This is a genomic window from Enterobacter sp. SLBN-59 (assembly GCF_024807915.1).
Lineage (GTDB): Bacteria > Pseudomonadota > Gammaproteobacteria > Enterobacterales > Enterobacteriaceae > Enterobacter > Enterobacter asburiae_B.
This window is the reverse complement of the sequence record NZ_JANUFI010000001.1, coordinates 2,062,432-2,119,563: the sequence shown is the minus strand read 5'-3', so window position 1 is coordinate 2,119,563 and position 57,132 is coordinate 2,062,432. Positions and strand designations below refer to the sequence as shown.

56 protein-coding genes, 1 tRNA gene and 2 pseudogenes (1 of these 59 only partly in view) are annotated in these 57,132 nt (G+C 49.0%); 37 read left to right on the top strand and 22 right to left on the bottom strand.

The window, feature by feature from the left end; all coding sequences use genetic code 11:
* From M2422_RS10200 to cspF, 3 genes are all read right to left on the bottom strand, one after another.
* A protein-coding gene (locus tag M2422_RS10200) for a glycoside hydrolase family 94 protein (protein ID WP_259140553.1) crosses the window boundary here: on the bottom strand, positions 1 to 1,925 show its beginning. Its footprint begins 6,658 nt before the window's first position; the window shows 1,925 of its 8,583 coding nt (coding positions 1-1,925); the start codon lies at positions 1,923 to 1,925; its stop codon lies beyond the left edge, outside the window.
* A 155-nt stretch (positions 1,926 to 2,080) separates the two neighbouring features.
* Entirely contained in the window at positions 2,081 to 2,245 is a 165-nt protein-coding gene (locus M2422_RS10195; protein WP_213076230.1) for a YnfU family zinc-binding protein, read from the bottom strand.
* 81 nt (positions 2,246 to 2,326) lie between these two features.
* Positions 2,327 to 2,539: a cold shock-like protein CspF gene (cspF, locus tag M2422_RS10190; protein ID WP_001446195.1), complete on the bottom strand. Its 213-nt coding sequence runs from the start codon at positions 2,537 to 2,539 to the stop codon at positions 2,327 to 2,329.
* Positions 2,540 to 2,817: 278 nt separating this feature from the next.
* Between cspF and M2422_RS10185 the strand changes: the two genes are divergently transcribed.
* From M2422_RS10185 to M2422_RS10165, 5 genes and pseudogenes are all read left to right on the top strand, one after another.
* Entirely contained in the window at positions 2,818 to 3,036 is a 219-nt protein-coding gene (locus M2422_RS10185; protein ID WP_000203924.1) for a cold shock domain-containing protein, read from the top strand.
* 268 nt (positions 3,037 to 3,304) lie between these two features.
* Positions 3,305 to 3,532: a hypothetical protein gene (locus tag M2422_RS10180; RefSeq protein ID WP_010434226.1), complete on the top strand. Its 228-nt coding sequence runs from the start codon at positions 3,305 to 3,307 to the stop codon at positions 3,530 to 3,532.
* Positions 3,533 to 4,093: 561 nt separating this feature from the next.
* Positions 4,094 to 4,498 carry an H-NS family nucleoid-associated regulatory protein gene (locus tag M2422_RS10175; protein ID WP_223537960.1) on the top strand — a complete coding sequence of 135 codons (405 nt, stop codon included), beginning with the start codon at positions 4,094 to 4,096 and terminating at the stop codon, positions 4,496 to 4,498.
* A gap of 52 nt (positions 4,499 to 4,550) precedes the next feature.
* A pseudogene (locus M2422_RS10170) lies at positions 4,551 to 4,700 on the top strand (arsenical resistance protein ArsH); the annotation flags it as partial.
* A gap of 312 nt (positions 4,701 to 5,012) precedes the next feature.
* Positions 5,013 to 5,231: a hypothetical protein gene (locus tag M2422_RS10165; protein WP_063956689.1), complete on the top strand. Its 219-nt coding sequence runs from the start codon at positions 5,013 to 5,015 to the stop codon at positions 5,229 to 5,231.
* 278 nt (positions 5,232 to 5,509) lie between these two features.
* Here M2422_RS10165 and M2422_RS10160 read toward each other — a convergent pair whose 3' ends face one another.
* Positions 5,510 to 5,692 carry a hypothetical protein gene (locus M2422_RS10160; RefSeq protein ID WP_000878752.1) on the bottom strand — a complete coding sequence of 61 codons (183 nt, stop codon included), beginning with the start codon at positions 5,690 to 5,692 and terminating at the stop codon, positions 5,510 to 5,512.
* Positions 5,693 to 5,910: 218 nt separating this feature from the next.
* Between M2422_RS10160 and M2422_RS10155 the strand changes: the two genes are divergently transcribed.
* Together M2422_RS10155 and M2422_RS10150 are read left to right on the top strand one after the other, a co-directional pair.
* Entirely contained in the window at positions 5,911 to 6,996 is a 1,086-nt protein-coding gene (locus M2422_RS10155) for a DUF4297 domain-containing protein (protein WP_000521770.1), read from the top strand.
* Positions 6,996 to 8,648, top strand: coding sequence for an AAA family ATPase (locus tag M2422_RS10150; RefSeq protein ID WP_232927830.1), 1,653 nt, complete (start codon positions 6,996 to 6,998; stop codon positions 8,646 to 8,648). Before M2422_RS10155 ends, M2422_RS10150 begins: the two co-directional genes overlap by 1 nt.
* A gap of 301 nt (positions 8,649 to 8,949) precedes the next feature.
* On the opposite strand, the gene M2422_RS10145 is transcribed toward M2422_RS10150, so the two are convergent.
* The 3 genes from M2422_RS10145 to M2422_RS10135 all read right to left on the bottom strand — a co-directional run bounded on the left by M2422_RS10145 (position 8,950) and on the right by M2422_RS10135 (position 12,250).
* On the bottom strand, positions 8,950 to 9,807 hold the full coding sequence (locus M2422_RS10145) for an HNH endonuclease signature motif containing protein (RefSeq protein WP_259142540.1): 858 nt from the start codon (positions 9,805 to 9,807) through the stop codon (positions 8,950 to 8,952).
* Positions 9,807 to 11,324: an AAA family ATPase gene (locus tag M2422_RS10140; RefSeq protein WP_000402610.1), complete on the bottom strand. Its 1,518-nt coding sequence runs from the start codon at positions 11,322 to 11,324 to the stop codon at positions 9,807 to 9,809. The genes M2422_RS10145 and M2422_RS10140 overlap by 1 nt, the downstream gene beginning before the upstream one ends.
* Before the next feature lie 668 nt (positions 11,325 to 11,992).
* A complete protein-coding gene (locus M2422_RS10135; RefSeq protein ID WP_259140549.1) occupies positions 11,993 to 12,250 on the bottom strand; it encodes a HigA family addiction module antitoxin in 258 nt (85 codons plus the stop codon).
* Positions 12,251 to 12,978: 728 nt separating this feature from the next.
* Here M2422_RS10135 and M2422_RS10130 point away from each other — a divergent pair.
* The 6 genes from M2422_RS10130 to M2422_RS10105 all read left to right on the top strand — a co-directional run bounded on the left by M2422_RS10130 (position 12,979) and on the right by M2422_RS10105 (position 16,635).
* Positions 12,979 to 13,260 (top strand): hypothetical protein, encoded by a 282-nt coding sequence (locus M2422_RS10130; protein WP_000843928.1) that lies wholly within the window; start codon positions 12,979 to 12,981, stop codon positions 13,258 to 13,260.
* 281 nt (positions 13,261 to 13,541) lie between these two features.
* A complete protein-coding gene (gene traJ, locus M2422_RS10125) occupies positions 13,542 to 13,895 on the top strand; it encodes a conjugal transfer transcriptional regulator TraJ (RefSeq protein WP_000218774.1) in 354 nt (117 codons plus the stop codon).
* A gap of 81 nt (positions 13,896 to 13,976) precedes the next feature.
* Positions 13,977 to 14,771, top strand: coding sequence for a P-type conjugative transfer protein TrbJ (gene trbJ, locus M2422_RS10120; protein WP_001373492.1), 795 nt, complete (start codon positions 13,977 to 13,979; stop codon positions 14,769 to 14,771).
* 11 nt (positions 14,772 to 14,782) lie between these two features.
* Positions 14,783 to 14,956 carry a hypothetical protein gene (locus tag M2422_RS10115; protein WP_167876029.1) on the top strand — a complete coding sequence of 58 codons (174 nt, stop codon included), beginning with the start codon at positions 14,783 to 14,785 and terminating at the stop codon, positions 14,954 to 14,956.
* 2 nt (positions 14,957 to 14,958) lie between these two features.
* Positions 14,959 to 16,353, top strand: a complete 1,395-nt coding sequence (gene trbL, locus M2422_RS10110) for a P-type conjugative transfer protein TrbL (RefSeq protein WP_072065368.1) — start codon at positions 14,959 to 14,961, stop codon at positions 16,351 to 16,353.
* A gap of 69 nt (positions 16,354 to 16,422) precedes the next feature.
* Entirely contained in the window at positions 16,423 to 16,635 is a 213-nt protein-coding gene (locus M2422_RS10105; RefSeq protein ID WP_001460380.1) for a hypothetical protein, read from the top strand.
* A 21-nt stretch (positions 16,636 to 16,656) separates the two neighbouring features.
* Here the strand turns inward: M2422_RS10105 and M2422_RS10100 are convergent, their stop codons facing one another.
* From M2422_RS10100 to M2422_RS10090, 3 genes are all read right to left on the bottom strand, one after another.
* Positions 16,657 to 16,884: an antitoxin VbhA family protein gene (locus M2422_RS10100; RefSeq protein ID WP_259140546.1), complete on the bottom strand. Its 228-nt coding sequence runs from the start codon at positions 16,882 to 16,884 to the stop codon at positions 16,657 to 16,659.
* Between the two features lie 326 nt (positions 16,885 to 17,210).
* Positions 17,211 to 17,762 (bottom strand): hypothetical protein, encoded by a 552-nt coding sequence (locus M2422_RS10095; protein WP_259140545.1) that lies wholly within the window; start codon positions 17,760 to 17,762, stop codon positions 17,211 to 17,213.
* Positions 17,763 to 17,771: 9 nt separating this feature from the next.
* Positions 17,772 to 18,845 carry a site-specific integrase gene (locus tag M2422_RS10090; protein ID WP_232927836.1) on the bottom strand — a complete coding sequence of 358 codons (1,074 nt, stop codon included), beginning with the start codon at positions 18,843 to 18,845 and terminating at the stop codon, positions 17,772 to 17,774.
* Between the two features lie 25 nt (positions 18,846 to 18,870).
* Between M2422_RS10090 and M2422_RS10085 the strand changes: the two genes are divergently transcribed.
* The 5 genes and pseudogenes from M2422_RS10085 to M2422_RS10065 form a co-directional block, all read left to right on the top strand.
* Positions 18,871 to 18,982 (top strand) — tRNA-Ser (locus M2422_RS10085).
* 151 nt (positions 18,983 to 19,133) lie between these two features.
* A complete protein-coding gene (locus tag M2422_RS10080; RefSeq protein ID WP_064673475.1) occupies positions 19,134 to 20,315 on the top strand; it encodes a phage integrase central domain-containing protein in 1,182 nt (393 codons plus the stop codon).
* A complete protein-coding gene (locus M2422_RS10075) occupies positions 20,305 to 21,627 on the top strand; it encodes an ATP-binding protein (RefSeq protein ID WP_081273733.1) in 1,323 nt (440 codons plus the stop codon). The genes M2422_RS10080 and M2422_RS10075 overlap by 11 nt, the downstream gene beginning before the upstream one ends.
* Entirely contained in the window at positions 21,611 to 22,270 is a 660-nt protein-coding gene (locus M2422_RS10070; protein WP_155739954.1) for an HNH endonuclease, read from the top strand. The genes M2422_RS10075 and M2422_RS10070 overlap by 17 nt, the downstream gene beginning before the upstream one ends.
* Positions 22,271 to 22,863: 593 nt before the next feature.
* Positions 22,864 to 23,511 (top strand): annotated as a pseudogene (locus tag M2422_RS10065) (primase-like DNA-binding domain-containing protein); the annotation flags it as partial.
* 354 nt (positions 23,512 to 23,865) lie between these two features.
* Here the strand turns inward: M2422_RS10065 and catA are convergent.
* The 5 genes from catA to M2422_RS10040 form a co-directional block, all read right to left on the bottom strand.
* Positions 23,866 to 24,543, bottom strand: a complete 678-nt coding sequence (gene catA, locus M2422_RS10060; RefSeq protein ID WP_064673472.1) for a type A chloramphenicol O-acetyltransferase — start codon at positions 24,541 to 24,543, stop codon at positions 23,866 to 23,868.
* Between the two features lie 63 nt (positions 24,544 to 24,606).
* Entirely contained in the window at positions 24,607 to 26,538 is a 1,932-nt protein-coding gene (locus M2422_RS10055; protein ID WP_064673471.1) for a bifunctional diguanylate cyclase/phosphodiesterase, read from the bottom strand.
* A 17-nt stretch (positions 26,539 to 26,555) separates the two neighbouring features.
* Entirely contained in the window at positions 26,556 to 27,050 is a 495-nt protein-coding gene (locus M2422_RS10050) for a molybdopterin-dependent oxidoreductase (RefSeq protein ID WP_039263874.1), read from the bottom strand.
* 400 nt (positions 27,051 to 27,450) lie between these two features.
* Positions 27,451 to 28,038: a cytochrome b gene (locus M2422_RS10045; RefSeq protein ID WP_045143162.1), complete on the bottom strand. Its 588-nt coding sequence runs from the start codon at positions 28,036 to 28,038 to the stop codon at positions 27,451 to 27,453.
* A complete protein-coding gene (locus M2422_RS10040; protein ID WP_047061213.1) occupies positions 28,035 to 29,108 on the bottom strand; it encodes a catalase family peroxidase in 1,074 nt (357 codons plus the stop codon). The genes M2422_RS10045 and M2422_RS10040 overlap by 4 nt, the downstream gene beginning before the upstream one ends.
* A gap of 365 nt (positions 29,109 to 29,473) precedes the next feature.
* Between M2422_RS10040 and M2422_RS10035 the strand changes: the two genes are divergently transcribed.
* On the top strand, positions 29,474 to 29,767 hold the full coding sequence (locus tag M2422_RS10035; protein WP_071884809.1) for a hypothetical protein: 294 nt from the start codon (positions 29,474 to 29,476) through the stop codon (positions 29,765 to 29,767).
* On the opposite strand, the gene M2422_RS10030 is transcribed toward M2422_RS10035, so the two are convergent.
* A complete protein-coding gene (locus tag M2422_RS10030) occupies positions 29,764 to 31,548 on the bottom strand; it encodes a diguanylate cyclase (protein ID WP_259140539.1) in 1,785 nt (594 codons plus the stop codon). The two genes, M2422_RS10035 and M2422_RS10030, sit on opposite strands and share 4 nt — an antisense overlap.
* Before the next feature lie 120 nt (positions 31,549 to 31,668).
* The gene (locus M2422_RS10025; RefSeq protein WP_033144729.1) at positions 31,669 to 32,778 is read right to left on the bottom strand and encodes an AI-2E family transporter; all 1,110 of its coding nucleotides are present in this window, start codon (positions 32,776 to 32,778) and stop codon (positions 31,669 to 31,671) included.
* Positions 32,779 to 32,946: 168 nt separating this feature from the next.
* On the opposite strand from M2422_RS10025, the gene M2422_RS10020 reads away from it, so the two are divergent.
* The 7 genes from M2422_RS10020 (at position 32,947) to tauD (ending at position 39,493) form a co-directional block, all read left to right on the top strand.
* Positions 32,947 to 33,330: a GFA family protein gene (locus M2422_RS10020; protein WP_064673469.1), complete on the top strand. Its 384-nt coding sequence runs from the start codon at positions 32,947 to 32,949 to the stop codon at positions 33,328 to 33,330.
* A gap of 253 nt (positions 33,331 to 33,583) precedes the next feature.
* The gene (mmuP, locus tag M2422_RS10015; protein ID WP_032661626.1) at positions 33,584 to 34,984 is read left to right on the top strand and encodes an S-methylmethionine permease; all 1,401 of its coding nucleotides are present in this window, start codon (positions 33,584 to 33,586) and stop codon (positions 34,982 to 34,984) included.
* Positions 34,971 to 35,903 carry a homocysteine S-methyltransferase gene (gene mmuM, locus M2422_RS10010; RefSeq protein ID WP_048975100.1) on the top strand — a complete coding sequence of 311 codons (933 nt, stop codon included), beginning with the start codon at positions 34,971 to 34,973 and terminating at the stop codon, positions 35,901 to 35,903. Before mmuP ends, mmuM begins: the two co-directional genes overlap by 14 nt.
* Positions 35,904 to 36,080: 177 nt before the next feature.
* The gene (gene tauA, locus M2422_RS10005) at positions 36,081 to 37,043 is read left to right on the top strand and encodes a taurine ABC transporter substrate-binding protein (protein WP_023293188.1); all 963 of its coding nucleotides are present in this window, start codon (positions 36,081 to 36,083) and stop codon (positions 37,041 to 37,043) included.
* A gap of 10 nt (positions 37,044 to 37,053) precedes the next feature.
* A complete protein-coding gene (gene tauB, locus M2422_RS10000; RefSeq protein WP_259140536.1) occupies positions 37,054 to 37,821 on the top strand; it encodes a taurine ABC transporter ATP-binding subunit in 768 nt (255 codons plus the stop codon).
* Positions 37,818 to 38,645, top strand: a complete 828-nt coding sequence (tauC, locus tag M2422_RS09995; RefSeq protein WP_010427972.1) for a taurine ABC transporter permease TauC — start codon at positions 37,818 to 37,820, stop codon at positions 38,643 to 38,645. Before tauB ends, tauC begins: the two co-directional genes overlap by 4 nt.
* Complete coding sequence (tauD, locus tag M2422_RS09990) at positions 38,642 to 39,493, top strand: taurine dioxygenase (protein WP_033144732.1); 852 nt, start codon at positions 38,642 to 38,644, stop codon at positions 39,491 to 39,493. Before tauC ends, tauD begins: the two co-directional genes overlap by 4 nt.
* Positions 39,494 to 39,562: 69 nt before the next feature.
* On the opposite strand, the gene M2422_RS09985 is transcribed toward tauD, so the two are convergent.
* Positions 39,563 to 41,287 carry a lysophospholipid acyltransferase family protein gene (locus M2422_RS09985; protein ID WP_048978958.1) on the bottom strand — a complete coding sequence of 575 codons (1,725 nt, stop codon included), beginning with the start codon at positions 41,285 to 41,287 and terminating at the stop codon, positions 39,563 to 39,565.
* A 120-nt stretch (positions 41,288 to 41,407) separates the two neighbouring features.
* On the bottom strand, positions 41,408 to 42,382 hold the full coding sequence (gene hemB, locus M2422_RS09980) for a porphobilinogen synthase (protein ID WP_028017695.1): 975 nt from the start codon (positions 42,380 to 42,382) through the stop codon (positions 41,408 to 41,410).
* A gap of 451 nt (positions 42,383 to 42,833) precedes the next feature.
* Here hemB and M2422_RS09975 point away from each other — a divergent pair, with 451 nt between their 5' ends.
* A complete protein-coding gene (locus tag M2422_RS09975) occupies positions 42,834 to 45,608 on the top strand; it encodes an autotransporter outer membrane beta-barrel domain-containing protein (RefSeq protein ID WP_064673468.1) in 2,775 nt (924 codons plus the stop codon).
* A gap of 94 nt (positions 45,609 to 45,702) precedes the next feature.
* Positions 45,703 to 46,326 (top strand): helix-turn-helix domain-containing protein, encoded by a 624-nt coding sequence (locus M2422_RS09970; RefSeq protein ID WP_033144736.1) that lies wholly within the window; start codon positions 45,703 to 45,705, stop codon positions 46,324 to 46,326.
* Between the two features lie 2 nt (positions 46,327 to 46,328).
* Here the strand turns inward: M2422_RS09970 and ampH are convergent, their stop codons facing one another.
* On the bottom strand, positions 46,329 to 47,489 hold the full coding sequence (gene ampH / locus M2422_RS09965) for a D-alanyl-D-alanine-carboxypeptidase/endopeptidase AmpH (protein ID WP_039263885.1): 1,161 nt from the start codon (positions 47,487 to 47,489) through the stop codon (positions 46,329 to 46,331).
* 204 nt (positions 47,490 to 47,693) lie between these two features.
* Here ampH and M2422_RS09960 point away from each other — a divergent pair, with 204 nt between their 5' ends.
* The 3 genes from M2422_RS09960 (at position 47,694) to M2422_RS09950 (ending at position 50,675) form a co-directional block, all read left to right on the top strand.
* On the top strand, positions 47,694 to 48,227 hold the full coding sequence (locus M2422_RS09960; protein ID WP_033144738.1) for an isochorismatase family protein: 534 nt from the start codon (positions 47,694 to 47,696) through the stop codon (positions 48,225 to 48,227).
* A 115-nt stretch (positions 48,228 to 48,342) separates the two neighbouring features.
* Positions 48,343 to 49,563, top strand: coding sequence for a peptide antibiotic transporter SbmA (sbmA, locus tag M2422_RS09955; RefSeq protein WP_033144739.1), 1,221 nt, complete (start codon positions 48,343 to 48,345; stop codon positions 49,561 to 49,563).
* Between the two features lie 14 nt (positions 49,564 to 49,577).
* Positions 49,578 to 50,675 (top strand): DUF1615 domain-containing protein, encoded by a 1,098-nt coding sequence (locus tag M2422_RS09950; RefSeq protein ID WP_045400611.1) that lies wholly within the window; start codon positions 49,578 to 49,580, stop codon positions 50,673 to 50,675.
* Here M2422_RS09950 and M2422_RS09945 read toward each other — a convergent pair.
* Positions 50,672 to 50,971 (bottom strand): DUF2755 family protein, encoded by a 300-nt coding sequence (locus M2422_RS09945; protein ID WP_008503287.1) that lies wholly within the window; start codon positions 50,969 to 50,971, stop codon positions 50,672 to 50,674. The two genes, M2422_RS09950 and M2422_RS09945, sit on opposite strands and share 4 nt — an antisense overlap.
* 249 nt (positions 50,972 to 51,220) lie before the next feature.
* Here M2422_RS09945 and M2422_RS09940 point away from each other — a divergent pair, with 249 nt between their 5' ends.
* Entirely contained in the window at positions 51,221 to 51,448 is a 228-nt protein-coding gene (locus M2422_RS09940) for a DUF2754 domain-containing protein (protein WP_033144741.1), read from the top strand.
* Here M2422_RS09940 and ddlA read toward each other — a convergent pair.
* Positions 51,445 to 52,545: a D-alanine--D-alanine ligase gene (gene ddlA, locus M2422_RS09935; protein WP_064673467.1), complete on the bottom strand. Its 1,101-nt coding sequence runs from the start codon at positions 52,543 to 52,545 to the stop codon at positions 51,445 to 51,447. The two genes, M2422_RS09940 and ddlA, sit on opposite strands and share 4 nt — an antisense overlap.
* A gap of 103 nt (positions 52,546 to 52,648) precedes the next feature.
* Here ddlA and M2422_RS09930 point away from each other — a divergent pair, with 103 nt between their 5' ends.
* The 5 genes from M2422_RS09930 (at position 52,649) to psiF (ending at position 57,111) form a co-directional block, all read left to right on the top strand.
* A complete protein-coding gene (locus tag M2422_RS09930) occupies positions 52,649 to 53,332 on the top strand; it encodes an extensin family protein (protein WP_064673466.1) in 684 nt (227 codons plus the stop codon).
* A 168-nt stretch (positions 53,333 to 53,500) separates the two neighbouring features.
* A complete protein-coding gene (locus M2422_RS09925; protein WP_039263891.1) occupies positions 53,501 to 54,715 on the top strand; it encodes a multidrug efflux MFS transporter in 1,215 nt (404 codons plus the stop codon).
* 210 nt (positions 54,716 to 54,925) lie between these two features.
* Entirely contained in the window at positions 54,926 to 55,186 is a 261-nt protein-coding gene (gene iraP / locus M2422_RS09920) for an anti-adapter protein IraP (protein ID WP_024906786.1), read from the top strand.
* Between the two features lie 99 nt (positions 55,187 to 55,285).
* Entirely contained in the window at positions 55,286 to 56,701 is a 1,416-nt protein-coding gene (phoA, locus tag M2422_RS09915; RefSeq protein WP_064673465.1) for an alkaline phosphatase, read from the top strand.
* A gap of 89 nt (positions 56,702 to 56,790) precedes the next feature.
* Entirely contained in the window at positions 56,791 to 57,111 is a 321-nt protein-coding gene (psiF, locus tag M2422_RS09910; protein WP_023334671.1) for a phosphate starvation-inducible protein PsiF, read from the top strand.
* The last annotated feature ends 21 nt before the right edge of the window (positions 57,112 to 57,132 follow it).

Genomic DNA, 57,132 nt, shown 5'->3' with positions numbered 1-57,132 from the left:
GTATCGCGCGGGAGCACCGTATCGCTGTCCAGGGTAATGACGTATTTTATGTGACCCGGTAAAAGGTGGGCAGGCATCTCTGCAACGCTGACGAATTGCGTTCCGGGATGGCGCAACCAGCTGTTCAGTAACGCCAGTTTTCCCCGCTTGCGTTCATAGCCCATCCACGCTCCTTCCGAGGGGTTCCATTCAGGCTGGCGATGTAACAGATAAAAACGTGGTCGGCCGGAGGGGTAGCGGCGATTAAGCGCCTGCGTATCGGCGATAGCCTGTCTGAGCAGCGCGTGACTTTCCGGCGAGGGTTCATTTTCAGAATCAGCAAAATCAGTGAGCAGCGCGAACCTGAGATTTTCGTTTTCATTCCCCAACCAGCAGACTTCAAGACTGGTGAGGAGCTGGCTGAAACTTTCGTGGCTGGTCAACATGCAGGGAATGACTAACATGGTGGCACTTTCAGCGGGAATACCGGCTGAAAAATCCATCCCCGGCAAGGGTCGAGGAACGCGAAAACGGGTGGTTGCATCACTGAGCAAATCGCTCATTAACTGAGTTAATGCGATAATCAGAGGTAATATCACCGCGATCAATAGCCAGTCTGCGCCCTGCATGGCGGTTTCGTGCAATATTGCTGCGGTCGCTGCGGTTGTCAGCAACGCCAGGCTTCCAAGCCATGACAGCAGGGTTATTCTGTTGAAACTGTGCCGCAAGCGTATGAGCCTTGAGGCGTCTGCCAGGAGATGAATATCCAGCGCCTGTCGACCTTCGCCCGCAAGATAATAACCAACATGATGTTCCGGTGTATCGGGCGCTTTTTCCTCTGAAAGCGCCAGCACCTTCTCAGCAACCTCAGGCTCGCTGAGACCGCTGTCCCTGGCCAGAACCTCAACTACGTGCCGGTAATGATCCCGGGTATTGAAGTGCATCCGGGGATAGATGCCGGCAGGATCATTGCGTAATGCCTGTTCGACAACGCTTATCGTTTCGGCGAAATCAGCCCAGTCCGTTTCACTCAATAAACGCAGGCCCGCGATGCTGTTACTGACGGACAGCTGGCTGGCGGCAAGCTGCTGATTGAAACTATGTATGAGAACGTCAGTGGTGATCCCCTGTTCCCGAAGGCACTGATCAACCCAGGTCAGAGGTAACGACAGCGCGTTGCCATGCCCCTGCAGGCGCCGCACCAGCTCTGCGACAAACGCACTGGTTAACGGAGGTCGGGAGCGCGCCATATCGGCAACCACCATGATTAAATCACCAGGCGCACTCTCTGCGCATTCGACAATCCTTGTTATCCACGTATCAGCAAGGTTTCTGTCCTGCTGCGCTTTTATCACTTCCATACTGATACGACGAAGATTTTCAATCAGCGCAAGGCGCAGCATTCCCGGTAACGCCCAGACTTCACCCAGCGTCAGCGGCGTCACCTGTTGATAGGCAGTGAGATAGCTGGTCAGGCTGGCGGCATCCCAGCGGCCATCGCCGTGAGCAATGGCCTCTGATGCAATATGATAAATTCGTGGGCAATTCAACGGCGATACAAGCGACGGAAGACCTTTGCCAAAGCTTTTCGGCAGATGCTGGCGGACAGTGCGGATTTGTTCCTCAATCAGATAATAATTGTCCAGCAGCCATTCACCGGCGGGCATGATACTGGTCTTTTTACCCGCGTTAAGCTCATAGCAGTTTTGGGTAATGACGGCCTCATTGTCGCCAAGCCGTTTCAGAAGATAATAAGGATGCCTATCCGGTGATACTTTATGAGTCCGCGCCAGCTTCTGGCCGTAGCGTTCCATCTGGACGGTCGAAAAGAGTTCTGACCGCGGCGAGCTTTCACCGGCAGGATCGTTCGCCGAAAACGTTATGTTTTCGGCAGCATTCATCAGAATACGGGAGCGGTTAAACCACGCTCTGGGGATCATTTTCATAGCATTGCTCTGATGCGACGTTAGCGCGCAGGAGCAGTTGAGAAATCAGTTCAGAAACGTTCTCTCAGGATGGGCGTCAGGCATCAGGGATTTAACAGCTGCCGGAATCTAACATAAGTATAGGACATGAGCTCTGTTCTGCGGTTTTGGTCGAGCTAGCGTCGGGAGATAAACAGAGCCTTACATCCGGGGCAAAGCATGGTCTGGTTGAGCCGGATTTTTGACAACGGTTGTACTGATTTTAAGCCACAAACAGGACAGGCAGCAGTGGCAGTAGACGCACTGCTGAAGAATTTCATTGCGTAATTGATAACAGACATAACCATTAACCTTTCAATGAATGAGCTTCACCGTACCACATGTGGTTAAGTTTTAATCTATCTATTTTGACACACTGAAAATCAGGAAAGATAAATGTTCGCAGCCACAGGCCCCCTGAGACCGTTTATCCGGCAAAACTCTATGCGGCTTCCAGGGATGAGTAATTCTGATTCGCGAGAGTTAACGGCTGAAATGTGAAGCAGAACGTCTTTTCGTCCATCAGATGGGATGATGAGGCCTTTACCACTAAGAATATCAAAGCTTTTGACAATTCCTGTCATTTTATGGGACAAGTCAATTCCTTATTGAAAACACGTAAAGACTATACATTGAAAATGGCATTCAGCCACTTTTATTTTCCCTACAGGACCTCTGGACGGCTAAAAGATAATTTGCTTATATCGATTCCCTGTGCCTTAATGAATCCCATCAGTTCGATGTACTAATGAAAGTTAGAAATTTTCCGGGCAGTTCTCATTACCAGGCGCTATCGTTGATATCCCCTCTTTTGAGTCCATATGTTTAATCTTATACGTTTACTATCAATACAATCATGTATAACGGAGTCAGTATGACCTCTAGAATTATGGGCCTGGTTAAATGGTTTAACGAAGACAAAGGTTTTGGCTTCATCTCTCCTCTTGATGGCAGCAAAGATATCTTTGTCCATTTATCTGCACTTGATGGCGACAACTTTAAAACCTTATTTGAAGGTCAGAAAGTTGAATTCGCCATTCACCGCGGAGACAAGGGTCCTGCTGCTGCAAACGTAACACTTTGCGATAAATAAATCATTGTGGGTCTGCGATAACGATGAAGGATTATTCCTGAGTAGACAGATCCATAACTTAAATCAGATGAAAGTCGTTTATTCATAATATCTGATCAGCATATTTTTCAAAATTATGAGTATGCTAACCGATGTGATGAAGTGCAGTACTACTGCATAAAAAGTCTAAAAGCACAAACTAACCACATGTTAAATAAGAAGTGCGTAATGGCTTTGACCTTAATGGCATCTGCCAGTTAATATCCACGAGAGAACATGGTAATAGAATATGATTAAAGTCCTTGTTTTCTTTAATGCTGAATCCTGTAAAGTCATGACCGTTCTGGAAGGTATATCCTCTATCAGGCAGGAATATCCAAACGGTGAAGAAACACATCTTCGGATTATGTCTGCAGGTTTTCCTTCCTTAACTGGCGATCATGGTATTGTTTACGTGGCTACTGACAGGGAGTTAACGTCACAGGAGATACTTGATGCGGCCAGGAAATATTTATAGCATTTTTGTCATGCTCTCTGCTCCACGTTTAATTGCATGCTTACCCTATTTATCAGAATCGAACAAAAAATGAGTTGAAAACATTTATGGCCTGCTAACAGCAGGCTTTTTTTTACATTACACTTTTTAGAAACACCTCTATAAAGAGAGAGTAATTCGCTACCTTCTGACAAAATGCAGGTGTCTCTCCCCTGCGTGCCATCTTGCCATTTGTGAAAAACCTTGCTAAGCGGCGGCGCTGTCTCTCCTCATTTTAAATCTCATCAGGTGTGACTGAAGCAATAAGTTATGAGGATATAAAAAGGCTCTCCGGATGACTCCTGGCATCATAGTTTTAAGTACCTTCAAAAATGCATGGACATTTCGTATGAGTTGTAATTTAGTTCTTGCACATTCTTCTTAATTTTTCTTGCGATAAGAGATTTATATAAGTAGTCTAAACCTCGTTAATAACAATATGTCCCAATCGCATTAAAATGCTCAGTAAGAAAAATCGTGTTGATGAGCAACCGTCGACATTGGTATTTGCTGAACAACGAAAAAACTTTAAAAGGTCTCTTTATGTCAGATGCTCTAACACAGTTAAACAATATCCGTACCTTACGTTCTCAGACTCGTGAAATGTCATTAGATGTACTGGAAGATGTTCTGGAAAAGTTTAAAATTATTCTTATAGAACGACGAGAAGAAGAGACATTACGTCTTGCAAATGAAAGTCAGCGCCGCGATAAACTGGAAACACTTCGTCAGATGATGCTTGATGAGGGTATCGACCCCTCCGAACTTTTAGCTGCTATTGGCTCTTCGGGTAAGGCTAAAAGGACGCGCTCCCCCCGCCCCGCGAAGTATCGATATACTGACGAAACTGGAGAGTCAAAAACATGGTCAGGTCAGGGGCGAATGCCGAAGCGGATCTCAAATCTGATTGCTGAAGGTGGGGAATTAAAAGATTTTGAAATCAGCTAAAAAGAGCCGGGTATAACCCGGCTCTTTTTTGTATAGGCCGCAAGTTGCCTTAGAGAATAGTCGAGAAACATTTAGTTCCGTTGATGTAACCGAGAAGCTGTTTAAAATCACAGTGCTGCTTAAGGGACAAACCGGTTATCTTGCAGATCGTTACAGCGAGCAAAAAGAGAGCCATCAGGAGCTTTCATCCCGAGTTAATTAGGACAATATATAATGTATGTTCTTCGTGAATCCATACTGCATGAGCTTAACAACGTCCGTTATTGGCACAAAACTGACATCCCAACCTGTATCAGATCATTAAAATTGCCATAAGTTAAGCCAGTAACTCTCTGGTATGACGTAGCGCTTGCGCATCAGGCAGGACAGCCAAATTTGATGTTCGCTGAAAGCTGATTGCTCCCTGGCGCAATGCCTATTGTTAGCTTGCAGGTGAAATAATAACAGAAGGCCTATCCAAAGCGTGTTATAAGCGAGTATGAAAACCTCCACACGGGTGGTTGAGAGGCATGGCATGAAATTACGAATCACAAGAGCAATCGGCCTCAGCAGGTTCTCGCCACGTTGGGTTAAGGTTATCTGTTTACAGTTAACAAAAAATGATATTGAGCGCTCCCTCAATGCTCTACTGGCCAACATTGATGAATCTGAGCTTTCTCCGGAGCAAGTCAAAGCGTTTAGGGAATGCGTTGACAGGATTAACCTGGCACGGGGTAAGGGGATGCAGGCGTGAGCACTTTTAATTAAGCATTTTTCGATGTTGCTTTGTCAATGATGGCTTTTATCCAAAAAATTCGGCAGGTGAAAAGTAGTCTAACCGTTTGATAAAAGGTAAGCCCAAACCGTATATGCGCGGCGTGTTTGCTGCGCAAGTATCGCTGACAGGCCGACAGCAGCGGAGCTCTCGAAAGCCACATATGAGCCAATGAAGACTGATGGGAGCGCGTAGGGATGAAACTGTCCGCTATGAGCGATCTGCTGACATTACCAGCATAGTGGCGTATTAATCATCTAGGAGCAGGTCACAATCTCAGCCATCAAGCTCTGGACTAACCCAACTGCGAAACGCTGCAGACTAACAAGACCATCTTCGTCGTCCTCGCCGTAGAAACGTGTGAAGGCAACCGATCGCACCTTCTCATAGTCTTCACCATGTTCATCGCCTCCAAAACGCTTGGCGAGCGCCGCCAGCACGTACTTCAAAGACTCTTGGTCCTCCTCTGAACGAATAGAGCTATGACTTCGCTAGAGACAAAGTCGCTTACTTAGCTTCCCTGTTTCGATGTTGCAACTCACATATTTTTAACTTTCAGAATGTGTTACCCAATAGTTCGTGCTAATGCTACTATTTGTATTCAATCGGATTAATGATGTTGTTACGCGAGTCCATTGAACTAAACATAAGGGAGTATATGGGGTTAGCTGAAACATTAGTTAGTATTCCGCAGTCTGAAAGAGGCGGTGAGATTGCTCAACGTGGGTTTGACTATCAAACTTGCTGGGCTTTATCTCAAATGCTGGAATATGAACTAGATGAAAAGAACTATGTGTTTATCTTCGAATATCATGATGATGTTCTTATTCTTGATGACGAAGTTTCTCCAACACAACTCACATTTGCTCAAGTAAAAACAAGAGAGAAACACTGGACTGCATCCACTCTTAGTAATAGCACCAAGAAGAACCCAATATCTATCATCGGTAAGTTATTTATTCATCAAAAGAATTTCGCCGAATATTCACCCAAGCTCCTTTTTGTTACTAATGCTTCTTTCAATCTATGTGAGGAAAACGGTGGTAAGTCTTGTTTTGGTGCAAATGAAGTCAAAGTGGAGTATCAGACGAGCTTTAAGAAAGCAATCAAAGATCAAGTAAAGCTTGATGACTCCAGTATCGATCTTTCTGTTATGCGTTTCGTTCAATCCTCATTAAGCCTAGATGACCACATTACACATCTAAAAGGTAAACTATGCGATTTCCTTAGCAAGAAGTTTGGCGATAGCATTAGCCTGAGTGTTAATGCATTAGCTTCTTTGCTTGAACAGGCGTGTCGAGAAAAATCCAAGGTAAAATCCGCAGATATTATTAATTTTCCTGAACTTATCTCACGAAAGGGTTTCTCATCAGAAGCATTGAATGGTGTGCTTGATTCCTTGAATGCAAGTAATAGTTTAAAGCCTGATTGGGACAAAGCTAGTCCCCTATTCAATGATCTTGGCAAAACATCGCTTCAGCTCATTATCCTGCAAGCCATGTTCTCACAAGTTTGCATCGACCTTAACCAAAACAAAAAAAATCCTTCGACTGTATATCTAGAATATGCAATTAGCCTTTACGATGAGGCGAGTGCTCACTCGGATTTGAAATTATATCTAACTGAAACCATGTACAAAATTGATGCACTTTGTCCAGATTATGCATTGACTTTAAAGTCAGGGAAGAAAGAATGCATAGTTATTTACTCAATAATCCAGAAGCTCTTAGAGGGAGGTGAATAATGAAAAGCATATACTTTAAAAGTGCTCATATATTATCCCTTCGCGATAAGAAAGGATTCTCCTTCAAGTTCTCACCTGATATTAATATCATTACAGGTGAGAACGACACAGGTAAGTCTAGCTTTATTAAGAGCTTATATCATACATTAGGTGCTGATGTTCGACTGGATAAAAAGTGGAAAGAAGATAACTTTGTTTCAAAAGTTGTTATTTGTGTTAATAATCGTGACTATGCGTTTCTTCGCCACGAAAAACGTATTTCCATTTTCGATATAACAGCAGGACAAGAGCATCACTTAGTGACCTCTAGCTCTCGTGCAGAGATTGCATTAGCTGTGCGTGATGTCTTTGATTTCAATTTGGAGCTTGTGACTAAAACTAATTTGGTTCAGGGACAAGCACAACCAGCAAGTCTTTATCTCCCTTACTATATTGATCAAGATAACGGTTGGGGGAAAGTTTTAGATTCATTTAGCAGTTTGGCTATGTATGAGGACTGGCAAAAAAATATCTTGAATTTTCATACTGGTGTAAAACCAAAGGAGTACTATACTTTACAAGGAAAGATTAATTTAATTGATATCGATCTTGTTGAAATCCGAACGACGTTAAAAGCTCTAAAGAGAGCTAAAAAGCGATTCGAAGAGTCATTTGGAAGAGTACTTTTCGATGTGGATGTAAAATATTATGAAGAGCTGCTGGAACGTTTCCTTCGTAAGTGCCAAGACTTACATCAAGAAGAAACAGAATACAGAATTAAGCTCATAAAAATATTATCTCTACGAGATGAATTAGTAACAGAAATAGAGGAATCAAAAAGACAGCTCGATGAAAATGATATAGATTCTTTGCTACCATCGGCAGGCTTAGAAGCAAGATATGTAGTACTTGAGAATAAAGAAAAGCTATTGCAAATCATACCAAAGTTGTATGAGGAAAAATCTGTATATGATGATCAACTCTCTAAAATTAAAGAAGATTTGAAACAGGCTATAAGCTTAAGCTCAGAACTCAAAAACATGCTTCTGGAAGTCAAAGAGCAACTGACTCTTCAAGACGTTATTAAGTCTCAAGCAAGTAAGCAGGTTGAGGTAACTTTCGATGAGCAAATTAACGAATTACTGCTAAAAATAGGCGAATTGGATGTTGCTAGAACTCAGTTTTCAAAAGAAATAGCAAAGTTCGAAGATAAAAAGCGAGCAAAAGAAATCAATGATAAGTTTAAAGAGTCACTGAAGTTTGCGCAAACTGAGTTAGGTATCAAAGATCCTAAAGTTGGAACTATTCTTCAATATGGTCCGATTTCTAAGAGCGAAACAGGCAGCCGTGCTCCAAGATCAATATTGGCTTATCACTATGCTCTTCTAAAAACAATAGAAGATAAATCGACAAGTCCTATGCTTCCAGTAGTAATTGACTCGCCTAAACAACAAGATCCAGATCCGCGTACAACAAAAAAGTTATTCGATTTATGTATTAATGGTTTATCAACTAATAGCCAGCTAATTATCGGCTCAGTTTCATTTGAAAGAGAAACGAATCAGTTTAAAACACTTATTATGACTGAAAAATACAGTCTGCTAAAATCAGAGCTTTACAATCAGGTTTATCAAGAGATTATGCCTCTTTATGAACGAGCTGCGTTATCATAATCTGATCATTTATATGGGAACACGCTCATCACTATGAGTGTGTCTCCTCATAGTTACGCTAGCTATCAATTAAATTAGCCTATTCAATTGACCAGCTCTTCATTGATCAACAATAAGTGCTATTAGCTACTTCAGCTTTCGGCACAGAGCGGACGAGATGGCTGGTTTGAAGGTCCGCTGTGAGCGAAGAGCGGAACTTCGCGATTAATCTCGCAGTCAAATAGTTGCATTACTCACATTACGGCGTATTAATCAATGGAGAGCAGATCAATAAGAACAGAAATAAACATTCCAAGCATTACTACAAGTCTGACATTAGAGCCAAACACATAATCCGTTCCCAGTGATTCACAAAAGGCGAATTATTGATTATTGTTTGAAATATAAGGTCTTTAGCAGCATTTTTATCTACGGAGATTGGTAGTACTGAGTTATATAGAGCTAAAAGCACAACTAACCTCGCACCAGCTTCTTTAGAGTATCTTAAAGATAAATCAAAATCGTTAAAATGTTTTTCCACTCTTTGTTTATGTGCATTATCCCAATCAGCAGGTGGCGAAACAAAATACTCAATAACTCCAGGCTCATCATTTTTGCCAACCAAGTATCTAGCCGATATCCACTGTTCATCATAATAACGGCTATCGTCTAAATAGGGATGTATTATCTGTTTTGCTTCATTTCTTGCAAAAGCTTCCCCTTTTCCATCCATATTACAATCTCGACAAGCTGGCACAAGATTAACAGGCAATATAGAAAACTGAGGATAGTGAGCTTTAGGCAAATAATGATCTAAATTTCGAGGTCGCCCAATCCCACCACAAAATGGGCATTTTTCATTAGCAGCAGTCATCAGGGCATCATAAATAGTTCGAGCAGGCTTTTTCTTCCCAACAACATAATTTCCATAAAGCTTAACAAAGTCAGATTTCTTTAACCGACCTACAACAATAGGGTCTTCCTCATTTTTTATTTGCAGTGGTTGTATTGTATAAAGTTCACCAGTTAATGCCGATGCATTGTATGAAGCTGCCAATGTTTGCAAATCAGTTATTGCTTCATTCACTTTCAGCAACAAGCCCGGATTACCAGTTATGCCTTCGCGGCAGCTAGTCAGCATATCGGCATATGTATAAGCAGGTTGTTTAAGTTTTAACATCACTTAACACTCCGATCTCTGTGTGTGACAAGCGCTTTTAATAGAGCTCGGGCTTCAACACCAAGCTGGTTACGATACTCATCGACTATATCCTCATATGTTCCACCTGACTTAACAGATTGGACTAATAAATCGTGAAAACCGGATTTAACTACTTCAAGACCAAATACCTCTCTTGTTAAGATTCCTACATTCTCACCAAATGTTTCAATGTCTGGCCTGCGAGATTCGGTAGACAATCTTGAACGATTGATTTTCCAAACACATCGTTTAGGGACCTCTTGAAGTACCACAGGTGAGTGAGTTGCAATAATAGAAACACCATTTCTATCAAGTAGCAAATCAGACAGTGCACGAATAAAAGCAGACAGCAACGGTGGATGAAGATGGCTCTCTGGTTCATCAATTAGCACTAACGTTTTTTCTTCCACCGTTGCAACTAAACGTGTAAGTGTTAATAACACTACCGCATGACCGGAGCTCATTCTTTTTATACGTTTCCGTGCATTACTAACGAGCATCTCACCATTATATCCTGCTAGATTTTTCAGCTCCATGCTTGCAAAATTTTCATCAGACTCCAAAGTATCAATAGCCTGCAGCCATCTTTCACGCTTAGGAATCTGGCTAAAGCATAGCGTCAAAGCTTGTAGAAAGTCTTCATGAATATCATTTAGTCCTTTCAGCGACTCTCCTTTTTTTTTCAAACCTATATAGAAGTAGCAAGTTCCCTTTGATGGATCAGGCTGTTCACTTGGTGGCTCGAATGGATCGAATGCGCTAAATGACACAGAGACTAAACTACTAAAGTAATCATTATCAATCGGATCATCACTCCACCCCTCCAGATCATAAAATTTTGCATTCGACGTACCTTTACTGGTAACAGCTTCAATCATTCCGTTTAGAATTGTCGTTTTCCCCACACCATTACGACCTATGATCGCGTGAATATTGGTGCTTGGTTTTTCTCCTACTTTCACCTTAAATGATAATTCGATATCGGAAATCTTGTCTTGTGCAGGGCGAATGAACTTGAACTCAAAATTAGTCAGTGGATTCTTTCCCTCAAGTACTCGCGCAAACTGCCCTTTAATAACAGACAAACTAACATACCGAAGCAAAGACGTTTTAAAGACCTCCTCATCCTTAACAAGATCTATAAGTTCTGGCGCATAAGCAATATCTTTGAGCGCCTCAAGTAATGAAACTTTGACGGATTCTGGTAAATTCGAAATTTTCTGATAATAGTCGACATCCTGACCAACGGAAAAATATCCTTCTGGGAGAATTCTAAACCTGCTTCCTAACGTGGAGTAAGTTGATTTTTCAGTAGTTTGTCCTTGAAAGCCAATCTTGACATTCCCAATATCATGCCGTTCACCTTTCTGATCAAACAGATACATGTAAAACATTGTAATGAATGAAAAGTCATTCCAACGATCCACATGCAGGTAAGCCGTACTAATACCTGCGGCAGGAATACGTTGCTCTCGGGGTACAATAATGATTTCCATATAATTTCCGAAAACCTTTTTTTGTTTAGATTCACCTAATTATATCAAAAACAACAACAGATGTGTAAATATCTTCTGCGAGAAATTTAAATATAAAAGAAAACTCAAAAATTGTTTTTGCGGTTACGCTACTAATTAAAAGAAGTATCTTCAGGAGTTCTAATTATTAGTTGAAATAATTTACATATGAGCCGCAGTTGGACTTTTGACATAATAAGATTCTAGCAAAGGCAGGTTCTGGCCAAAAGCAGTCTTTCGGGTTTAAGACCTACAGCCTGACACTTCCGAATCTAAGTGGTCGAATTTTATTAGTGATGGTGGAGTAATCTGCAAATGGGTAGTCAAGTCAAATGGAACTATGTATCCATTAGTATTTGCGGCTAAATAGATGTAAGATATTAACGTCTAATGTAGGAATGTTCCATTCAGGCCAGAGCGTCAAACAAAGCCCGAACTTACCAGTCGGGCTTCTTTATGTCGGTTTTCAGTGTCGCCTGTACCACGGCTAAAATGATTTGTCCGGTCAGGACTGTGTCCCATCATCCAGGGTCAAATTTCTCAATCCTCAGTCCTCCTGGTGTTATCATGTTTTAATGAGTCACTAGTAATACATGAGTATTATTCAAAGCATATTATGTATTAGGACTAAGCAATCTAATTGAATACCATTACTTTTTTTTATTAAACCATGCCTCATGTAGCTCTTGCAGTTTCACCCAAAAATATGCATCTGTATTGAAAATTATCGCGAGTTGAAAAGCTTCCTCAAGAGTTATATTTCGCTCATTTTGTATTATTTCCAAAATTTTTTCATATGATGTATCCATCAGTTCAGCAAGTCTTGCGGGAGGCATATCCAATGGTTTCAAGAATTCTTCGTATAAAATCTCTCCGACAGTTGAAGGTGCAGCATTTATCGTCCTCATCCCCCCTCCTTTTTTTTAAACGTCATCGGATTCATTATAGTAATTTGTTTAGTTAAACAAATCATAGAGTAAGGTTGGTTTAAGTGTTTTTCTTACTCAAATTCGATATATCCGCTGTCAGGAATGAATCATTTGCAAACAGTAGTTCTTATAAAGGTTAGCTAACCAAATTTATAAGTCATCTACAACCCTCTATTATTTACATTTTGTTTCATTTTATTTATTGCTATTTAGTTTAGCTAAACAATCTATTTCATCATGTATAATCTGTGTATTTACCCACAGATTCTGTTGATAATATTGTGCATAACTTGTTTGTTAATTTTTTATTATATGACACTTGAGGGGCTGCTTTATGACATATGAGGGGCGATTTCATGACACTTGAGGGGCTACTTTATGACATATGAGGGGCGCATGTGGATATTTTTCCCCTTAATAATCATTGTTTTAATTGAGTTTTGCACACCCCTCTAACCAGATCTTTAACCTTATATATAACCAAAAAGATTAAAGGAATTATTAAAACCTTAGTGTGATTCAGAAATTGGTCAATAAAACCAATTTCATATGAAGTTAGAACCCGATGAATAAAAACCCTGTTGACATTATTCTTTTTGGCAGTAAGTTTTAATTATTCTCAATTCATAACGTTGGTTAGCAAACTTTAGCGCCTAAAATTTTAGCCGCTAAAATCCTCAAATTTCTACTGAGAGATGGGTTCTTCGATGAAATCAGTTATGCCAGAACTTATAACCGTTGAAGAGTTGGCTTTTGCATTAAAGAAAACTGTAAAAAGTATCCGCAGTGATGCAACGCGAAATCCAAAATGTCTTCCACCAAGATGCCGTCTTCCCGGTAATAAACGTCTTCTCTGGCGTAGAGAGGATGTTAAGGACTGGATAGATAAATCTGTTGAGTCAAAGACAGAAAATGACGATATAGCGAAAGAGATAAATAGGTTTCAAAGGAAACGTGGCAGGCCGCTAAAACCCAAGCCGCGAGAATAAAAATATTCCTTGGGGTATTCAGATAAGTTTCCTTTCAATAAACACATATGCTGCACACTTTTACACGACTAATACTGCACAAATGCTTTACGAAAACACACTGAGTACACAGGAATACACAATACGTACACAGATGCACAACGGCAAATGTAGGGCAGGACATGTAAAGTAGGCCCACCGTAAACGGTGCTTCTACTTTACCTTCCCTTATTCGCAGCTGAGCTGCTCAACGGAGTCCTGCTCTGCGAGGCTGATCGGCTACCGCCTGTATGGAGAATGATATGACCGTTTCTCAGACTAGAAAAAATAGTACACCAATTAAAGTTTATTGTTTGCCAGATGAAAAAGCGCAAATCCAGGAAAATGCAGAAGCATCTGGCTTAAGTGTAGCGAGTTTCATTCGTAAAGTAGCAATGGGTTATCAGGTTGAGTCTATGGTAGATATTGAACAGGTTGTAGAGCTTAGCCGAGTAAATGCTGATCTTGGTCGACTTGGTGGGTTACTTAAACTGTGGTTAGCTAACGATCCACGCACAGTTGATTTTTCACCCTCATTGATAAAAACGTTGCTTGCTAAAATAGAATCAACCAGACAAGAACTAAGAAATATTATGGATAGAATCTTGGATAAATAAATTTATGGTTTCCTAACTATCTGTATTTGTTAAAAGTACGAGTTTTCAATATTAATAATCAGTTAAATTTGAGGTGGGCAAATGAAGTTAATGCTCCGAGTATTTTCATCACTGAGAGGGATTTTAGCAGCTAAAAAATCATTAGCAGCTTCCTTCCTGGCGTCCATCATGGCATTACCGGCGACAGCCGGTATCCCTGTAATCGATGGTACTAATGTGGTGCAGACCACAATTAGCGCAGTCAACAACGTTCAGGCTGTGGCAAAACAGATCCAGCAGTACCAGACGCAGCTGCAGCAGTATGAAAACATGCTCAAAAATACAGTCGCACCTGCAGCCTATATCTGGGATCAGGCCAATTCGACCATCAACAAATTGTTGCAGGCGCAGGACACTCTTAATTACTACAAAAACCAGGCCGGGAGTCTTGATTCATATCTGAAACGTTATCAGGACGTGAATTACTACCGCTCATCACCGTGCTTTAACAGTAATGTTGAATGTACTGCGGATGAAATTAGCGCACTGCGCAAAGCTGAACAGAACAGCTCTGAGGCACGTAAAAAGGCCAATGACGCTGTATTTAAGGCTCTTGACGAACAGCAGGAAACACTGCAAAGCGATGCTGACAACCTTGCAGATTTGCAAACGCAGGCAACCGGCGCACAAGGGCAAATGGAAGCTATTCAGGCCGCTAACCAGCTTGCCAGTGCTCAAACGAACCAGTTGCTGCAAATCCGCTCGCTTCTGGTAGCTCAGCAAAACGCTGCAGCAACACTGGCACAGGCTGAGGCTGATAAAGAAGCCCAACAAATAGTCGCTGATGAAAAAGCGTTAGCTGGCGAGAACACACCAAGCCCGAAGCGAATTTGGTGAGGGAGAGCTGAATGAAAGATAAACTTTTGGTCATTTTTATTCTAATAATTTCATTAATTCTATGCTCTTGCGATAAAAAAGATGAAGATTGTTTATCGACGCCAGAAAATAAATTGAACGAACATAACTACGATAAATGTGCCCTGCGTAGCAATAACAATCCTAGCCCTAAGCGAGAATGGTAATTATGAGAATAGTAAGCAAGCTCACTTTTTTAGGAATGGTTTTTTTGTTTTCTGTAAATGCTTATGCTGGTCAATTAGATAGTAGCGGATTACTTGATACGTTATTAGATAAGTTTCAGCAAGTAGCCAGCACATGGTCATTAGTAATTGGTGATTATGCAAATTGGCTCTTCTGGGGGCTGGTATTAATAAGTATGGTTTGGACATTTGGTATGTTGGCGATGCAAGGGGAAGGTTTAATCAGTGCACTTGCAGAAATAGTTCGTTTTTTTGCCGTGATTGGTTTTTTTTATTATCTTTTAATCAACGGCCCAGCCATATCACAATCTATAATTAACTCAATGAGACAACTTGCAGCAAATGCTTTAGGAACAAGTACTGGTATTTCACCCTCCAGCATAGTGGATATGGCTTTTGTGATATTAACAAAGGTCAGTTCAGCAGCATCAATTTGGTCTCCAATGATTTCGACCATTATGATAACCGTCGCGATAATAGTATTAGTAGTAATGGCGCTTATCGCGATAAATATGCTAATAATGTTAGTTTCTGCATGGGTGTTGTGTTATGCAGGAGTTATTTTACTTGGGTTTGGTGGCTCGAAATGGACTTCTGATATAGCAATAAATTACTTACGCACAGTATTATCGATTGGTATTCAGTTATTTACGATGACATTAATCATTGGGATTGGGCAATCATTTATAGATCAGTATTTTTCTATTATTAAAAATGATATTCCTGATCTTAATAGTCTTATTGTTTTACTTCTGGCGTCAATTATTCTTTTAGTATTGACGAATAAATTACCGTTGTTGTTATCAGGCGTTGTTGGAGGAGCGTCCTTACAAGGGATCGGTGGTTTTGGAGCAGGTATGATTACTGGCGCTGCTGCTACTGCAATCAGTGGCGCTGGGGCAATGGCAATGAGTGCTACAGCTCAAGTCAGTGGTGGTGCTTCCGCTCTAAAAGCAGCATTTGAATCTGCACAAGCGGCGATGGCCGAAGAATCTGGTTCTGGCGATAAAGGTGGTTCAGGTGGAGGATTTGGCGGAGGGGAAGATACCGGTTCCGTAGATACTTCTGGAGGACAACCATCAGGCGGTTCCGGTGGTTCTTCTGCAGGGAGTAATACAGGTAGCGTCAGCGGAGGAAGCCAGGGGTTTGCTTCATCATTCTCACGAGCTGGCCGCATGGCTTCTCACATGGCGAGCGGGCTGTCTAACGGAGCTTCGGAGTATCAGATGATGAAGGGAAGTACTAATTCTATCCGAAGACAACAGACCGTTGGTGGGGAAATAGCGAATCAAATACGTAAACACACAGCCGATCGTCAGACTAACCACGAACAGGATGAGTTTGAGGGTGATAGTTTAACTGGCAGTAAAAAATCTTGATTTAGGCGCGTCAGTTAGCGCGGTAACGTTAACTGACGCTTCCACTAAACACCTGTAAGGAGGTGGATAATGGCTGATTATAATAGCTTTGTTTTGGAAGGAATAAAAATTATTTTTGCCGATAACAACAAGGAGTTTATTAAAGAGATTTGTGAACCATTGATAAATATTCTTTGCATCGAAGAGTATTATTCTGCTACCGGAATTTATAATTATGATGATGCTGATGTGCAAACTGAGTTGCTTAAAAATGCATTAAGGGACTATAAAATAGCTCACTAGTGAGAAGAGGCTAACTAAATGTTAGCCTTTTTTATTTTGATTTTTAGATTGTTCAATGTGATAATTTAATACTTCTCTCTTTGCCTCTTCATAGGTTAGCTCTCCATTGATCACCTTATTTTTTATTTCATTAAAAAATGAGGAGCCTTTAGGATCTTTACTTGATAAAAAAAGACTGGCTTCAGCCCTCCGAAAAGCTTCTTTCCTTGCTTCTATAGAAAATAAATTTGCAGGGTTATTTTTGTTCATAGGTTGAAGTGCCCTTATTATTTATATTCGAGATGTTTTTATCTACAAGAGTTAGTCTTAACTCCGAGAATTTATTTCCTGATATTCTATAACACTGATTTTCATTTTTTTCAATATAAAGCGATTTGCTTTCTGAGCTATCACATGTCGTAGATGTTCTTGCATCAAGAAAAATAAACTTTTCTTGAAATCTTTCAATATACTTCATTGCTGTCATGCTAATAATAAAAAGAGCAACAGACACAGCAAAAAGGGATAAGCCTGATACTAAACGATTAAAATTAAATTTCCTTTTAATAACTAACAAACTGGCTAGATTGACCATGTTATAGGGGACCATAATTATGAGTCCTATTAATAATATTTTTTTCAGGAAGATTGTTCATTTGCATATGATGTTGAGCCAAGTTTCCAATATATACTGATATCATAGAGGATATTACTATTTTTGCTGGGGATACATCTCGCAAAAATATGTATATATAGACTGTAATTGCACAAATCATTGCTCCTATTGGAAATGAGAGCATGAAAGCATAAGCTAATGTCGAGTAATTAAGATTTTCTGGGACTATACCATAAGCTATGTCAAGCTTAAACTTTGCGATCCATAAGCATACGGAATATGTAAAGCCAGTTACGCCCCATTTAACTACTGCATTATTAAATACTTTATTTAATAAATCACGATATCCTATGTATACACTGGTTAATAAAGCTATGGATGATAGGAAAATTGGAGCGGCAACGTATATATTTTCTAGCCATAATGGGTTTTCTACAATCAAGTATCCAAAAGGTATTAAGTATATTATAGCCAATAGTTGAGGGTTGTTTAATTTTGGTGATGCATCAACTAACTTATTTTTATAATCCATACAACGTCCTTATTTCAACTTTAACGCCAAATCTTCAGCTTTTGGATGATAATACCGCATTAGCATTCTTGGATCTTTATGTCCTGTAATTTTGGTTAGTTCATGCATAGGGAAAATTTCAGCAAGTCGAGAAGTTGCTTCATGTCGAAGGTCATGAAATCTTAAATCTTTAAGGAAAGATTCCTCACATAATGAGTTTGTTTTCTCGTATCGTTCTCTGGCTCGTTTTACAGCTCGGTCAAAAGCTCGGGTAATCGCGTCTGCACGCATATCAAAAACCTTATCAGCAGCTGGCTTAGAATGTTCCTTGAGACTGGACAGTATCGTAATGGCTTTCGTTGATAAAGGGACATCGCGGGCATTACCATTCTTAGTATCCGGCAGATGTGCAACTCGCCGATCAAGATCGATAAAGCGCCATCGAAGCTCTGCGATTTCGCTACGGCGCATGGCTGTCTCTAACGCCAGAAGAATGATTGCTGGCAATACTAATGAATGTGTTGCGGCGATGATATGTTCGATCTCGTTGGCTATTTCCTTTCCTGACGTAACACCGGTTTTCTCAGAAACTACAGGCAGTGCTTCCAGGCGTCTGGTCCTGGAGTTCTTGGGTTGGGGTTTGCGAATGGCCTCTACGGGGTTCAGCAGGCTCTCCATGCCCCATTCTTTCCGCGAAACATTGAATACATGAGAAAGTAAGGCCAAACGCCTTAAAACGGTTGCAGGAGCATAGATTTTCAACCATTCATCTCTCAGCTTGGCGACATCGGCACTCCTGATGCTAGCCATATAGTTTTTCGCCAGCTGAGTGCCTTTTAGTATCCGCACCAATGATCGGTCTTGCACTGCCCCTTTTTTGTCGGGAACAATCTCTTTTTCATATCGCGTTAGGGCTTCATGCAATGTCGTAGATTCCGCTTCGCTGCGGCTAAGCCAAACTCCTCTCGCCATTTCTGACTCGATCATTTTGGCCCAAGCTTCTGCTTCTACTTTGGTGTTAAAGGTTTTGGTTTGAGAGGGAAAACCACGTTTACGGATTTGAGCTTCCCATTGGTAGTTACCACGTTTGCGTATAGTCGCCATTTCTGTCTGATTCCTAACGAACTGTGGCAATATTGTGGCAAAAAATCCATTTAAATTCGATAGGTATTGATTTTACAAGATCAATTTACGCATTCGTAATGCGAAGGTCGTAGGTTCGACTCCTATTATCGGCACCATCTCAACTTCCTCAAACGTCCGTATCCACCCTTAACTTCCTTGTTTTATAAGGATTTTACTGATTTTAAGTCCATCGTTGTCCGTAACCATCCAGTAGAATCCGATACAGAATGTGTATATGTTCCTGTTCGGTATTGGATTCCTAAACACTTGCCTTTAAACGATATGCAGATTCGCCGCGCTAAGCCTGAAGATAAACCCTATACGCTTGGGGATGGGCAAGACTTGTCATTGCTTATAGAACCTAATGGAAGCAAGAGCTGGCGGTTTCGTTATCGCTATGCCGGTAAACCCAAAATGATCTCGCTTGGTGTTTACCCAACGATCACCCTTGCCGATGCTCGTTCCCGTCGCGATGAAGCTCGAAAACTTGTGGCAGAAGGAAAGAACCCTAGTGAGGTTCGAAAAGATCAAAAGCTAGCTCTGCAAACAGATTCAGAGAACTCCTTCGAAAAGATAGCCAGAGAGTGGCATCAGCTTAAATCTGCTAAATGGTCAGTGGGATATGCATCAGACATCATGGAAGCGTTTAAGAACGACATATTCCCTTATGTCGGAACAAGGCCAGTGGGAGAGATTAAACCGCTAGAGCTGCTGAACGTGCTGCGTAAAATTGAGAAACGTGGTGCGTTGGAGAAAATACGCAAAGTGCGGCAGCGTTGCTCCGAAGTGTTTCGCTACTCAATTGCAACGGGTAGGGCGGAGTACAATCCTGCGGCTGATCTCTCCAGCGCTCTCGAAGTACACCAATCCAATCATTTCCCATTCCTAAAAGCTGATGAGATACCTGATTTTCTGCGCGCCTTAGAGGGTTACTCCGGGAGTAAGCTTGTCCAGATTGCAACGAAATTACTGATGATTACGGGCGTGAGAACCATCGAATTACGCGCGGCATTATGGCAAGAATTTGATCTGGATAACGCTATTTGGGAAATTCCTGCTGAAAGGATGAAAATGCGTAGGCCACATCTTGTGCCATTATCGACTCAAGCGTTAAATTTACTCCATGAACTCAAAGTCATGACAGGGAATTATCGTTATGTTTTTCCAGGGCGGAATGATCCGAACAAACCTATGAGTGAAGCGAGCATAAATCAGGTTATCAAGCGAATAGGTTATGCGGGACGGTTAACTGGTCATGGATTTAGACATACACTATCAACAATATTACATGAACATGATTTTGAAAGTGCGTGGATTGAAATGCAACTAGCTCACATTGATAAAAATTGTATTCGAGGAACATATAATCATGCAAACTATATTGACAATCGTAGAGGCATGATGCAATTTTACAGTAATTTAATTATTGGAGATAATAATGATTGGTAATTTTTATTCTGATTCTTTAGGTAAAGAGTTCCAGTTTTTAATTGGCAATGAAAAAGATAATAACAACGCGTTTACTATTATTGTCGGTAAGAATGGCGTAGGGAAATCTCGGTTATTAAATGATGTTATTAATGCTCATTTAAGTAACAAAAAAGAAAGTTTAAAATCAACATTCCCAACAAAAATAATTGCCGTATCTACGAGTGTTTTTGACCGTTTTCCGTTAGTTAATAGGCCTCGCACATCAACTTCTATTTCGAACCATTTTTATGTTTACAATGGTGTAAGGAGTCAATTTGGTAGCGGTGTGATGAAACTTATAAATAGTGTCGGGGGAGCATTAGTAAACAATTTTCTAAATAGTATCGAAGTTGACAGACAAAACACTGCACAAATATTTAGTTTTTTAGATTTCAAAGATGAATTTAGTCTGGCATTCCGAATACATCATTATCGAATTAAGAGCTTAATGGAACAGTTAAATAAAACAAATGATGATGTTATTAGGCTTGGTGGCATAGTAGAACTGATTTGGTCAAGGAAAGAGGCGGAGGAAATACTCGTTTTCCTGGAGGAAATATCTAATTACTTTTCATTTTCTGATGTCTTAGAAAAGACAAGCGATATTAGATTGATGTTAGACTTTGATAACTCTAAGAAAAAATGCAGTTTTAAAGGAATTGAAGTTGAAGATGTTATCCTAACTAAACTACTTAAACTTGTTAATCTAAATATTATATCAATTTTTGATGTGAATATCTTAAAGAAAAAAATAGGTAGCGTTTCATTGAAACGAGCGAGCTCAGGAGAGCAATGCATGTTCTCTACATTGTTTTCAATTGCAGGAAGTATTAAGGATGGTGCCTTAGTTGTCATTGATGAACCAGAAATAAGTCTTCATCCAGAATGGCAAGAGAAATATATTGAAATTTTATCTGAGGTGTTTTCTCATTATCAAGGCTGTCATTTTATAATAGCTTCACATTCACCTCAGATTATTGCGCGCTTAAAATCTAAAAACAGTTATGTACTATCTCTGCATCTTAATAAACTATTTAGTGCAGAACAGTTTGTGAAGAAATCTTCAGATTTTTTGCTCGCTGAGATTTTTGATAGCCCGGGGTATAAAAATGAGTATATCACTCGAATTGCTTTAAACGTATTTGCAAAAGTGAAATCAAAAAAAATATTTGATCATGAAGATGTTATTGCTATTAATAAACTTAAAGAATTTAAAAAATTTTTAGAGAACGAAGATCCGGTATATGAGTTGATAGCCTCATTGGAGGAAATGTATGACTTCTATGCCTGATATTACTGTGCCATATGAATTCTCAAAGGATGAGTTGGCTTTAATAAGTGAATTAAAGAATCGGCCAGATTTTGATCATGATATTTGGTCTAGCGATGAGCTTTTAAATCTGCGTAAAAACATCAGGAAATATTATCGTGAAGTACAAAAAGGGAAATGTGCTTTCTGTAAAGCCCCTCTTTCGTTGCAATCAGCTAGAAATTGTGACATAGAACATTTAATACATAAATCTGGAAATGTAAATTTCATGTTCGAACCGAAGAATTTATGCGTTCTTTGCGCTGATTGCAATGAGATAAAAAGGGCTCAGGAAATTATAGGTGAAATACCGAAGGTAGTTAAAGGGAAAACTGTAAAATACCCGGGAGTGTCTGAAAGATTTTTAATCTATCATCCTCATTATGACACATGGGATAGGCACATCAAGAAATTTAATAAGATATATGTAGATCGCACTAAAAAAGGCAGTTATACAATTCATATATGTAAGTTAAATAGATTTTTTCATGAGTTTGATATTGATGAGGTATATGTAAACGAGGCAGATCTTACGGAGCTCATGAGTAAATATTTGAATGAAAATGATGCGCTGAAAAAAAACATTACTCTTAATAATATCCGAAGCTTGCTAAATAACTTTTAACCTATCCCTATCAATAAAAGTAAATTATTGATAGGGCATTTTGGCATTTCATTTAAATTATTTTATGGCTATATCTATTTCTTAAAAAACACTCATTTCTACTTAACTTACAGGATACATCTCAAATGTATTTGTTTGAGTCTTTTTACGCGTAACATACTCCCCGTCATACCGACCCGCTTCATATCGTGGTTATGGGGAGGTACATAAACGGCCCAACACCACTACATGAGCGAATATGTCAGATAAACTCTTGGCCTGGGTGGAAGAGTACTGCTTTAGGAGTAACGCCATAGACACCTAAAATGAATGATTTCCGGCACACTGGACCGCCTTTTGCTTCCCCTTAAGTCTGGTCATCTCAGAAGCCCCCAACGCCCGCGAACACCCCACTCCTATCCACCTGCCCCCGGGAAACGCACGCAGCGCAGCGACGCGCTCAGACCGTGAAATTAAATATCATTAAATAAATATGTTACCGCTGGCGCGCAGTGCTTTCCCCGCCTAGCCTGCCCGCTTAAGGGGACGCTTTTAATGCAGGTGCATGACTGGCCTCATAGCGCGGCAGTGCTGGCGCTGGCGGGGGATTCAGTGTCGGTACCGGCGGCGATGCCGTATCCGTCGACCCGAAATATCTCGATGCGTATTCCACCCATATTCCGGCGGTGATACTGGCCGTGAACAATAGCCCGATGCGTTTTACCGACCGCAGCGGTAGAGTCTCCCGTCGGCGGGTGATTATCCATTTCCCGGAACAAATCGCCCCGGAGGAGCGCGACCCGCAACTGAAAGACAAAATTGCACGCGAGCTGGCCGTCATCGTGCGTCAGCTTATGCAGAAATTCAGCGAACCGATGACGGCGCGCACGTTGCTGCAGTCACAGCAGAACTCCGACGAGGCACTCAGCATCAAACGTGATTCAGACCCGACATTCGATTTTTGTGGCTACCTTGAAGCGCTGCCCGAGCCTGACGGTATGTATATGGAGAATGCGAACATCATTCCGAAACAGCCGCGCCTGTATCTCTATCACGCCTATCTGGTCTATATGGAGGCGCACGGCTACAAGAATACGCTCAGCCTCACCATGTTCGGCAAAGGGCTGTCGGCCATGCTGAAGGAATACGGGCTGAATTACGGCAAGCGGCGAACGAATCAGGGGATGCAGACCAATCTCGCCCTCCGGGACGAAAGCAACGCTGACTGGCTGCCCCGGTGTGACGAAACCCCAGCGATATAACCTACCCGGACCGGCATCAGCCGGTCTTTTTTTACCTGTAATTCCGGAAAGTGAACAGTAAAGTGTTCACTGTTCACGAACTATTCACTCTCTATCTTTCTGAAATAAATAGAAAATAATTCCGAGTGAACAGTGTGAACAGTTTTCCGTAAAAAAAGTTATTTCCGTTGTTTTTGCTTGTGCGAAAAATGAACGCTACCGCCAATGTGTATAGTGATGTGTATAGTTTTATTCTTCTATATTAAATTTTCTTTTAAAATCAGTATTATGAGTCTGTTTGTTGGTTCCTATTATCGCACCATCTTTCAAAGTAGCCTTTCGAGTATCAAATAAACAACATTTGTCCCTTGCGCGTCAGAAACTATTTTCCTCTGACAGCCCCGACAAACCATCACACATCTCCTGCAACTCATTAAACATCCTTGCCACATGGAAACCATCGCACACCGAGTGATGTACCTGTACCGCCATAGGCAACAACACTTTCCCATCCTGCTCGTAGTATTTTCCAAACGTGAACATAGGGGAAAAGAAGTTCTTCATGTGCGCAATGTTCATCGTAAAGTTCGTAAACGTTACCCAGGGAATAGACGATACGAAAAAGACATTTTCCCGGGACTCTTCCTTCGGCCAGTAAGAAAGGTTATTGCCATAGCGGGCAACGTCTTCCGCATACGTATTCTGGAAGTGCTGAATATTGCCGTCGAAGTGGCTCCACAATGATGAAAAGGTCTCTGTTTCAGGGTGGAAAATGGTATAGCTGGGATGAATTTCATTCCATATGACAAGCTCATTATCCTTCATGGCCATACGGAATTCCGGATGCCGGTTCATGATTTTAGAGAGGAGGAAAATAATCGTCGGGTAAAACTTCCAGCCGACCTCTTTGATATGTTTTCGCAGCGCGGTGATGTCGATCAGAACCGTTTGGTTAATGGTACACTCAGCAAATGACTGGAATACTTCAAAATGCTCCTTCCTGGCCCAGCGAGATAAATCAACAGGTGTATAGGCCGGGGCTGTTTTTTTCATTGTTTAACCTTTGATTATCAATCGACTAAAGGGTTTTAGGCCAGAAAAAGCCGCGCAACCATTTCAACCGTATCTAATCTTCCTGTCAATCTCAGCCTGTGGTTTTCCGAACAGGTATCCCTGGACGAGATCGCAGCCAAGCGCCTGAAGACGTTCAAGCTGCGCTTCGGTTTCAACACCTTCTGCAATGACCCTCATATTGAGGCTCTTCGCCATGCCGGTTATCAATTTAACGATATTAAGGGCATCATCCTGCGTGGATATCGGGTTCACGAAGGATTTATCGATTTTAATTTTATCAAAATTCAGTTCACTCAGACGTGAGAGCGACGAATAACCCGTTCCGAAATCATCGATTGAAATTCTTACACCCAGCGTTCTCAGCTTTTTGAGAATAGTGAGCGGCGTGTTGCTGTCGCTGAAGAGCGATGACTCCGTAACTTCTAATTCAAGACGGTTTGCCGGAAGTCCTGTCTCCTTCAGGATGGACTGTACCATCGCCGTAAAGGATTTCGTGCCCAGCTGAACGGGTGAGACGTTCACAGAGATCCTTGCCGGAACCGCCCAGGAAACCGCTTCCCGGCAGGCAAGCTCCAGCACGGTTTTGCCGATCTGGTTGATCATCCCCGTTTTTTCAGCGACGGAAATAAAGTAATCGGGTGACAGGATCCCCTTCACCGGGTGTATCCAGCGAATAAGCGCTTCATAGCCGTAAATTTCATTGCTGAATGAATCGACAATAGGCTGGTAATAAACAACGAATTCATGGTTATCGATCGCCAGTGCCATATCATGTTCAAGGGTTCTGCTTTCCTGCAACTTTTGCAGCATCCACTGACGGAAAACTTTTATCTGCTGTGAACCCTCTTTTTTGGCTTCGTAGAGCGCCAGATCGGCAAATTTATAAAGGTAGTCAGAGCGCCGTTCATTATCAGATAAAACGATACCCACACAGGTGGCGATTTTTATCAGCTGGTTATTAATCGTATAGGGCTGGCTGATATGTTCGCTGATTTCTTTGGCACGCGAAACGGCGGCTGCTTCAGTGAGTCCACTGGAAAGCAGGGCAAACTCGTCTCCGCCCAAACGGTAAAAGGTATCAGTGGCGCTGCTCATTGAGGTGAGGCGTCTGGATACCTGATTCAACAGCAAATCTCCGGCATCATGGCCATAGGTATCGTTGACCTCTTTGAAGCGGTCTAAATCAAATAACATCACCGTGACGGGGATGTGGTTTTTATCTGCCTGAAGATTAATTTTGTTGAGATCGTCCCAGAAGAAAAGGCGGTTTTTCATGCCGGTGAGGGAGTCATGATAAACATCATATTCCAGCTTCGAGTTCTGAATTTGCAGCGTTTCTTTTGATATCTGAAGCTCGTCAGCAAGGCTTTTAACCTGCATGTGCGCTTTGAGAATGTTTTTATTCTGGTAGATCATTAAGAAACCCAGAATAAAGCTTAATATCACCAGTAATAATGAAAGTACCGAATAAATATAATACAGGATTTGTATTTTATGGTTGGATTCATTAACCGTGTTAATATCTTTCGTCAATGCCGTTGCAGAAAGCTGGCTCAGCGGCGCATCAAGGTCATGCATATTTGTCAGGTATGCCTGTAGTTCTGGGTGGCTCATTTTTTCAAGATGGCTATCCAGATAGGCCAGTATTTTCTCTAAGCGCAAAGCGAGCTCCTGATGCGCTTTATCACTGTCAATATAGCGACCTAAATCACCCCCTTTCATTAAATCGCTCTGGCTGAGCATAATTTCAAGACGCATGCGGACCTGGTCTATCGTAACGTCATCGGTATCGGTTGCGTATAGACCAAGCCATGATTCAAAACGGTAATACTCTGATACCAGTTGTGCCACGGACCAGGACTCAGTGTATTGAGTCAGTTTTTGCAATTCCTGCTGGCGATCGTAAACAAGGAATGCAATATATCCTGTCGTGATAAAAAGAGAAAAAATGATACCAACCAGTATCCTGTTCATTATGTTCTCCTGAACGACTACTCAATCTTCATTTTGCTAACCTGCCATGCTGATCGTGAGTAATAAATCTGATTATTCAACTCAGGAAGACTGTCATAGGGGTATACAATGAACGATGGGCCTTTATCGCGGATGCGCATATATTCGCCATTGACCTTTAAGGCAAGTATGGCGTTGTATTTTTTAAAGTCACTGAGAGGGATCACGGTAGAGTAATCATTGAGCGCAATAACATTAACGTTAGTTCCCTTCGCACCCACATACTCCATGAGTTTGTTCATTGGAACACCCTCAAACTTCGTACGACCATTATACCAGGGAGATGTCGTCTCGAAACTCACTACTCCGAGTTTTTCAAGGCTGGCGAGATCAAACACTGCTTTTCCATTTTCATTGGTATTTTCTATATTACCGTAAATCGTTAAAATGGGTTTACCAACTGGTTTTGGCAGGTCGCCAGCCCAGGTTACACTTTGTACGAGACAGCATAACAGCAGTAGGGTTAATCGCATTTTGACCTCCACCTTTTGAACATAAGTATAAGAATTATAATTTAGATATCACACGAGTTTATATATTTTGTTGAGGAGTAAGGGGTTTTATCGTTTTTGTTGATATAAACCCATTTTAATCAATAGGTTAGGTGTTGCGGGTGACAGGGTGTTTGATACTAGAGCGACGCTTAACTTTTTGATAAAAGCTAAAATTGCGGGCATAAATGCTCTTCTGTTTAAAAAATAATCGCTTTAATTGATAGATATTAACTTCCGCGACAATTTTAGGATGTCCTTGGCTTTTTGGGGCGCGAATCTGGAGACTAAATACGCACCCCGGTTGTGTCCGTTGTTTCAGGATGACGACGATAAGCGAGAACACGACCATTCTGATGGTGCGTGTCCCATATCGCTTGCCTTACTTCATGTCATCCTGGATGGCTGACGCCGACTTCCCCCCTTTCGCCATGCTGGAAAACACTGCGTCCCGGTAGATCCACGCATGAACGAGTGCGGCAGAGATATGGACCAGCACCACAGCAAAAAGCAACTTTGCCAGAAGGCTATGGGCGTCGTGACACCAGGCATACAGTGCTGGACTGTTCGGGGCAATCGCCGGCAGGTTGACGCCACTAAACATCACAATCGGCAGCCCGGCTGCCGACAGTTGCGCCCAGCCCAGCAGCGGCATTGCCAGCATTAACCCATACAGCATCCAGTGTGATGCCTTTGCTGCAAGCACCTGCCAGACGGGCAAATCAGCAGGAAGTGGGGGCGTCCGGCTAAGGAGCCGGTTGACCAGACGCACCAGTGCCAGCAGTAAAATGGCGACACCCAGCGGCCGGTGCAGGTCGATTAACCAAATCCGGTGATGTAACGACGTCATCATTGCGGCACCGATGAAAAGCATGGCCAGGATCATCACCGCCATCAGCCAATGCAGGCTTCGCGCCAGGATATTGAAATGCTGCGGCGCGTGCTCTCGCATATCTTTATTCGAGCTCATTTTACCTCCTGCTTTTGCACAGCTTCGGTGGCCTTGCCGTAGCCGATTTCCCGCTCACGGCGACTGAAAGAGTGGGAATAGGCAGCGGAACGGGCGTTTAAGATGGGATCATCAGACACTGCAACGCCTGCAGGAACAATCGAAGGGTCAAAGTTAACGTCGCGGCACGCGCCCTCGGATTGTGCTTCGACACGCGTCACTTCCAGCGTGCCGGCAACCATCTGTTTGCGATCGTCCGGCCATGGCTGGGAAGGGTCATCCACCGGATCGCCCCGCTGTGCGAGCTGCAAAACGTAATCCCAATAGAGTGGCTTCTGCGCCAGGCGCTGACGCAGGTTTTCGAACAGGAAGTTGTCATCGGCTTTCTGTCGTTGTTCATCGCTCATAGAAAGGAAAGGCTCGTGCGGACGCATCATCCAGCGAACGGCCTGGCGATCTCCCTGCGAGTTCACAAGATAAAAGGCGTTAATGCTGTAAAACGTCGCGCCCGCGAAGCTGCCGGGCGCGGGTTTTTGTGCCGCCCATTTAAGGTATTTCTCCGCCTCCGGGTACGCTTTCAAAAAGTCTGCGAGACGCTGTGGATCCGGTTTGCCAGTGGCTGCATCGACAGCCGTGGCTTTTCGCAAGGCCAGAAAACCTTCCGGACTGTGCGTGGCGAAGAAAGGCTCGTTGTTCATCGCCATTCGCCATTGCTGCTTGTCATCTGTCTTCAGCAGCAGCGCCATGCTCAGGGTTTTGGTCGTACTATCCGGGGCATGGGGATCGCCAGTACCAATAGAGAATCGGCCCACCACGGGCACTTCCTGCTGTGAGAAGAGGCGGGAGGTTGAAAGAGAATTTGCCGAGCCGTTTGGCGTAAAGGTGCCAGCAAAGCAGATGCCTTTTCCATGCGCGCGGCGAAAACCCGGCGGGAAGGGTTTCGGTGTTTCACCCACCAGTGCCTGGCTGACCGTGCGTGAACCAAGCCAGCCCGCCGTCCATGCAAAAGCAAATGCCAACGTACCGGCGACAACGGCGATCGATGCCAGCGCGCCCCAGGTTTTTTTGGATCTCAAATCCAGTTTCGACATAGACGTTTTTCCATAACAAAATATCTTCACATGTCATGCACAACGTATTGCGCGTGACATGTGTTAATACAGTGGCGAATATGGTTTGAGTATAAAAATTAAGGGGCGTAAAGAAAGAATATCACGAAAAGTTTAAACCTTTTCGCCGTCACAAAGGAGGGCTACTTATCACAACGGTAATTGTGGCAGGACAGGTTCTTACTGAGAAATAGTGACGAAATATGTAATTTAAAGTTTTCTATTTCTCAAGCGAGAACGTGTAAGGTTTGTTGTTCCTGACGAATTAGATTCATTGATGTAAATCAGATTATCTCTTTCATTCGCCGCTTATCGTGTGCACACCCTTCCTTAAAACGAATCAAAAAATGAAAAAAAGACCATTCTTGATGGTGCTTTGCGCTGTGTGCTGCTTTTTTGTTGCGGACATCGCTATGGCAAAAAACAGTTCAGTTTCCAGTGAACAGGTTAAAGAGAACGTTATTGCAGAGTCGATCGCATCTTATCCCGGAGTATGCGCCTGTCCTTTTAACCGGGCCAGAAACGGAAGCGCCTGCGGCAGACGCAGCGCATGGAGTAAAGCGGGAGGCTATGCTCCCATTTGTTATAAAAATGAAGTTACGGATGAGATGGTAAAGCAGTGGCGTGAAAATAATAGCTAACCCGCCTCCAGCATCCCAAAGCTCACAATCCGCGCGCGGCCCAGCTCTTTCGCCCGGTACAAGGCCACATCCGCGGCGCGCAGCAGGTTGTCAGTCTGGGCATGTTGCGGGTAGCTGGCAATGCCAATCGACACATCCACCGGCCCAATCTCGGTCAGCCCGTAGCGAAGCGACAGCTCATGCACGCTATTGTAAATCTTCTGCGCGCAGGCGTGCGCCTCTGGTTCATCGGCACCGGGAAGCAGGACCAGAAACTCCTCGCCCCCGTAGCGGAATGCGAGTCCGTTGTCATGGGCGGCACGCTGGACAATTGACGCCACGCTTTTAATCACCTGATCGCCCGCTTCATGGCCGAAGCGGTCATTGATGCTCTTGAAGTGATCGATGTCGATCATCATGCAGCTTAACGGCTCGCCGGTGCGCATCGCCTGTGCCGTTTGGGTTTGCAGCGTATCTTCCAGATGATGACGATTACGCAGGCCGGTGAGCGGGTCGAACAAGGCTTTTTCCAGCAGCGCGTCGCGCAGACGCTTGTTGGCCAGCGCCAGCCCGAGCGCTTCGGCCATCAGTTCCAGATAGGCGCGGGATGGGGCGTTGTCCGCCGTAATATTCTGGAATGAGAGCAGGCCAATGGCCTCGCCCTGGGCGATAAGCGGCACGCACAGCGAGCTTTCAGCTTGCGATGCCGGAAGATGGTAGCAGGCGATATCCGGCTCACCGTTTACCGGCGGGTGGCTCTGCCCGCGGCGCACGGCCCAGCACTCGTCAGGGTGGAAGCTCGTCTCTTCCCCAACCGGTGAAAGCCAGTGTGCGACGCAGCGCATCTGCCATGGCTCCCGGTCAAGGACGTAAAGTCGCCCCGCGATCCCCGGCGCGATATTAGGCGCAAACAGCTCCGCCACGTTAATCACATCGTTAAAGTTCTCACACCCCTGCAGCCGCTGGGTCATGCGGGCCAGCAGCTCGCGGATGGCCCAGTCGGCATCGCGCTCTTTTTCCAGACGCTGTCGCGCCAGGCCGTTTTCGCGGAAGATGCGGATGGCCTGAGCCATGTCGCCAATCTCATCAATCTGGTTGAAATTGGGCGTTTCAACCGCGTAATCCTGGGATGCCAGGCGGTGCACCACGTCGCTCAGGCGCACCACGGGACGCAGCACGCGGCGCTTTAATATAAAGCCGAGAACAAACAAGAACAGCAGGGCGGTCAGGCCGACCATCAGCTCAGAGGCCGTACGCAGCGCTTTCGATTTTTTTGTCGCGTCCTGAACGGAGGCGATGACGCGTTTGTCGAGTATCTGGCGGAAGTGATCGAGCTGGCTCTGCGCGCGCTCCAGCTCCTGCTCATAGGGCGCACCGTAGAGTAGCGCAACGGCCTGCGCGTCTTCTCCTCGCTCAAGGCTGGAAAGGGCGGTTTGCTGTTCGTCCTGCAGCTCATCGACGATCTTTATTCCTTCATGCAGCAGGGCCAGTTCTTCATCCGATGCGCCGTTATCCTGCAACTTTTCCAGCCGAAGCTCGATGCTCTTCAGGCTGTTTTCCGCCTGGTCATATTCCTTGAGAACCTGAGGATCTTTTTTAATGACGTACAGCCGTGCTAAATCAGACTGGGCCCAGATATCGGTTTCGATATCTTCCGTTAGCTGATCAAATTTCTGCCGTTGTTCAACGGCCTGACGCTCGAGGGTATCAGCACTGGACGCCATCAGCATGATGATGCCGGAGGCGATGGTCAGGCAGACCGTGGCACCGTAGGCCCAGTTTGTTATCGTTGCGATTCGCACCTGATGATCCTTTTACGACATGAGTAGGATGGCGTTCTTTCAAATTATAGAAAACGTTTGATTTAAGGCGAAAAAAAAGGCGGCACAGCGCCGCCTGGTGTGGTCTATATCGTCACATCCTCACAATTCTGGAGGATTTTTTCCTTCTTCGATGAAGTCGGGGTCCAGTTCTTCGGCGTTACCTTCGTGATCGCGCCCTGAGAAGAGGTTCCAGCAGGCGATAAACAGCGCGGCAATGAGCGGCCCAATCACAAAGCCGTTAATGCCGTACAGCTCCATGCCGCCGAGGGTGGAGATCAGAATCAGGTAGTCCGGCATTTTGGTGTCTTTCCCGACCAGCAGCGGGCGCAGGATATTGTCCACCAGCCCGACGATAATCACGAAGAAGCCGACAATAAACAGCCCTTGCCAAAGCTGATGGGTGGCGAACAGGAAGATGGCTGCGGGAACCCAGACAATCGCCGAGCCGATGGCGGGCACCAGCGAGAGGAAGGCCATCAGCGCGCCCCAGAGCACGCTGCCGTCAATACCGGCAATAGCAAACGCAATCCCGCCGAGGATGCCCTGAACCACCGCCACCGCCGCCGTTCCTTTTACCGTGGCACGCGACACGCCGACGAATTTGGCGAACAGGTGCTGTTTCGCGAAATCAGACAGCGGCAGGGAGTCAAGGATTTGGCGCACCAGATACGGGCCGTCTTTCAGCAGGAAGAACAGCAGATAAAGCATGATGCCGAAGCTAATCGCAAAGCCAAACGTGCCCTTGCCAATCAGAAACGCGCTGCCGGCGAGATATTGCCCGCCCTGCAGGGCGACGTCAGAGAGTTTTTTCTGGATCTGCGCCGCGTTGGTCAGGTTGTGATCCGCCAGGAAGCCGCTGGCCCAGTCAGGCAGATGGTTGAAGATGCTCGCCACCACTTCCGGAAACTGGGTGTTGTTCTCCTGAAGCTTCGTGTAAACCACGTTCAGCTCAATGGCGAGCGAGGAGAGGATAACCATCAACGGAATAAAAACGATCAGGCAGATAATGCCAATGGTCAACAGCGAGGCGAGCCCGTTGCGATCCCCCAGCGCGGCGCGCAGCCTGTTTTTTACCGGATTGAAGATGACGGTCAGAATGGCGGCCCACAGTATCGCGGAGAAGTAGGGCGACAGTATGTCGAAGAAGGCCCAGGTGACGAGGGCGAGAATAAAAATGAAGAAACCTTTGGTCAGTCCATTAAAGCGCATAGTGATTCCTGGTAACGAATAAGCAGAGTCGACTATAGAACTGATTTGAGGATTTACCAATAATTCTGCCGCTGGCGTGCCGGACGATGGCTTCGCGCCTGACCCGGCATACAGACCTCAATAATGTGTTATGTTTTGATGAGATTTTAAACAGCTCAGGACGACAGCATGGAAAAGGTCTTTTCAGGTGGGTGCTTATGCGGCGCGGTTCGCTTTACCGCTGCGAATGGGGGCAATGTGCACACCTGCTCGTGCGATATCTGTCAGAAACACACCGGCGCACAAACCGTCGTATGGATTGAGTTTCCGGCGGAAAACGTGCAGTGGATCGGTCCGGGCGGACGTCCGGCGACATGGCGATCGTCGTACTACTCCAGCCGGGCGTTTTGCCCCACCTGCGGCAGTTCAATTGGCGCGATTGATGATTCACCCACCGTTGCCTTATTTACTGGCGTGTTTGACGATCCGGACCAGCCGGAGTTTGCCCCGGAAAATCACTCCTTCGACGACATGATGCCTGCCTGGTGGCGACATACCATGAGGGAAGCGTAAAAGTATGATCCGAGGGTTCATCGTTACCACTTTCGACTGACCGAAGATCGCCGCTTCCCGCACCATGCTGTAAGTATCTGCTTGCGGAGGTGCTTATGGCCTGGCGTCCGATTCTCTATGTGATCCTCACGACCCACCCCAGACTCAGCGCGAGGCGTGCCCGTTTGCGTCTGGTCATCTAGCTTTTTATTAACAATCGCGGTATAACACACCTTCTTTGGATGTTTAGATGTCCATACGTATAGAAGGTAATATGCAAACACAACAAGAAAATGGGCAGCTTAAGCGCACCATGAAAACACGCCACCTGATTATGCTCTCGCTGGGTGGCGTGATTGGGACAGGGTTATTCTTCAATACCGGATACATCATTTCCACGACCGGGGCGGCGGGCACGCTGCTGGCGTACCTGATAGGCGCGCTGGTAGTCTGGCTGGTGATGCAGTGTCTGGGCGAGCTTTCCGTGGCGATGCCGGAAACCGGCGCGTTCCACGTCTATGCCGCCCGCTACCTTGGCCCGGCGACGGGCTATACCGTGGCGTGGCTCTACTGGCTCACCTGGACGGTGGCGCTTGGATCGAGCTTCACCGCCGCGGGATTCTGTATGCAGTACTGGTTCCCGCAGGTGCCCGTCTGGGCCTGGTGCGTGGTCTTCTGCGCGGTGATTTTTGGCCTGAACGTCATCTCGACGCGCTTCTTTGCTGAAGGCGAATTCTGGTTCTCCCTGGTCAAAGTCATCACCATCATCGCCTTTATTATCCTTGGCGGGGCGGCGGTCTTTGGCTTTATCCCGATGCAGGACGGTTCACCCGCGCCGGGGTTAAGCAACATCACCGCCGAAGGCTGGTTCCCGCACGGCGGCCTGCCGATCCTGATGACCATGGTGGCGGTGAACTTTGCCTTCTCCGGTACCGAGCTTATCGGCATCGCGGCGGGGGAAACGGAAAATCCGCACAAGGTGATTCCGGTTGCTATCCGCACCACCATTGCGCGCCTCATTATCTTCTTTATCGGTACCGTGTTTGTGCTGGCGGCGCTGATCCCGATGCAGCAGGCGGGCGTGGAAAAGAGCCCGTTCGTGCTGGTGTTTGAAAAGGTCGGTATTCCTTACGCGGCAGACATCGTTAACTTCGTGATCCTGACGGCGATCCTCTCGGCGGCGAACTCGGGACTGTACGCTTCCGGGCGCATGCTGTGGTCGCTCTCGAACGAGAAAACGCTGCCGCGCTGCTTTGCCCGCGTGAACAAAAACGGCGTGCCGCTGACGGCGCTCTCGGTTTCTATGCTCGGCGGCGTGCTGGCGCTGTTCTCCAGCGTAGTGGCCCCGGACACGGTGTTTGTCGCGCTCTCCGCGATTTCTGGCTTTGCGGTGGTGGCGGTGTGGATCAGCATCTGCGCGTCGCACTTCGTTTTCCGTCGCCGTCATCTGCAGTCCGGGCAGCCGCTCTCTGCGCTGCAGTACCGCGCGCCGTGGTATCCGCTGGTGCCGGTGCTCGGTTTTATCCTCTGCGTGGTGGCCTGTGTCGGCCTGTGGTTTGACCCGAGCCAGCGCATTGCCCTTTATTGCGGGCTTCCGTTTGTCGCCCTGTGTTATGGTGCGTACTACCTGACCCGAAATATGACATCGCAGGAGCCTGAACATGTCGCAGAATAACCCGCTTACCGCCATCCTTGAAAAACAGCCGTTTGTGGTGCTGGATGGCGCGATGGCGACGGAGCTGGAAGCGCGCGGCTGTAACCTGGCAGACAGCCTCTGGTCAGCCAAAGTGCTGGTGGAAAACCCGGAACTCATTCGCGAAGTGCATCTCGATTACTACCGCGCGGGCGCGCAGGTGGCGATCACCGCCAGCTATCAGGCCACGCCTGCGGGCTTTGCGGCGCGCGGTCTGGACGAGGCGCAGTCCCGCGCGCTGATCGGTAAAAGCGTGGAGCTGGCGCGTAAGGCGCGCGAAGCGTATCTGGCTGAAAACCCGCATGCGGGCACGCTGCTGGTGGCGGGCTCCGTGGGGCCGTACGGCGCGTATCTGGCGGATGGCTCAGAGTATCGCGGCGACTACGTGCGCAGCATCGAGGAGTTTACTGCCTTCCACCGCCCGCGCGTGGAAGCGCTGCTGGATGCGGGCGCTGACCTGTTGGCCTGCGAAACGCTGCCTTCGTTTGTGGAGATCAAGGCGCTGGCGGCGCTTCTGGCCGGGTACCCCCGCGCCCGGGTGTGGTTCTCGTTCACCTTACGCGACAGCGAACACCTGAGCGACGGCACGCCGCTGCGCGAGGTGGTCAGCGCGCTGGCAAACTCTCCGCAGATTGTCGCGCTGGGCATTAACTGCATCGCCCTGGAAAACACTACGGCGGCGCTGAGGCATCTGCAAAGCCTGACGTCGCTGCCGCTGGTGGTCTATCCGAACTCGGGCGAGCATTATGACGCGGTAACCAAAACCTGGCACCACCACGGCGAAGCGTGCGAGACGCTGGTAGGGTATCTGCCGCAGTGGCTGGAAGCCGGCGCGAAGCTGATTGGCGGATGCTGTCGCACCACGCCGAAAGACATTGCTGAGCTGAACGCGCAGCGCTGATACCCTCACCCTGACCCTCTCCCACGGGGAGAGGGAAAAAAACAACCGCACAAAACCAACTATCCTTTCCCGCTTTTTATCTAAAAACGAATCGTTATGAGCGATTCATTTTTATTCCTTTATCAAAATTCCCGCGCCGGAAATACTGCCCTCATAACAACAAGGGGAGCAGACATTATGGCAATTTCATCGCGAATCACACTTCTCGGCGCACTGGCGCTGTGGGCATTTCAGGCGCAGGCGGTGGACGTCACCGTCGCGTATCAAACTTCTGCGGAACCGGCGAAAGTCGCGCAGGCGGACAACACCTTTGCCAAAGAGAGCGGCGCGAAAGTCGACTGGCGCAAGTTCGACAGCGGGGCGTCCGTCGTGCGTGCGTTAGCCTCCGGCGACGTGCAGATCGGCAATATCGGCTCCAGCCCGCTGGCGGTTGCGGCCAGCCAGCAGGTGCCGATCGAGGTTTTCCTGCTCGCCTCGCAGCTCGGTAACTCTGAAGCGCTGGTGGTGAAGAAAAACATCACCAAACCGGAAGATCTGATCGGCAAACGCATCGCCGTGCCGTTTATCTCCACCACCCACTACAGCCTGCTGGCGGCGCTCAAACACTGGGGCATCAAGCCGGGTCAGGTACAAATCATCAACCTGCAGCCGCCGGCGATTATCGCCGCCTGGCAGCGCGGGGATATTGACGGGGCTTACGTCTGGGCTCCGGCAGTGAACGAACTGGAAAAAGACGGCACCGTGCTGACCGACTCTGAAAAAGTGGGCCAGTGGGGCGCGCCAACCCTCGACGTGTGGGTCGTGCGCAAAGACTTTGCCGAGAAACATCCTGAGGTGGTGAAAGCCTTCGCCAAAAGCGCGATTGACGCCCAGCAGCCGTATATCAGCAACCCGGATGAATGGCTGAAGCAGCCCGCCAACCTGGAAAAACTCTCCCGCCTGAGCGGCGTGCCGGAAGCGGACGTGCCGGGGCTGGTGAAAGGCAATACCTATCTGACGCCCGCGCAGCAGGTGCAGCAGCTGACCGGGCCGGTGAACAAAGCGATTGTGGATACCGCCACCTTCCTGAAAGAGCAGGGCAAAGTGCCTGCGGTAGCGGCGGATTACAGCCAGTACGTGACCGATCGTTTTGTGAAATAAGGAGTCCGCCATGCTGAATATTACGAACCTGTACGCCGATTACGGTGGTAAGCCCGCGCTGGAGGATATCAACCTGACGCTGGACAGCGGTGAGCTGCTGGTGGTGCTGGGCCCGTCCGGGTGCGGAAAAACCACGCTGCTGAATCTGATCGCCGGGTTTGTCCCTTATCAGCATGGCACTATTCAACTGGAAGGCAAAAAGGTGGAAGGCCCGGGCGCCGAGCGCGGCGTGGTCTTCCAGAACGAAGGGGTGCTTCCCTGGCGCAACGTGCAGGAAAACGTGGCGTTTGGGCTACAGCTTGCGGGCATCAACCGCGAACAGCGGCTGGAAACGGCGCGGGCGATGCTGAAAAAAGTGGGGCTGGAAGGGGCGGAAAAACGCTTTATCTGGCAGCTTTCCGGCGGCCAGCGTCAGCGCGTCGGTATTGCCCGCGCGCTGGCCGCGAATCCGCAGCTGTTGCTGCTGGACGAGCCGTTCGGGGCGCTGGATGCCTTCACCCGCGAGCAGATGCAAACCCTGCTGCTGCGCCTGTGGCACGAGACGGGCAAGCAGGTGCTGTTGATTACCCACGATATCGAAGAGGCGGTGTTTATGGCGACGGAGCTGGTGCTGCTCTCGCCGGGGCCGGGCCGCGTGCTGGAGCGCTTGCCGCTGGATTTCGCCCGCCGCTACGTCGCGGGAGAGCCCGTGCGCAGCATCAAATCCGATCCGCTGTTTATCGAACAGCGTGAATACGTTTTAAGCCGCGTGTTTGAACAACGGGAGGCTTTCTCATGAGCATCGTCTTCAGTGAAAAAACGCGCCGCACGCGTCTGGCGCTGCGCTGGCCTTTCTCGCGCCAAATCACGCTGAGCGTCGGTACGCTGCTGGTGCTTCTGGCGGTGTGGTGGGCGGTTGCTGCCCAGCAGTGGGTCAGCCCGCTGTTTCTTCCGCCGCCGGGCCAGGTGCTGGCCAAACTCATTACCATCGCCGGGCCGCAGGGCTTTATGGATGCCACGCTCTGGCAGCATCTTGGAGCCAGTCTGGCGCGTATTCTGGTGGCGCTTCTGGCAGCGGTAATTATCGGGATACCGGTCGGGATCGCGATGGGCTTAAGCCCGACGGTGCGCGGCATTCTCGATCCGCTGATTGAGCTTTACCGTCCGGTGCCGCCGCTGGCCTATCTGCCGCTGATGGTGATCTGGTTCGGCATCGGTGAAACGTCAAAAATCCTGCTGATTTATCTGGCCATTTTCGCCCCGGTTGCCATGTCGGCGCTGGCTGGCGTGAAGAGCGCCCAGCAGGTGCGGATCCGCGCGGCGCAGTCGCTGGGGGCCAGCCGCACGCAGGTGCTGCTGTTCGTGATTTTACCGGGCGCGCTGCCGGAGATTTTAACCGGGCTGCGCATCGGCCTTGGCGTGGGCTGGTCCACGCTGGTGGCGGCAGAGCTGATTGCGGCCACGCGCGGCCTTGGCTTTATGGTGCAGTCGGCGGGAGAGTTCCTGGCGACTGACGTGGTGCTGGCAGGGATCGCGGTGATTGCCGCGATCGCCTTTGGATTAGAACTGGGGCTGCGCGCGTTACAGCGTCGCCTTACGCCCTGGCATGGAGAAATACAATGAGTGAACGTCTGACCATTACCCCGCTGGGGCCGTACATTGGCGCGCAGGTGTCGGGCCTGGATGTGACCCGTCCGCTGAGCGATAACCAGTTCGAGCAGCTGTACCACGCGGTGCTGCGTCATCAGGTTGTTTTCCTGCGCGAACAGGCGATCACCCCGCAGCAGCAGCGCGCGCTGGCCCTGCGCTTTGGCGATCTGCATATCCACCCTGTCTATCCGCATGCGGAGGGGGTGGAGGAGATTATCGTTCTGGACACCCACAACGATAACCCGCCGGACAACGACAACTGGCATACCGACGTGACCTTTATCGAGACGCCGCCCGCCGGGGCCATTCTGGCGGCGAAGCTGCTGCCGGAAACCGGGGGTGATACGCTGTGGACCAGCGGGATTGCGGCGTACGAGGCGCTCTCCGCGCCGTTCCGGACGCTGCTGAGCGGGCTGCGGGCGGAGCACGACTTCAAAAAATCGTTCCAGGAGTACAAGTACCGTAAAACGGAAGAGGAGCATCAGCGCTGGCAGGAGGCGGTTGCGAAACATCCTCCATTGCTGCACCCGGTCGTGCGGACCCATCCGGTCACCGGCAAGCAGGCGCTGTTCGTGAACGAAGGGTTCACGACGCGCATTGTGGATGTGACGGAGAAAGAGAGCGAGGCGCTGTTAAGCTTCCTCTTCGCGCATATCACCAGGCCCGAGTTTCAGGTGCGCTGGCGCTGGCAGGAGAATGACCTGGCGATCTGGGATAACCGCGTGACGCAGCACTACGCCAATGCGGACTATCTTCCGCAGCGCCGGATTATGCAGCGGGCGACGATCCTGGGGGATAAGCCGTTTTACCGTGCGCCATGATCCCCTCACCCTAACCCTCTCCCCAAAGGGGCGAGGGGACTGCCCGGTGCGGTTTTCACCCTCTCCCTGTTAGGGAGAGGGCTGGGGTGAGGGTATTAAATGCGCCTCTATATACCGCTGATACCGGTTCGCCTTCAGGTAACACAAATCCACCAGCACCAGTCCGTCGACGCAGTCGTTAAACGCCGGGTCGCTGCCAAAATCAATAAACTGCACGCCGCCGGGTTCACACAGCTCGGAATACTGCTTGTAGAGCGGCGGAATGCCGCAGCCCAGATTACCGAGCAGGGATTTCAGTTTTGTCAGGTCGTCCACGTAATCCATGCCGCCAAACTGCGCGAGCACGTCCGGCAGCGATGCGGGATACGGCTGACGTGACGCGGCGAGCGGATGCGTTGCCGGGAACCACAGGCGATAAAAGGCCACCAGCAGATCCCGCGCGGCAGGCGGTAAGCCGCCGGAAATGGAGACCGGGCCAAACAGGTAGCGGTAGTTCGGATAACGCGCCAGGTAGGCCCCAATGCCGGACCATAAATAGTCCAGGCCACGGCGTCCCCAGTAGCGCGGCTGAATAAAGCTGCGCCCCAGCTCAATACCGTGCTCCAGCACGTCCTGCATTTTGTCGTCGTAGTGGAACAGGCTATAGCTGTACAACCCTTCCAGACCGCGACGTTCAACCTGTCTGGCGGTCGGCATAAAGCGATACGCGCCGACGATCTCCAGATCCTCATCATCCCACAGGATCAGGTGCAGATAATCATCATCGTAGCAGTCGGTGTCACGGCGTTTGCCGCTCCCTTCCTCGACCGCGCGAAAGGCAATCTCTCGCAGGCGGCCCAGCTCGCGCAGCAGCGGGGCGTCTTCCTGACCGTTGCGCTGCCAAAGATAGATGGTTTTACCGTCGCTGGTATTGCCCAGACATTCGGCCTGCGCCAGCGCGCGTTTCAGGGTGGCCCGGTCTTCCGGACGGGCAATGGCGCACTGGGTTTTAAAGACGCCAGGCAATCCCTTGCCAAGACGCATCACGTGCTGACGGCACTGTTCGGCCATCTCACGCGACGAAAGGGTGGCGCTGTGCCAGTGATGCCAGGCAATCTGCTGGCCGATTTTAATCGGCAGCTGGCTATGGCGGCGGCGGAACATCTGCTGCATCAGCAGCAGCATCGACAGCGTCGGGGAGACCAGCGTGCTGGCATAGAAGAGCAGGCTGTTATGCGCCTGAATATGCACCGGCAGCAGCGGGGCGCGCAGCTTGCTGGCGAGTTTGATAAAGCCAGAGTGCCATTTTTTATCGCGAATGCCCTTGCGCGTGGGGCGGGAAACTTCTCCGGCCGGGAAGAAGATCAGCACGCCTGCGTTTTGCAGATGCTGTTCCATCTGCACCAGCGACGATTTCGCCGTCCTGCCGCCCATATTGTCCACCGGAATAAACAGCGAGCTGAGGGGCTCAAGGTGGGTCAGCATCCGGTTGGTCACGACTTTAACGTCGCGTCGCACGCGGGAGACGGCGTACATCAGCGCCAGGCCGTCCAGCGTACCCGTCGGGTGGTTGGCAATAATGACCAGCGGGCCATGTTCGGGGATTTGTTCAAGATCGCGGGCGGAAACGGTGCAGAGAATATCAAGGTGTTCCAGAACTTGCTCCACCATATCCAGTCCTTTCAGGTGGCGGTGTGCTGCGGCAAATTGCTGAAACTCGTCTTCGTAAAACAGTCTTTTTAACAGACTTTTTTGCCAGGGTGCAGGCCTCGCCTGAGGCCAAAGATCGTCGAGAACGCTATCGAGGCTAAACATGGTTACTCCTCCTGCCGTCTTGCGAAGACAGTAGAAGGCGCAGATGTCGGTTGTATTGCAGTTTGGTGAAGATTAGAGCAGGCCGGGTAAGGTGAAGCCGCTACCCGGCGCTAGAGCGGATTAACGCAGGATTTTCTTCTCGGCCAGATCCAGCGCGAAGTAGCTGAAGATCAGATCCGCGCCTGCGCGTTTGATGGCGCCGAGGCTTTCGAGGACCACTTTCTCTTCGTCAATCGCACCGGCCAGCGCGGCGAATTTGATCATCGCGTACTCGCCGCTGACCTGGTAAGCGCCCAATGGCAGCTCGGTGCGCTCGCGGATGTCGCGCAGGATATCGAGATACGCGCCCGCTGGTTTCACCATCAGGCAGTCTGCGCCCTGGGCTTCATCGAGCAGGGATTCGCGAATCGCTTCCCGACGGTTCAGCGGGTTCATCTGATAGGTTTTACGATCGCCCTTCAGCGCCGTACCGGCCGCTTCGCGGAACGGGCCGTAGAAGGAGGAGGCAAATTTGGTGGAGTAAGACATGATGGCGGTGTCGGTAAAGCCCGCCGCGTCCAGCGCCTGACGGATCGCCTGAACCTGTCCGTCCATTGCGGCAGAGGGCGCGATGAAGTCCGCACCCGCAGCGGCAGCCACGACCGCCTGTTTGCCGAGGTTCAGCAGGGTGGCATCGTTATCGACACCGTGATCGCACAGCACGCCGCAGTGGCCGTGAGAGGTATATTCGCAGAAGCAGGTGTCTGACATTACCACCATTTCCGGCACGGTCTCTTTGCAGATGCGCGACATGCGGGCAACGAGGCCATCTTCTTTCCACGCGTCGCTGCCGGTGGCATCGGTATGGTGAGAGATGCCGAAGGTCATCACCGAGCGGATCCCCGCGTTGGCGATGCGTTCAATCTCACGCGCCAGATATTTCTCCGGAATGCGCATTACGCCCGGCATGGCTTCGATGGCTTTGTAGTCATCGATCTCTTCTTCGACAAAAATCGGCAACACCAGATCGTTTAAGGTCAGGGTTGTCTCTTCAAACATAGCGCGCAGTGCAGGTGACTTGCGCAGGCGGCGGGGACGTGCAATTAAATCGGTCATGGTATGCCTGATGTTTGTGGAACAAAGAAGGCTAGTGTACCTCAAAGTGAAGACAGGTGTTTTGGTAAAAATGGGCATTTTATTTTTGTAAAATGTGATGGGTCTGACTTTCTGGCATCAATATATAATGCAGGGCAGTATAACGCCGAAATGGAGATGAGTTATTCATATTGTTTTTATATTAAATAGAAAACATCATTGAAAATGATTCATTATATATTTTTATATGTTTCTTATTGTTGTGTCTGTATTTTAATGCTTTGTTTTTATAATATTTATCTGTAGTGACAGATGCTTTCTCGGTTTTGATGTGTTATTAGTCTGGATACGGACTTAATGGAAACATTCATTGAACCTTTTCGAAATGAAAATGCATAATTCCCTCCGCAATTAAACATTGCAAAATCATTGATGGACAAACTTGCTTACGTCCCTGAGGAGGGATGACCCAATGCAAACATGGAAAAAGAAACTCGTTGTATCTCAACTTGCATTAGCCTGCACCCTGGCTATCGCTTCTCAGGCCAATGCGAAGGATATTTCCGGTACGACATATAATACATTCGGATACGATAATACCGCTTCCACTCCCTGGTATTATGGCTATGCCGACTGGGATTACTCAGACGCGACCCACGACGGCGATATTTATCCGGTGATTAATAAAAGCACCGTGAATGGTGTTATTTCAACATATTATCTGGATGATGGCATCAATGGGCGGGCGAATGCGTTAAGCATTTCCAACAGCACCATTAATGGCATGATTACCTCTAAGTGTATGACCTCCTCGTGTGCTGAAGGCCTGGATACCGATGGCACCAACCATTCTCAATACGATCGTTTTAGCCTGACCGTAGATAATTCCACCATTAACGATACCTATGAGCATTATGCGTATGACGTCGTGAATGGGGAAAATACGGAAAGACACTATCTGGACACGTATAATCTGGGTAATGCGATTACCCTGGATGTAGAGTCCGATATTGTTATCCAGAATAATTCCCACATTGCCGGTATTACCCTGACGCAGGGTTATCAGGAGTCGGATAACACTCCTTACGACGGTGTTGAAGGCGTAGCCAACAGCAGCAACGTATTTACCGACACGCTGGTGGTGAAAGACTCCGTTCTGACCTCAGGCGCGTACAGCGATCTGGGAACCAGCGGGTTCTACGGTCAAACCGCGAAACCGAGCGACTACGGTGAAACGAATGCCACGGCAGCGGATGATGCGGCGCTGATCGTTGCCGCTAGCGCGTCTGATAACGCGATGCAGACCACTGCCACGTTCGATCATTCCACCGTTACTGGCGATATTCTGTTCTCCAGCACCTTCGACAACAACTTCTATCCGAACGGCGATCCGGCAACGGATACGACTGCAGACGGTGTCTATAACCCAACCACCAACGGCTGGGATGGCACCGATAAGCTGGATGTCACCCTGACCAACGGCAGCAAATGGGTCGGTGCAGCACAGTCCAGCGTCGAGGCTATCGGCCCAGCGCAGATGTATGGCCTGGGCTACAGTAACGTAGACTGGAGTAGCTTATCCCCTAACAGCATTTGGCCGGATTCCATTTATGACAGCAACGGACACGTTGCGGGTGAAGCTGTGTATCAGAGCGGGCTGTTTAACATCGCGCTGGATAACGGCTCTGAGTGGGATACCCGCAAGCTTTCAAACATCGACACGCTGACGGTAAACAACCAGTCTCAGGTTAACGTTGAAGACTCTGATCTGCTGGCGGACTCCATCACCCTGACCAATGCTTCATCAATGAATATTGGAGACAGCGGTGCTGTGGCGACCGACCATCTGTATCTGGACAGCTATAGCCGTGCGGCACTGACGGAAGAAACGTCCCAACTGTATGCCAACACCATCACCGTGGATAACGGTGCTGAGCTGGCGCTGGGGCTGGGTCAGGTTGATACGCATAATATGGAACTGACCGATGGCGGGGTGCTGAACGTTGCCAGTCGTGATTACGTCCTGAACAGCGATCTGAACAACGCACGCTATATCACTAACGATAAGTACAATGCCGATTACGACTATGGCGTTGTGGCGATTAACTCAGATGGCCATCTGTCAGTGAACGGTGATGTTGCAGGTAACTACCAGGTGCGCATCGACGATGCGACCGGTGCCGGTTCCGTTGCCGATTACAAAAACAAAGAGATTATTCGCGTCTATGACAATAACGCGGATACCACAGCCAGCTTTACTGCCGCAAACAAAGCCGATTTAGGTGCTTACACCTATCAGGCGCAGCAGCAGGGTGACGCCGTTGTCCTTCAGCAGAAAGAGCTGACTGACTCTGCCAACATGGCGCTGAGCATCCCATCTGCCAATACCAATATCTGGAATCTGCAGCAGGATACCGTCGGCACGCGTCTGACCAACAGCCGTCACGGCCTGACGGATAACGGCGGGGCGTGGGTGAGCTACTTCGGTGGCAACTTCGACGGTGACAATAGCGTTATCAGCTACGATCAGGACGTGAGTGGTATTATGGTGGGTCTGGACACCCAGATTGACGGTAATAATGCAAAATGGATCGTCGGTGGGGCGGCAGGTTTCGCGAAGGGTGATATCAGCGATCGTACCGGTCAGGTCGATCAGGATAGCCAGACAGCGATGATCTATGCGTCAGCGAAGTTCATGAACGATCTGTTCCTCGACAGCTCCCTGAGCTACACCCGCTTCAACAGCGATCTCTCTGCCAACATGAGCAACGGTAAGTATGTTGACGGCAATACCACGAATGATGCTGTTGGTTTTGGGCTGAAGCTGGGCTATGACTGGAAACCAAACCTCTCTGGCTACGTTACGCCATATGCAGCCGTATCTGGCCTGTTCCAGTCTGGCGATGATTATCGTCTGAGCAATGACATGCGCGTAGATGGACAATCATACGATAGCCTGCGTTATGAACTCGGTGTTGATACGGGTTACACCTTCAACTACGGCGGCGAACAGGCTCTGACGCCTTACTTCAAACTGGCCTACGTCTATGACGATGCCGATAACAATGCCGATATTAACGGTGACAGCATTGATAACGGCGTGAAAGGCTCCGCTGTGCGGGTAGGGCTGGGCACCCAGTTTAGCTTCACGAAGAACTTCAGTGCGTACACCGATGCCACTTATCTGGGCGGCGGCGACGTTGATCAGAACTGGGGCGCAAATCTGGGCGTGAAATATACCTGGTAATGAATAAAAGCGGGGGAGTGGTTATCTCCCCCGCTTTTTATAGAAGCAATAAAAATAATATTGGACCGACAAATACGGATGACTTGAGGTCTGCATGAACGTTAATGCGAAACCGCTTTCTGAATTACGCCGGCTCGAACAGTATTTAACAGCGGCCAGTACCCCTTTTACATGTGCGCCCCAGCAATTAATTACGTCAGGCGAATGGAATGAGCCTTGTACGATCGTATTACAAACCGGCGTTATTGAGGTTTATCGAACTTCTGATGAATTGCTGGTGGGGATTGCGACTGCCCCTTTTATATTCGGGCTATCTACGGTGGTGATTAATCACTCTCACGAATACAGGGTGATTGCTAAAACGGCCTGTACCGGTTTTTATTTGCCCACGGAAACCACCCGTCAACTCATCCAGCAGTATTCACTCTGGAAAGAGGCCTTCTGCTGGTTATCCTGGATAACTTACATTCTTGAGAAACGCGATAAGCAGCTGGTGGGAAATAATTCCTATCACCAGATCCGCTCGATGCTGCTGAATATGGCGGAATGGGATGAAACGCTGCGTTCAAAAATCGGTGTGATGAATCATATTCAACAGAGCACACGAATTTCACGCTCCGTTGTTGCCGAGGTGCTTGCCGCCCTGAGGCAGGGAAACTATATCAACATGAGCCGGGGCAAGCTGGTCAGCATCAACCGCTTGCCCACGGAATATTAAAATTAGTTAGACGCGGTGAGAACCTGGGCTTTATTGGCGCTCAGTTCAGCCACTAAGTTATTAATCCCGTCACTCATATTGACGAAACGCGTATGCGGGGAGCGGGTGACCACCACAAATGCGCCCACGTTTGACTGCGGGATCATGGCCATATAGGTGATGAATCCGCCGCCGCCGCCGGTTTTCTGAATAATACCCGGACGGCCATTTTTCGGAGCCATATAGACCCAGCCCATACCGAGCGCGTCGGCTTTACCCGGCACGTCCATCCCGATGACGCGTTGCAGCTGAGTGCGCTGATAAATCAGGGTCTGCATGCGATCGGCCTGGCTGCTGCGTGCGTAGAAATCTGAGGAAAGGAACTGTTGCATCCAGCGCATCATGTCGCCAGGTGTGGAATAGACCCCGCCGCTGCCCACGGCCGCCAGCGTATTATTACAGGGGCTAGCGCCTTTCTCCGCCACCATCAGGCGACGACACTGATCCGGAGACGGGGTAAAGGTGGTGTCTTTCATACCCAGCGGACGGGTTATCTGCTCTTCAAAAAGCTGCGTGTAGGGTTTACCAGCCGCCGTTGAAAGGGCGTCCGCCAGCAGGTCAAAGGCCAGGTTTGAATAAGAGGCCTGCGAACCCGGCGCCGCCTTCAGCGTGGCGGTGCTCAGGTAGCTCCAGCGCTGGTCGCGCGTTGGCCAGACAAATACGTCACGGTGCGCCGCCCCGCCTGGCTGCTCACGCGGCAGGGCGCTGGTGTGGGTGGCAAGGTTCACAAGCCGAATCGGCGTACCCTGCCAGGTTGGAACCCGGGCGCCTGGAGGCGCGTATTTGCTGAGCGGATCGTCGAGTTTTACCACGCCCTGATCGAGCAGTTTCACCAGCATTTCGCTGGTCATCAGCTTGGTTAAGGACGCGATGCGAATAACGGAATCCAGCTGCGGGTGAACGTTATTTCCTGGGCGCGTCTCGCCAAAGCTGCGGAACACACGCTGGTTGCCGTCGATGACGACCATCGCCATCCCGGTCGCACCGCTGCCGTAATAGATAAGGTTCGCGTAGCGGTCGGCAATATCTGAAGCTAAAACGGGTGCCGTCAGCGGTTGGGCTGCCTGGGCGGTAGAAAAGCTCACCGCACACAGCGCGGCAAAAGAGAGCAGACAACGTTTCAACGAAAAGCATCCATGAAGTGAATGAAGAAAGTAATGGGTATTTATACTACTAATCGGTACCGCGCAATGCCCCGAATTGCATAACGATAGCGAGAAAAACGTAACCATGGGTAAATATGAACAATTTACTGACGAGCCATCTCCCATTTTGTGACATCGGGCTTATGATAGGCACCAGTGTCACTCAATCTTACGGAGAACGGTATGTCTGAGAAGCGTGTGGTTATGGTTGTCGATATGCAGAACGGGGTATTTGAAACCCCTCGTCATCAGCGCGAAAAATGTGTCTCTCTGATCAACCAGCTTACGCAGGCAGCCGACAAGGTCATTTTTATTCAGCATACCGAGGCAGGGGGCCTGGAAGAGGGAAGTGAAGGGTTTGCGCTACTGCCTGAACTCCATCAGCCAGCTGACGCGCTATATGTGACCAAAACCGCCTGTGATGCCTTCTATAACACCGTGCTTGAGGCGCTGCTGCGTGAGCAGGGCATTCGCGAGTTTGTCATCTGCGGCTGCGCCACCGATTACTGCGTCGATGCGACGATCAAGAACGGCGTCAGCCGGGGTTATCACATCACCGTGGCGGAAGATGCCCATACTACCGCCAATCGCCCGGCGGCAGATGCGCGGATCCTGATTAACCACCACAACGACGTCTGGCGTAACTTCATCGCGCCGGCGAATCCTCTCGCGGTGAAACGCACCGAAACAATTCTCGAAAACTGGAAAGCGAACTAATAATCAACCCTCGGGTCTGACCTTTTTGCCTGAGTCGGGAGGCTGGCTCGGGCAGGTTTTTCGTGTGGTAACGTGTTGTGCACAGCAACAGCCATAACAACAAGAAGGAAGCATTATGTTTAAGTCTTTTTTCCCAAAGCCGGGGCCTTTTTTCCTGTCGGCATTTATTTGGGCACTCATCGCTGTCATTTTCTGGCAGGCGGGCGGCGGCGCATGGCTGACGCGCATCACGGGAGCAACGGGCGAGGTGCCGATTAGCGCGGCGCGCTTCTGGTCGCTCAGCTATCTACTGTTTTACGCCTACTACACGGTGTGCGTAGGGCTGTTTGCCCTGTTCTGGTTTATGTATTCTCCGCACCGCTGGCAGTACTGGTCTATCCTCGGCACATCGCTAATTATCTTTGTCACCTGGTTCCTCGTGGAGGTGGGCGTGGCGGTGAACGCCTGGTATGCGCCGTTCTACGATCTGATCCAGACCGCGCTGAGCTCGCCGCATAAGGTGACCATCAACCAGTTCTATCATGAAGTCGGCGTCTTCCTCGGTATCGCCCTTATTGCGGTGATTATCGGCGTGATGAACAACTTCTTCGTCAGCCACTACGTTTTCCGCTGGCGTACCGCGATGAACGAACATTATATGGCGCACTGGCAGCACCTGCGGCATATCGAAGGTGCCGCACAGCGTGTGCAGGAAGACACCATGCGTTTTGCCTCCACCCTTGAAGACATGGGCGTCAGCTTTATCAACGCCATCATGACGCTAATCGCCTTCCTGCCGGTGCTGGTGACGCTCTCGGCGCACGTGCCGGATCTGCCGATTGTCGGCCATATTCCTTATGGTCTGGTGATTGCCGCGATCGTCTGGTCGCTGATGGGCACGGGCCTGCTGGCGGTGGTGGGGATCAAACTGCCGGGCCTGGAGTTTAAAAATCAACGCGTGGAAGCCGCTTACCGTAAAGAACTGGTTTACGGCGAAGATGACGCCAACCGCGCCTCGCCGCCAACCGTCCGCGAGCTGTTTGGCGCCGTGCGTCGTAACTACTTCCGACTCTACTTCCACTATATGTATTTCAACATTGCCCGTATTTTGTATCTGCAGGTGGATAACGTTTTCGGTTTGTTCCTGCTGTTCCCGTCGATTGTTGCGGGTACGATTACGCTCGGTCTGATGACGCAGATCACCAACGTTTTCGGTCAGGTTCGCGGGTCGTTCCAGTACCTGATCAGCTCCTGGACCACCCTGGTAGAACTGATGTCCATCTACAAACGTCTGCGCAGTTTTGAACGTGAGCTGGACGATCGTGACCTGCAGGAAGTCACCAACACATTTAGCTAATACAGGAAGTTGCTATGTCTTTTGCCGTACCGCGCGCGTTACCGTTGTCCTTGCTGGCCGCTCTTGTGCTGGCAGGCTGTGCCGAAAAAGGGGCCGCTCCGCTCAAAAAGGGGGAGAAGCCCGTCGATGTGGCGAGCGTTGTGCGGCAGAAAATGCCCGCCAGCGTGAAGGATCGCAACGCGTGGGCAGATGCGCTGGCAAAAACCTTTGAAAGCCAAAAGATCGCGCCGACCGAGGAGAATATCTGCTCGGTGCTGGCGGTGGCGCAGCAGGAGTCGATGTACCAGTCAGACCCGGTGGTGCCGGGCCTGAACAAAATTGCCTGGAAAGAGATCGACCGCCGCGCGGAATCCATGCATATCCCGGTTTTCCTCGTGCATACCGCGCTTAAAATCACCTCGCCGAACGGCAAAAGCTACAGCGAACGGCTGGACGCGGTGAAAACCGAAAAACAGCTTAGCGCCATCTTTGATGATTTCATCAGTATGGTCCCGATGGGGCAGAAGCTGTTTGGCTCGCTGAACCCGGTACATACCGGTGGCCCGATGCAGGTGAGCATTGCGTTCGCGGAGAAGCATACCGACGGCTACCCGTGGAAAATCGACGGTACGGTACGTCAGGAGGTCTTCTCCCTGCGCGGTGGGCTGTGGTTCGGCACGTATCATCTGCTGAACTATCCGGCGAACTACAATGAGCCGCTGTACCGCTTTGCCGACTTTAACGCGGGCTGGTATGCCAGCCGTAATGCGGCATTTCAGAGTGCGGTCAGCCGCGCAAGCGGCGTCAAGCTCGCACTGGACGGCGATCTCATCGCTTACGGCAGCAGCGAGGCGGGAAGCACCGAGCTGGCAGTACGGAAATTATCCACCACGCTCGGCTTGAGCAATAGCGACATTCGCCGTCAGCTTGAGAAAGGCGACAGCCTGGCCTTTGAGAAAACGGATCTGTACAACAAGGTGTTTGCGCTTGCGGAGCAGAAAAGCGGGAAAACGTTACCGAGGGCGATCCTGCCGGGGATCCAGCTGGAAAGCCCGAAGATCACCCGTAACCTGACCACCGCATGGTTCGCAAAACGCGTGGACGATCGCCGGGCTCGCTGTATGGGGCTTTAACGGCGACGGCGAAAGCGCAACACTAACGCCACAACGCCCAGAATCATACATCCCGCGAGGAAGGGGATCAGGCCGAACAGGGTGCTGACGCCAAAGCCAATCTCAACTCGCGGGCGTCCGTTATCCTGCACCTGCATCAGGTGTTCATAAACGCCCGGCGCATGGACCAGCATATTGAGCAGCTGTGAGCCGGCCCAGAAGCAGAACAGGACAAACAGGGCATAAGCGATATTACCCGCCGTGGAGGTTTTTGGTTTGCCGCCAAAAATCGGTTTCGACAATGTAAAGTCAGCCATGTTGACCTCCCGTGGTATCACTCTGTTTTAATACGCGTCTTACGGGGTGAGTTTGACAGGTCATCGCATTTGTCAATATCAGAATCGTGGTAATTTACGCTCAGGAATTCTCCTGGATTGCCGATTTCTGCAGCACATCACAATTTCGTCACTTAAGTGAAATTGCGTCGCGTTTCAGAATTTCCGTATCTGCCACAGACCTGGCCGTAAAACTGTGAGAGGATGTCTTTTTTTCCTGCCGGAGTTGTTATGAAGCTCACGTCCAAACTACGCCGTGACTGGCACTACTACGCCTTTGCTATCGGGCTGATCTTTATTCTTAACGGTGTCGTGGGCCTGTTGGGGTTTGAAGCAAAAGGATGGCAAACCTATGCCGTCGGGCTGGTGACCTGGGTGATAAGTTTCTGGCTGGCGGGGTTGATTATCCGCCGTCGTCCTGAAGAGACGACAGCGGATGAGGCGAAGCGCGCCGATTAACCGTTTACGGAACTTTTAAGCGCGCTGTCGGCGGCGTGACGCTCCAGCGCCAGTTCGATCAGGCGGGTGATCAGTTCCGGGTAGCTCAGGCCGCTGGCCTGCCACAGTTTCGGATACATGCTGATGTTTGTGAACCCCGGCAGCGTGTTGATTTCATTGATCACCACTTCGTTTTCCGGCGTCAGGAACACATCCACGCGCGCCATGCCGCAGCAGCCGAGCGTCTGATAAGCGCGAATGGCGATCGCCCGGATCTTATCGTTAATCGCCGGATCGATATCCGCAGGAACGACAACCTGCGCGCCTTTGTCATCAATGTATTTGGTGTCGTACGAGTAGAAGTCGCTGTTTAAGACCACTTCGCCGCAGGTGCTCGCCTGTGGGAAATCGTTGCCCAGCACGGCGCACTCAATTTCACGGCCTTTGATGCCCTGCTCAACCACCACTTTATGGTCGAACTCAAACGCCAGACGGACGGCCTGCGTGAACTCTGCTTCGCTGGTGACTTTGCTGACGCCCACGGAGGAGCCCTGGTTTGCCGGCTTCACAAACAGCGGCAGACCCAGCTCTCCGCTAATTTGCGCGAAGCTGTGCTTGTCGCGGTTGGCGCGGGTGAGGGTCACGAATGGCGCAATATTCAGCCCGGCATCGCGCAGAAGGCGTTTGGTGACGTCTTTGTCCATGCACGCGGCAGAGCCGAGGACGTCCGAGCCGACGAACGGCAGGTTGGCCATGCGCAGCATCCCCTGCAGGCAACCATCTTCGCCCAGGGTGCCGTGAACGATAGGGAAGACAACGTCGATCTGGGCGAGTGCCTGCGCGTTGCCGGCGTCGATGAGCTGCCCCTTCACGACGCCGGGTACGGTGGCGACGCTCACTTCCGAAGGATTAAGGGCGATGTGCGCCGGATCGTGAGCATTCAGCAGATACTGGCTGGCATCGTTAACGTGCCACTGGCCCTGTTTATCAATGCCCAGCAGCACGACGTCGAAACGGCTTTTATCGATCGCATCGACGATATTTTTGGCCGATTGCAATGACACTTCGTGCTCCGCTGATTTTCCCCCAAAGACAATACCTACGCGCTGCTTAGCCATCTCACTCTCTTCCAGTCTGACGAAAAGCCAATAACATACCACGATGCCCGGCGGGTTTCGCGGCCTTCTGCCATAATGTTTTGGGGAATGTTGAGGGGGGAGAGTGAAAGGAAAAACGCTGCTGACCGTTTTCATCATTGTGGCCGTTGCAACGGTGGGTTACCGCTGGTTGCCGCCTTACTACAACCCTTTTATGCCGCTGACGCTTGACGACCCGCCGGGCCGTATCACCCAGTATAAGCTTCGGCGCCTAACACCCCAGGCGTGCGCAAGCCTGCTTTCGCAGGCTAACCAAAGAGCTCTCATCCGCACCCAGCCGGTGGCCGACAGCGGCGGCGCGTGTCCGCTCAACAACGTTGTGCGCGTGCGTGACTTCGGCTCGGTCGGCCTGAACAGCAGTTTTCTTGCCAGCTGTCCGCTGGCGCTCAGCTCTGCGCTGTTTATCAGCCAGCAGGCCCGGCCGTTGACAAAACGCTATACGGGCAGCGACCTGACGCGTATAGATCATCTCGGCAGCTTTGCCTGCCGCAACATTTACCACCGCCCTGATGCGCGACGCAGTGAGCATGCCACGGCGGAGGCGTTGGATATCGCCGCCTTTCGGCTGGCGAACGGGGAGCGCATCACGGTACTGAACGGCTGGAAGGCGGCAACAACGCATCCATGGCTGAAGGCCATGCTGGCGGCAAGCTGCGGCTACTACGGAAACGGCCTGGGGCCGGAGTATAACGCGGCGCATGCCAACCATTTTCATCTGGGAATGCGCGGTTTCGGACTCTGTCGGTGAAGCATAATATTCCGCCAGAAAATGGATGAATTGTGACTTATTTCACAAATATGATGACTGGGAAGATAAAACACCAAAGTCAGTCGGGCCGCATCTCTGGTGCGACGTCAAAACGCGTAACTTGCTAATCTGTAGGCGAATTCGCCTAAAAATGAAGACTATTTCTTTATGGAATCCTGGAAAGTTAATCTCATCTCGGTCTGGTTCGGCTGCTTCTTTACCGGGCTGGCCATTAGCCAGATCCTGCCGTTCCTGCCGCTGTACGTCTCGCAGCTGGGGGTGACCTCGCATGAAGCGCTCTCCATGTGGTCCGGCCTGACGTTCAGCGTCACGTTTCTGGTCTCCGCCATTGTGTCACCGATGTGGGGCAGCCTGGCGGATCGGAAAGGCCGAAAACTGATGCTGCTGCGCGCCTCGCTCGGGATGGCGATTGCCATTCTGCTCCAGGCCTTCGCCACCAACGTCTGGCAGCTGTTTTTCCTGCGTGCGGTGATGGGGCTGACGTCCGGGTACATTCCGAATGCCATGGCGCTGGTCGCCTCTCAGGTGCCGCGCGAGCGTAGCGGCTGGGCGCTGAGTACGCTCTCCACGGCCCAGATCAGCGGCGTCATCGGCGGTCCGCTGCTGGGCGGTTTTCTGGCGGATCACGTCGGGCTGCGCGCGGTATTTATCATCACCGCGATCCTGCTGGTGGTCAGTTTTCTGGTCACGCTCTTTCTTATCAAAGAGGGAGGCCGCCCGGTTATCAGTAAATCTGAACGCCTGAGCGGCAAGGCCGTCTTCGCCTCGCTGCCCTATCCTGGACTGATGATCAGCCTGTTTGTGACCACTATGGTTATCCAGCTTTGTAACGGTTCGGTCGGTCCGATTCTGGCGCTGTTTATCAAGTCGATGGAGCCGGAAAGTACAAATATCGCTTTTCTGAGCGGCATGATTGCCGCCGTGCCGGGCGTATCCGCTCTGATTTCCGCGCCGCGTCTGGGAAAACTGGGTGACAGGATCGGCACGGCGCGCATCCTGATGGCGACGCTGATCTTTGCGGTCGTGCTCTTCTTCGCGATGTCGTTTGTCACCTCTCCGCTTCAGCTTGGCGTATTGCGATTCCTGCTCGGGTTTGCTGATGGTGCAATGTTGCCTGCAGTGCAGACCCTGCTGGTTAAATATTCCAGCGACCAGGTGACGGGGCGTATTTTTGGATATAACCAGTCATTTATGTATCTGGGGAATGTTGCCGGTCCGCTTATTGGCGCATCTGTTTCCGCGATGGCCGGTTTTCGTTGGGTATTTGCGGCCACGGCGATTGTCGTTTTAATCAATATTATCCAGCTGGCTATTGCGCTGCGTCGCCGCAGACAAATGGCGGAAGCGAAATCGGCGAGATAATCGTTTCGTTGATGTATTATATATTCTTATGGTAGCCGCATTTTTATATAACAAAATGCGGCGCTTCTTTATAGAAAAACGTTTCGCTCACCGCGGCGGTCCTTTATTTTCATTCCTGCATCACTTTTGCATACCATAATAAATTTCTTCTCTTTGCATTATGGATTCAGAATGCTAACTTCAGACAAAACTGAAAAAGGAACTGGCACGATGAAAAATCTCATTGCTGAATTGCTGGTCAAGCTGGCACAAAAGGAAGAGGAGTCAAAAGAGCTGGTAGCCCAGGTCGAAGCGCTGGAAATTGTGGTCACCGCGCTGCTGCGACAAATGGCGAAAACCGATCAACAGGCGTTGATTGAGAGCGTGGAAGGCGCGCTGGACAGCGTCAGGCCTGAATCGCAGGTTCCGGTTGAGGATGCCGAGATGCTCCACCAGTACGTAAAGAAGCTGTTAAGGCATCCGCGCAGCTAAACCGTCACAGGACGTAACGACGTGTCATAGAATTGTCATGCAGGATGCCTATAGTCGCTCTGTTTTTATTTTTATGTATTTGTACATGGAGAAAATAAATTGAAACAGAGCGCACTTTTCATCGCATTACTTCCCCTGTTAATTACCCCTGCCATTTATGCCGATACTGCCCAAACCAGCGTGCTGGATAATCGCGCGGCAAAAGGGGATATCACCCAGCCTGGCGGCGCACGCCGTTTATCAGAAGATCAAACTGCCGCTATTCGCGCTTCGCTGAATGATAAGCCGGCGAAAAATATTATTCTGCTGATTGGCGATGGAATGGGGGATTCCGAAATCACGGCGGCGCGAAATTATGCCGAGGGTGCGGGCGGCTTTTTTAAAGGCATCGACGCATTACCGCTGACCGGACAATATACCCATTACGCGCTGGATAAAAAAACCGGTAAACCGGATTACGTCACGGACTCCGCGGCCTCTGCTACGGCGTGGTCCACCGGCGTGAAAACCTATAATGGCGCACTGGGTGTGGATATTCACGAAAAAGATCATCAAACCCTTCTGGAGATGGCAAAAGCGGCGGGCCTGGCGACCGGCAACGTCTCCACCGCTGAACTTCAGGATGCAACGCCCGCGGCGCTGGTGGCGCACGTGACCTCGCGTAAATGCTACGGTCCGTCAGTGACCAGCGAAAAATGCCCGACGAACGCGCTGGAAAAAGGCGGCAAAGGCTCGATTACGGAACAGCTGCTGAACGCGCGTCCTGACGTGACCCTGGGCGGCGGCGCGAAAACCTTCGCAGAAACCGCAACGGCGGGCGAGTGGCAGGGCAAAACGCTGCGCGAGCAGGCGCAGGCCCGCGGCTATCAGCTGGTGAGTGACGCAAATTCTCTGGCAGCCATCACCGAGGCGAACCAGGACAAGCCGCTGCTGGGGCTATTCTCTGACGGCAACATGCCCGTGCGCTGGGAAGGACCAAAAGCCTCTTATCACGGCAATATCGATAAACCTGTCGTAACCTGTACGCCTAACCCGAAACGCACGGACAGCGTACCGACGCTGGCGGCGATGACCGATAAAGCCATCTCTCTGCTGAGCAAGAGCGAAAAAGGGTTCTTCCTGCAGGTTGAGGGCGCGTCGATTGATAAGCAGGATCATGCGGCGAATCCGTGCGGCCAGATTGGCGAAACCGTCGATCTGGACGAAGCGGTGCAGAAGGCGCTTGAGTTCGCGAAAAAAGACGGCAACACCCTGGTGATCGTCACCGCGGACCATGCCCATGCCAGCCAGATCATTCCGGCAGATACTAAAGCCCCGGGCCTGACGCAGGCGCTGAATACCAAAGATGGCGCCGTTATGGTGTTGAGCTACGGCAACTCTGAGGAAGAGTCCATGGAGCACACCGGCACCCAGCTGCGCATTGCAGCCTACGGTCCGCACGCGGCAAATGTGGTAGGCCTGACCGATCAAACGGATCTGTTCTACACCATGAAGGCGGCGCTGGGTCTTAAATGATAAAATCCCGGCGGAAATCACATCTGTCGGCTGGTTTTTTTCCTGTCACGAACCAGACTTACAGGGAATGTTCACAAAAGGATGGTGCAATGAAAACAACATTACTGGTTACTCTGCTCTCCGGCCTGTTCCTGGTCGCATCGGCGAACGCGGAAGAGAAAACGCTAACGCCGCAACAACAGCGTATGACCACCTGTAATCAACAGGCGACGTCGCAGAGTCTGAAGGGAGATGCTCGCAAAACCTACATGAGCGACTGCCTTAAAAATGGCGCCGCGAAGCCGGCTGAAAAAAGCCTGACGCCGCAGCAGCAAAAAATGCGCGAGTGTAATGCGAAAGCAACCGAACAGTCCCTGAAGGGGGACGACCGCAGCAAGTTCATGAGCGCGTGCCTGAAGAAAAAAGTGTAGTTCAAACGGGTGAGCGGCTTC

What these genes read in the sequence shown, in the direction of transcription:
- M2422_RS09940 (WP_033144741.1), top strand. Translation starts at nt 51,221, where the DNA reads ATGAAGCTCACGTCCAAACTACGCCGTGACTGGCACTACTACGCCTTT.
- M2422_RS10040 (WP_047061213.1), bottom strand. Translation starts at nt 29,108, where the DNA reads ATGTCGAAACTGGATTTGAGATCCAAAAAAACCTGGGGCGCGCTGGCA.
- tauB (WP_259140536.1), top strand. Translation starts at nt 37,054, where the DNA reads ATGCTGAATATTACGAACCTGTACGCCGATTACGGTGGTAAGCCCGCG.
- M2422_RS10165 (WP_063956689.1), top strand. Translation starts at nt 5,013, where the DNA reads ATGAAATTACGAATCACAAGAGCAATCGGCCTCAGCAGGTTCTCGCCA.
- M2422_RS10050 (WP_039263874.1), bottom strand. Translation starts at nt 27,050, where the DNA reads ATGCGATTAACCCTACTGCTGTTATGCTGTCTCGTACAAAGTGTAACC.
- ddlA (WP_064673467.1), bottom strand. Translation starts at nt 52,545, where the DNA reads ATGGCTAAGCAGCGCGTAGGTATTGTCTTTGGGGGAAAATCAGCGGAG.
- M2422_RS09950 (WP_045400611.1), top strand. Translation starts at nt 49,578, where the DNA reads ATGTCTTTTGCCGTACCGCGCGCGTTACCGTTGTCCTTGCTGGCCGCT.
- M2422_RS10115 (WP_167876029.1), top strand. Translation starts at nt 14,783, where the DNA reads ATGAAAGATAAACTTTTGGTCATTTTTATTCTAATAATTTCATTAATT.
- M2422_RS10180 (WP_010434226.1), top strand. Translation starts at nt 3,305, where the DNA reads ATGATTAAAGTCCTTGTTTTCTTTAATGCTGAATCCTGTAAAGTCATG.
- trbL (WP_072065368.1), top strand. Translation starts at nt 14,959, where the DNA reads ATGAGAATAGTAAGCAAGCTCACTTTTTTAGGAATGGTTTTTTTGTTT.
- mmuM (WP_048975100.1), top strand. Translation starts at nt 34,971, where the DNA reads ATGTCGCAGAATAACCCGCTTACCGCCATCCTTGAAAAACAGCCGTTT.
- M2422_RS10145 (WP_259142540.1), bottom strand. Translation starts at nt 9,807, where the DNA reads ATGTTAAAACTTAAACAACCTGCTTATACATATGCCGATATGCTGACT.
- M2422_RS10055 (WP_064673471.1), bottom strand. Translation starts at nt 26,538, where the DNA reads ATGAACAGGATACTGGTTGGTATCATTTTTTCTCTTTTTATCACGACA.
- M2422_RS10070 (WP_155739954.1), top strand. Translation starts at nt 21,611, where the DNA reads ATGACTTCTATGCCTGATATTACTGTGCCATATGAATTCTCAAAGGAT.
- M2422_RS10195 (WP_213076230.1), bottom strand. Translation starts at nt 2,245, where the DNA reads ATGTCTGTTATCAATTACGCAATGAAATTCTTCAGCAGTGCGTCTACT.
- M2422_RS09925 (WP_039263891.1), top strand. Translation starts at nt 53,501, where the DNA reads ATGGAATCCTGGAAAGTTAATCTCATCTCGGTCTGGTTCGGCTGCTTC.
- mmuP (WP_032661626.1), top strand. Translation starts at nt 33,584, where the DNA reads ATGCAAACACAACAAGAAAATGGGCAGCTTAAGCGCACCATGAAAACA.
- M2422_RS10105 (WP_001460380.1), top strand. Translation starts at nt 16,423, where the DNA reads ATGGCTGATTATAATAGCTTTGTTTTGGAAGGAATAAAAATTATTTTT.
- tauD (WP_033144732.1), top strand. Translation starts at nt 38,642, where the DNA reads ATGAGTGAACGTCTGACCATTACCCCGCTGGGGCCGTACATTGGCGCG.
- trbJ (WP_001373492.1), top strand. Translation starts at nt 13,977, where the DNA reads ATGAAGTTAATGCTCCGAGTATTTTCATCACTGAGAGGGATTTTAGCA.
- M2422_RS10135 (WP_259140549.1), bottom strand. Translation starts at nt 12,250, where the DNA reads ATGAGGACGATAAATGCTGCACCTTCAACTGTCGGAGAGATTTTATAC.
- tauA (WP_023293188.1), top strand. Translation starts at nt 36,081, where the DNA reads ATGGCAATTTCATCGCGAATCACACTTCTCGGCGCACTGGCGCTGTGG.
- M2422_RS10075 (WP_081273733.1), top strand. Translation starts at nt 20,305, where the DNA reads ATGATTGGTAATTTTTATTCTGATTCTTTAGGTAAAGAGTTCCAGTTT.
- psiF (WP_023334671.1), top strand. Translation starts at nt 56,791, where the DNA reads ATGAAAACAACATTACTGGTTACTCTGCTCTCCGGCCTGTTCCTGGTC.
- M2422_RS09960 (WP_033144738.1), top strand. Translation starts at nt 47,694, where the DNA reads ATGTCTGAGAAGCGTGTGGTTATGGTTGTCGATATGCAGAACGGGGTA.
- M2422_RS10150 (WP_232927830.1), top strand. Translation starts at nt 6,996, where the DNA reads ATGAAAAGCATATACTTTAAAAGTGCTCATATATTATCCCTTCGCGAT.
- M2422_RS10100 (WP_259140546.1), bottom strand. Translation starts at nt 16,884, where the DNA reads ATGAACAAAAATAACCCTGCAAATTTATTTTCTATAGAAGCAAGGAAA.
- M2422_RS09975 (WP_064673468.1), top strand. Translation starts at nt 42,834, where the DNA reads ATGCAAACATGGAAAAAGAAACTCGTTGTATCTCAACTTGCATTAGCC.
- M2422_RS10155 (WP_000521770.1), top strand. Translation starts at nt 5,911, where the DNA reads ATGGGGTTAGCTGAAACATTAGTTAGTATTCCGCAGTCTGAAAGAGGC.
- iraP (WP_024906786.1), top strand. Translation starts at nt 54,926, where the DNA reads ATGAAAAATCTCATTGCTGAATTGCTGGTCAAGCTGGCACAAAAGGAA.
- tauC (WP_010427972.1), top strand. Translation starts at nt 37,818, where the DNA reads ATGAGCATCGTCTTCAGTGAAAAAACGCGCCGCACGCGTCTGGCGCTG.
- M2422_RS09945 (WP_008503287.1), bottom strand. Translation starts at nt 50,971, where the DNA reads ATGGCTGACTTTACATTGTCGAAACCGATTTTTGGCGGCAAACCAAAA.
- M2422_RS10130 (WP_000843928.1), top strand. Translation starts at nt 12,979, where the DNA reads ATGAAATCAGTTATGCCAGAACTTATAACCGTTGAAGAGTTGGCTTTT.
- M2422_RS10140 (WP_000402610.1), bottom strand. Translation starts at nt 11,324, where the DNA reads ATGGAAATCATTATTGTACCCCGAGAGCAACGTATTCCTGCCGCAGGT.
- M2422_RS10175 (WP_223537960.1), top strand. Translation starts at nt 4,094, where the DNA reads ATGTCAGATGCTCTAACACAGTTAAACAATATCCGTACCTTACGTTCT.
- M2422_RS10045 (WP_045143162.1), bottom strand. Translation starts at nt 28,038, where the DNA reads ATGAGCTCGAATAAAGATATGCGAGAGCACGCGCCGCAGCATTTCAAT.
- sbmA (WP_033144739.1), top strand. Translation starts at nt 48,343, where the DNA reads ATGTTTAAGTCTTTTTTCCCAAAGCCGGGGCCTTTTTTCCTGTCGGCA.
- M2422_RS10025 (WP_033144729.1), bottom strand. Translation starts at nt 32,778, where the DNA reads ATGCGCTTTAATGGACTGACCAAAGGTTTCTTCATTTTTATTCTCGCC.
- M2422_RS10035 (WP_071884809.1), top strand. Translation starts at nt 29,474, where the DNA reads ATGAAAAAAAGACCATTCTTGATGGTGCTTTGCGCTGTGTGCTGCTTT.
- M2422_RS10185 (WP_000203924.1), top strand. Translation starts at nt 2,818, where the DNA reads ATGACCTCTAGAATTATGGGCCTGGTTAAATGGTTTAACGAAGACAAA.
- M2422_RS10095 (WP_259140545.1), bottom strand. Translation starts at nt 17,762, where the DNA reads ATGGATTATAAAAATAAGTTAGTTGATGCATCACCAAAATTAAACAAC.
- M2422_RS10090 (WP_232927836.1), bottom strand. Translation starts at nt 18,845, where the DNA reads ATGGCGACTATACGCAAACGTGGTAACTACCAATGGGAAGCTCAAATC.
- M2422_RS09985 (WP_048978958.1), bottom strand. Translation starts at nt 41,287, where the DNA reads ATGTTTAGCCTCGATAGCGTTCTCGACGATCTTTGGCCTCAGGCGAGG.
- traJ (WP_000218774.1), top strand. Translation starts at nt 13,542, where the DNA reads ATGACCGTTTCTCAGACTAGAAAAAATAGTACACCAATTAAAGTTTAT.
- hemB (WP_028017695.1), bottom strand. Translation starts at nt 42,382, where the DNA reads ATGACCGATTTAATTGCACGTCCCCGCCGCCTGCGCAAGTCACCTGCA.
- catA (WP_064673472.1), bottom strand. Translation starts at nt 24,543, where the DNA reads ATGAAAAAAACAGCCCCGGCCTATACACCTGTTGATTTATCTCGCTGG.
- M2422_RS09970 (WP_033144736.1), top strand. Translation starts at nt 45,703, where the DNA reads ATGAACGTTAATGCGAAACCGCTTTCTGAATTACGCCGGCTCGAACAG.
- M2422_RS10020 (WP_064673469.1), top strand. Translation starts at nt 32,947, where the DNA reads ATGGAAAAGGTCTTTTCAGGTGGGTGCTTATGCGGCGCGGTTCGCTTT.